The organism is Vibrio sp. 10N.222.55.C7 (assembly GCF_041473335.1).
Classification (GTDB): Bacteria; Pseudomonadota; Gammaproteobacteria; order Enterobacterales; family Vibrionaceae; genus Vibrio; species Vibrio crassostreae_C.
This window is the reverse complement of record NZ_JBFRSC010000014.1, coordinates 1-57,671: the sequence shown is the minus strand read 5'-3', so window position 1 is coordinate 57,671 and position 57,671 is coordinate 1. Positions and strand designations below refer to the sequence as shown.

At 45.8% G+C, this 57,671-nt stretch carries 53 protein-coding genes and 1 riboswitch (1 of these 54 running past the window's edge); of the genes, 20 read left to right on the top strand and 33 right to left on the bottom strand.

The annotated features are described in order from the left end of the window. Both AB4482_RS04580 and AB4482_RS04575 read left to right on the top strand, forming a co-directional pair. Positions 1–218, top strand: the final stretch of a protein-coding gene (locus AB4482_RS04580; protein ID WP_017063015.1) for a thiol:disulfide interchange protein DsbA/DsbL. 382 nt of this gene lie to the left of the window's left edge; only the last 218 of its 600 coding nucleotides appear in the window; its start codon lies beyond the left edge, outside the window; it ends in the stop codon at positions 216–218. Between the two features lie 140 nt (positions 219–358). Next, positions 359–1,315, top strand: coding sequence for a DUF2860 domain-containing protein (locus AB4482_RS04575; protein WP_017069572.1), 957 nt, complete (start codon positions 359–361; stop codon positions 1,313–1,315). Between the two features lie 62 nt (positions 1,316–1,377). Here AB4482_RS04575 and AB4482_RS04570 read toward each other — a convergent pair whose 3' ends face one another. Further along, on the bottom strand, positions 1,378–2,901 hold the full coding sequence (locus AB4482_RS04570) for a YifB family Mg chelatase-like AAA ATPase (protein WP_017058783.1): 1,524 nt from the start codon (positions 2,899–2,901) through the stop codon (positions 1,378–1,380). Positions 2,902–3,373: 472 nt separating this feature from the next. On the opposite strand from AB4482_RS04570, the gene ilvG reads away from it, so the two are divergent. From ilvG to ilvA, 5 genes are read left to right on the top strand one after another with little or no spacing between them, the layout of a single operon-like run. Then, positions 3,374–5,020: an acetolactate synthase 2 catalytic subunit gene (gene ilvG, locus AB4482_RS04565; RefSeq protein WP_017058784.1), complete on the top strand. Its 1,647-nt coding sequence runs from the start codon at positions 3,374–3,376 to the stop codon at positions 5,018–5,020. Between the two features lies 1 nt (position 5,021). Then, on the top strand, positions 5,022–5,306 hold the full coding sequence (gene ilvM, locus AB4482_RS04560; protein ID WP_017055442.1) for an acetolactate synthase 2 small subunit: 285 nt from the start codon (positions 5,022–5,024) through the stop codon (positions 5,304–5,306). Between the two features lie 12 nt (positions 5,307–5,318). Further along, the gene (locus tag AB4482_RS04555) at positions 5,319–6,287 is read left to right on the top strand and encodes a branched-chain amino acid transaminase (protein WP_017071777.1); all 969 of its coding nucleotides are present in this window, start codon (positions 5,319–5,321) and stop codon (positions 6,285–6,287) included. 33 nt (positions 6,288–6,320) lie between these two features. After that, complete coding sequence (ilvD, locus tag AB4482_RS04550; RefSeq protein ID WP_372180592.1) at positions 6,321–8,162, top strand: dihydroxy-acid dehydratase; 1,842 nt, start codon at positions 6,321–6,323, stop codon at positions 8,160–8,162. A 2-nt stretch (positions 8,163–8,164) separates the two neighbouring features. Continuing rightward, entirely contained in the window at positions 8,165–9,709 is a 1,545-nt protein-coding gene (ilvA, locus tag AB4482_RS04545) for a threonine ammonia-lyase, biosynthetic (protein ID WP_372180590.1), read from the top strand. Positions 9,710–9,808: 99 nt separating this feature from the next. On the opposite strand, the gene punR is transcribed toward ilvA, so the two are convergent. After that, positions 9,809–10,723, bottom strand: a complete 915-nt coding sequence (gene punR, locus AB4482_RS04540) for a DNA-binding transcriptional activator PunR (protein ID WP_372128553.1) — start codon at positions 10,721–10,723, stop codon at positions 9,809–9,811. A 163-nt stretch (positions 10,724–10,886) separates the two neighbouring features. On the opposite strand from punR, the gene punC reads away from it, so the two are divergent. Then, the gene (gene punC, locus AB4482_RS04535; RefSeq protein WP_248638737.1) at positions 10,887–12,098 is read left to right on the top strand and encodes a purine nucleoside transporter PunC; all 1,212 of its coding nucleotides are present in this window, start codon (positions 10,887–10,889) and stop codon (positions 12,096–12,098) included. Between the two features lie 124 nt (positions 12,099–12,222). Here the strand turns inward: punC and glmU are convergent, their stop codons facing one another. The 23 genes from glmU to AB4482_RS04420 all read right to left on the bottom strand — a co-directional run bounded on the left by glmU (position 12,223) and on the right by AB4482_RS04420 (position 32,418). Then, on the bottom strand, positions 12,223–13,584 hold the full coding sequence (gene glmU, locus AB4482_RS04530; RefSeq protein ID WP_065676899.1) for a bifunctional UDP-N-acetylglucosamine diphosphorylase/glucosamine-1-phosphate N-acetyltransferase GlmU: 1,362 nt from the start codon (positions 13,582–13,584) through the stop codon (positions 12,223–12,225). A 182-nt stretch (positions 13,585–13,766) separates the two neighbouring features. Beyond that, a complete protein-coding gene (locus tag AB4482_RS04525) occupies positions 13,767–14,189 on the bottom strand; it encodes a F0F1 ATP synthase subunit epsilon (RefSeq protein ID WP_004735742.1) in 423 nt (140 codons plus the stop codon). Between the two features lie 18 nt (positions 14,190–14,207). Then, positions 14,208–15,611: a F0F1 ATP synthase subunit beta gene (gene atpD, locus AB4482_RS04520; protein ID WP_048610850.1), complete on the bottom strand. Its 1,404-nt coding sequence runs from the start codon at positions 15,609–15,611 to the stop codon at positions 14,208–14,210. 34 nt (positions 15,612–15,645) lie between these two features. Then, a complete protein-coding gene (atpG, locus tag AB4482_RS04515; protein WP_016794171.1) occupies positions 15,646–16,512 on the bottom strand; it encodes a F0F1 ATP synthase subunit gamma in 867 nt (288 codons plus the stop codon). Positions 16,513–16,560: 48 nt separating this feature from the next. Beyond that, entirely contained in the window at positions 16,561–18,102 is a 1,542-nt protein-coding gene (gene atpA, locus AB4482_RS04510; RefSeq protein ID WP_010433235.1) for a F0F1 ATP synthase subunit alpha, read from the bottom strand. 13 nt (positions 18,103–18,115) lie between these two features. Further along, positions 18,116–18,649, bottom strand: coding sequence for a F0F1 ATP synthase subunit delta (gene atpH, locus AB4482_RS04505; protein WP_017058795.1), 534 nt, complete (start codon positions 18,647–18,649; stop codon positions 18,116–18,118). A 15-nt stretch (positions 18,650–18,664) separates the two neighbouring features. Then, a complete protein-coding gene (gene atpF / locus AB4482_RS04500) occupies positions 18,665–19,135 on the bottom strand; it encodes a F0F1 ATP synthase subunit B (protein WP_372180588.1) in 471 nt (156 codons plus the stop codon). A 59-nt stretch (positions 19,136–19,194) separates the two neighbouring features. Continuing rightward, positions 19,195–19,452 (bottom strand): F0F1 ATP synthase subunit C, encoded by a 258-nt coding sequence (gene atpE, locus AB4482_RS04495; protein ID WP_004411110.1) that lies wholly within the window; start codon positions 19,450–19,452, stop codon positions 19,195–19,197. Between the two features lie 48 nt (positions 19,453–19,500). Next, positions 19,501–20,298, bottom strand: a complete 798-nt coding sequence (gene atpB / locus AB4482_RS04490; protein ID WP_017058797.1) for a F0F1 ATP synthase subunit A — start codon at positions 20,296–20,298, stop codon at positions 19,501–19,503. Positions 20,299–20,306: 8 nt separating this feature from the next. Further along, a complete protein-coding gene (locus tag AB4482_RS04485; RefSeq protein WP_017058798.1) occupies positions 20,307–20,696 on the bottom strand; it encodes a F0F1 ATP synthase subunit I in 390 nt (129 codons plus the stop codon). Positions 20,697–20,888: 192 nt separating this feature from the next. Continuing rightward, on the bottom strand, positions 20,889–21,770 hold the full coding sequence (locus tag AB4482_RS04480; RefSeq protein WP_017058799.1) for a ParB/RepB/Spo0J family partition protein: 882 nt from the start codon (positions 21,768–21,770) through the stop codon (positions 20,889–20,891). A 23-nt stretch (positions 21,771–21,793) separates the two neighbouring features. Next, a complete protein-coding gene (locus AB4482_RS04475) occupies positions 21,794–22,567 on the bottom strand; it encodes a ParA family protein (RefSeq protein WP_372128554.1) in 774 nt (257 codons plus the stop codon). 14 nt (positions 22,568–22,581) lie between these two features. Further along, the gene (gene rsmG, locus AB4482_RS04470) at positions 22,582–23,214 is read right to left on the bottom strand and encodes a 16S rRNA (guanine(527)-N(7))-methyltransferase RsmG (RefSeq protein WP_017058801.1); all 633 of its coding nucleotides are present in this window, start codon (positions 23,212–23,214) and stop codon (positions 22,582–22,584) included. Further along, the gene (gene mnmG, locus AB4482_RS04465) at positions 23,214–25,109 is read right to left on the bottom strand and encodes a tRNA uridine-5-carboxymethylaminomethyl(34) synthesis enzyme MnmG (protein ID WP_017058802.1); all 1,896 of its coding nucleotides are present in this window, start codon (positions 25,107–25,109) and stop codon (positions 23,214–23,216) included. The genes rsmG and mnmG overlap by 1 nt, the downstream gene beginning before the upstream one ends. Before the next feature lie 482 nt (positions 25,110–25,591). Next, a complete protein-coding gene (mioC, locus tag AB4482_RS04460; protein WP_017058804.1) occupies positions 25,592–26,026 on the bottom strand; it encodes an FMN-binding protein MioC in 435 nt (144 codons plus the stop codon). Positions 26,027–26,076: 50 nt separating this feature from the next. Beyond that, positions 26,077–27,438: a tRNA uridine-5-carboxymethylaminomethyl(34) synthesis GTPase MnmE gene (mnmE, locus tag AB4482_RS04455; protein WP_029235098.1), complete on the bottom strand. Its 1,362-nt coding sequence runs from the start codon at positions 27,436–27,438 to the stop codon at positions 26,077–26,079. Positions 27,439–27,568: 130 nt separating this feature from the next. Continuing rightward, positions 27,569–29,191, bottom strand: coding sequence for a membrane protein insertase YidC (gene yidC, locus AB4482_RS04450; RefSeq protein ID WP_017058806.1), 1,623 nt, complete (start codon positions 29,189–29,191; stop codon positions 27,569–27,571). A gap of 2 nt (positions 29,192–29,193) precedes the next feature. Continuing rightward, complete coding sequence (yidD, locus tag AB4482_RS04445) at positions 29,194–29,451, bottom strand: membrane protein insertion efficiency factor YidD (protein WP_004735802.1); 258 nt, start codon at positions 29,449–29,451, stop codon at positions 29,194–29,196. Beyond that, entirely contained in the window at positions 29,418–29,741 is a 324-nt protein-coding gene (gene rnpA / locus AB4482_RS04440) for a ribonuclease P protein component (protein ID WP_017055478.1), read from the bottom strand. The genes yidD and rnpA overlap by 34 nt, the downstream gene beginning before the upstream one ends. Positions 29,742–29,786: 45 nt before the next feature. Then, the gene (gene rpmH / locus AB4482_RS04435; protein WP_004735800.1) at positions 29,787–29,921 is read right to left on the bottom strand and encodes a 50S ribosomal protein L34; all 135 of its coding nucleotides are present in this window, start codon (positions 29,919–29,921) and stop codon (positions 29,787–29,789) included. Positions 29,922–30,127: 206 nt separating this feature from the next. Next, positions 30,128–30,865 carry an amino acid ABC transporter ATP-binding protein gene (locus AB4482_RS04430; protein ID WP_017063027.1) on the bottom strand — a complete coding sequence of 246 codons (738 nt, stop codon included), beginning with the start codon at positions 30,863–30,865 and terminating at the stop codon, positions 30,128–30,130. Next, the gene (locus AB4482_RS04425) at positions 30,862–31,533 is read right to left on the bottom strand and encodes an amino acid ABC transporter permease (RefSeq protein WP_372128555.1); all 672 of its coding nucleotides are present in this window, start codon (positions 31,531–31,533) and stop codon (positions 30,862–30,864) included. The genes AB4482_RS04430 and AB4482_RS04425 overlap by 4 nt, the downstream gene beginning before the upstream one ends. 135 nt (positions 31,534–31,668) lie before the next feature. After that, the gene (locus AB4482_RS04420; protein ID WP_009848135.1) at positions 31,669–32,418 is read right to left on the bottom strand and encodes an amino acid ABC transporter substrate-binding protein; all 750 of its coding nucleotides are present in this window, start codon (positions 32,416–32,418) and stop codon (positions 31,669–31,671) included. A gap of 311 nt (positions 32,419–32,729) precedes the next feature. Between AB4482_RS04420 and dnaA the strand changes: the two genes are divergently transcribed. The 5 genes from dnaA to AB4482_RS04395 all read left to right on the top strand — a co-directional run bounded on the left by dnaA (position 32,730) and on the right by AB4482_RS04395 (position 39,840). After that, a complete protein-coding gene (gene dnaA / locus AB4482_RS04415; RefSeq protein WP_017058808.1) occupies positions 32,730–34,151 on the top strand; it encodes a chromosomal replication initiator protein DnaA in 1,422 nt (473 codons plus the stop codon). Positions 34,152–34,232: 81 nt separating this feature from the next. Further along, positions 34,233–35,333 (top strand): DNA polymerase III subunit beta, encoded by a 1,101-nt coding sequence (gene dnaN / locus AB4482_RS04410; protein WP_017058809.1) that lies wholly within the window; start codon positions 34,233–34,235, stop codon positions 35,331–35,333. A 53-nt stretch (positions 35,334–35,386) separates the two neighbouring features. Beyond that, on the top strand, positions 35,387–36,466 hold the full coding sequence (gene recF, locus AB4482_RS04405; RefSeq protein ID WP_017058810.1) for a DNA replication/repair protein RecF: 1,080 nt from the start codon (positions 35,387–35,389) through the stop codon (positions 36,464–36,466). Between the two features lie 17 nt (positions 36,467–36,483). Continuing rightward, the gene (gene gyrB / locus AB4482_RS04400; RefSeq protein ID WP_017058811.1) at positions 36,484–38,901 is read left to right on the top strand and encodes a DNA topoisomerase (ATP-hydrolyzing) subunit B; all 2,418 of its coding nucleotides are present in this window, start codon (positions 36,484–36,486) and stop codon (positions 38,899–38,901) included. Between the two features lie 504 nt (positions 38,902–39,405). Beyond that, positions 39,406–39,840, top strand: a complete 435-nt coding sequence (locus AB4482_RS04395) for an Hsp20 family protein (protein WP_009848140.1) — start codon at positions 39,406–39,408, stop codon at positions 39,838–39,840. A 106-nt stretch (positions 39,841–39,946) separates the two neighbouring features. Here the strand turns inward: AB4482_RS04395 and AB4482_RS04390 are convergent, their stop codons facing one another. The 4 genes from AB4482_RS04390 to glyQ form a co-directional block, all read right to left on the bottom strand. Next, on the bottom strand, positions 39,947–41,197 hold the full coding sequence (locus AB4482_RS04390; RefSeq protein ID WP_372128774.1) for a valine--pyruvate transaminase: 1,251 nt from the start codon (positions 41,195–41,197) through the stop codon (positions 39,947–39,949). Positions 41,198–41,451: 254 nt separating this feature from the next. Then, positions 41,452–43,539, bottom strand: coding sequence for an alpha-amylase (locus AB4482_RS04385; protein WP_017058813.1), 2,088 nt, complete (start codon positions 43,537–43,539; stop codon positions 41,452–41,454). A gap of 202 nt (positions 43,540–43,741) precedes the next feature. Beyond that, positions 43,742–45,808 (bottom strand): glycine--tRNA ligase subunit beta, encoded by a 2,067-nt coding sequence (gene glyS / locus AB4482_RS04380; protein WP_017058814.1) that lies wholly within the window; start codon positions 45,806–45,808, stop codon positions 43,742–43,744. Positions 45,809–45,810: 2 nt separating this feature from the next. Then, positions 45,811–46,725, bottom strand: a complete 915-nt coding sequence (glyQ, locus tag AB4482_RS04375; protein WP_123322752.1) for a glycine--tRNA ligase subunit alpha — start codon at positions 46,723–46,725, stop codon at positions 45,811–45,813. Between the two features lie 210 nt (positions 46,726–46,935). Further along, a riboswitch (yybP-ykoY riboswitch) is annotated at positions 46,936–47,052 on the top strand. Between the two features lie 93 nt (positions 47,053–47,145). Between glyQ and AB4482_RS04370 the strand changes: the two genes are divergently transcribed. Together AB4482_RS04370 and AB4482_RS04365 are read left to right on the top strand one after the other, a co-directional pair. Next, on the top strand, positions 47,146–47,700 hold the full coding sequence (locus AB4482_RS04370; RefSeq protein WP_017058817.1) for a TMEM165/GDT1 family protein: 555 nt from the start codon (positions 47,146–47,148) through the stop codon (positions 47,698–47,700). A gap of 151 nt (positions 47,701–47,851) precedes the next feature. Next, on the top strand, positions 47,852–48,106 hold the full coding sequence (locus AB4482_RS04365) for a hypothetical protein (RefSeq protein WP_017058818.1): 255 nt from the start codon (positions 47,852–47,854) through the stop codon (positions 48,104–48,106). Between the two features lie 83 nt (positions 48,107–48,189). Here AB4482_RS04365 and tusA read toward each other — a convergent pair whose 3' ends face one another. Continuing rightward, complete coding sequence (gene tusA, locus AB4482_RS04360; RefSeq protein ID WP_004736675.1) at positions 48,190–48,441, bottom strand: sulfurtransferase TusA; 252 nt, start codon at positions 48,439–48,441, stop codon at positions 48,190–48,192. A 149-nt stretch (positions 48,442–48,590) separates the two neighbouring features. On the opposite strand from tusA, the gene AB4482_RS04355 reads away from it, so the two are divergent. Next, positions 48,591–48,776, top strand: coding sequence for a hypothetical protein (locus AB4482_RS04355; protein ID WP_004736674.1), 186 nt, complete (start codon positions 48,591–48,593; stop codon positions 48,774–48,776). A gap of 156 nt (positions 48,777–48,932) precedes the next feature. Beyond that, positions 48,933–49,874 carry a LysR family transcriptional regulator gene (locus tag AB4482_RS04350; protein ID WP_017058819.1) on the top strand — a complete coding sequence of 314 codons (942 nt, stop codon included), beginning with the start codon at positions 48,933–48,935 and terminating at the stop codon, positions 49,872–49,874. A gap of 135 nt (positions 49,875–50,009) precedes the next feature. On the opposite strand, the gene AB4482_RS04345 is transcribed toward AB4482_RS04350, so the two are convergent. From AB4482_RS04345 to fadB, 3 genes are all read right to left on the bottom strand, one after another. After that, the gene (locus AB4482_RS04345) at positions 50,010–50,990 is read right to left on the bottom strand and encodes an MDR family oxidoreductase (protein WP_017058820.1); all 981 of its coding nucleotides are present in this window, start codon (positions 50,988–50,990) and stop codon (positions 50,010–50,012) included. A gap of 242 nt (positions 50,991–51,232) precedes the next feature. Further along, on the bottom strand, positions 51,233–52,396 hold the full coding sequence (gene fadA / locus AB4482_RS04340) for an acetyl-CoA C-acyltransferase FadA (protein ID WP_017058821.1): 1,164 nt from the start codon (positions 52,394–52,396) through the stop codon (positions 51,233–51,235). Between the two features lie 26 nt (positions 52,397–52,422). After that, on the bottom strand, positions 52,423–54,594 hold the full coding sequence (fadB, locus tag AB4482_RS04335; RefSeq protein WP_372128772.1) for a fatty acid oxidation complex subunit alpha FadB: 2,172 nt from the start codon (positions 54,592–54,594) through the stop codon (positions 52,423–52,425). 227 nt (positions 54,595–54,821) lie between these two features. Between fadB and AB4482_RS04330 the strand changes: the two genes are divergently transcribed. The 3 genes from AB4482_RS04330 to hemG are packed head-to-tail and all read left to right on the top strand — an operon-like array spanning position 54,822 to position 57,475. Beyond that, positions 54,822–55,445, top strand: coding sequence for a YigZ family protein (locus AB4482_RS04330; RefSeq protein ID WP_017058823.1), 624 nt, complete (start codon positions 54,822–54,824; stop codon positions 55,443–55,445). A 34-nt stretch (positions 55,446–55,479) separates the two neighbouring features. Further along, positions 55,480–56,937: a TrkH family potassium uptake protein gene (locus AB4482_RS04325; protein ID WP_008223210.1), complete on the top strand. Its 1,458-nt coding sequence runs from the start codon at positions 55,480–55,482 to the stop codon at positions 56,935–56,937. A gap of 10 nt (positions 56,938–56,947) precedes the next feature. Further along, complete coding sequence (gene hemG / locus AB4482_RS04320) at positions 56,948–57,475, top strand: menaquinone-dependent protoporphyrinogen IX dehydrogenase (RefSeq protein WP_065584162.1); 528 nt, start codon at positions 56,948–56,950, stop codon at positions 57,473–57,475. The last annotated feature ends 196 nt before the right edge of the window (positions 57,476–57,671 follow it).

Here is a 57,671-nt window from a genome sequence, read left to right as displayed (position 1 = left end):
TCTTCCTAGACGAAGGCGTTGATGCGAAGAAATTCGATGCTGCGTATAACGGCTTTGCTGTAGATTCTATGGTTCGTCGCTTCGACAAAGCATTCAAAGACAGCGGCCTTTCAGGTGTACCCGCTGTTGTGGTTAACAACCGCTACCTAGTAGAAGCTCAAGGTATCAACTCTCTTGATGAGTACTTCGAGCTCGTGAACTTCTTATTAAAGAAGTAAGCCATTGATGAAAGGAAGCTTCGGCTTCCTTTTTTTTTGCTAGTTCAAAAATCATTATTGATAAATAATTAACCTGGAAGTTTAAAGCTTTACTGCTATTAATAACCCGTCCTAAGAACCTGTGGGCAAGGAGCCCTTGAATGAAAATAAAAATAACTCTCTTGGCATTGAGCGTTGCGGCTTCTCCCGCTTTTGCCAAGCTTGCAGACCAACAAGGTTTCAGTGGTGAAATCTCTCTCAATACCGGGGTTACCTCTTCCACCTCGAACTTTAATACCGATGCTGATAGCAATCTTTCATCCACAGATCAGAAGGCTTCTTCGGAAAGCTCTTTTCTGGTTGCTCCTTTAGGTAGTGTTGCTTATACCTTTGGTGAAAAGCTAAACCATCAGGTATACACAGGTACCGCGCGAGATGATGTAGCAACAGGTACTGTAGTTCTCGAAGTCGGTTACAAATACCAACTTGAGTCAGGCATGGTGATCGACGCTTCACTGCTGCCAACCATTATGTCTGGTGAAACTTGGGCTGATCCATACAACACCACATCAGCTCGCACCAAGACCGATGAAACTGGCAATGCGTTTCGTTTGAAGCTAAGCAACATTGCGGGCTCAGCTTTCTCGCTAGACATGGCCTATGCGACCAAAGATGTCGACAAGGATGATATTCAAGATCAAGAGCTCAAACGAGATGCCAATACTCTCTACTTGAAAGGTCAATATCGCCTGCCACTTAGTCGTACCATGATGCTTATTCCATCCGTCATCTATCAAACACGTGATGCTGATGGTAAAGCTGAATCTTACGACCAATTCGGTGGTGAGGTAAGCTTGTTTGGTGGCATGGGGCGTCACCAGTACGCACTAACAGCGGGTTACAACCAACGCTCTTACGATGCGAGCAACCCGATCTACGACAAGAAACGCAGCGACGACAATATCAACCTATTCGCCGCCTATGAGTATGATCAATTCATGGATTGGGAAAACTGGTCGTTTATTTCACTGGCAGGCTACGGCACCAGCGACTCGAACATTACCTTCTACGACGAGTCTCAATATATCGTTTCAGTTGGCTTGAACTACAAGTTCTAACCTTAGCGAGTATGAACTGCAATCCAACGAAAGCCTGCATCTAAGCAGGCTTTTTCTGCTTGCTAGACAGCTTGAGCCGTGAGTTGTTTCAGCAAGCGATCCATCGCGCGATAGCCTAGCGCTTCTGATAGATGTTTCTTTTCGATCTGCTCGTTACCGTCAAGGTCGGCAATGGTTCGTGCCACCTTAATAATTCGATGATAAGCACGAATCGATAAACCCAAGCGATGTAGTGCTGTCTCAAGAAACTCTGCATCTTCGCGTCGCAGTGGGCAATACTTCTCAATTTCTCGGCTACCTAACAGTGCATTCGATTTATGGTTGCGAGATAGCATTAACTCTCGCGCCTGCCTAACCCTTTGCTTAACTACTTGAGTGGTTTCACCGCGATCACCGCCTTCGGCCAACATTCCTTTTGGCAACAGAGGTATCTCCAATGACATATCGAACCTATCCAGCAAGGGCCCAGATAAGCGATTGAGGTAACGCAGGATGATCTGTGGGTTGGCGCGCGCCTGGTTACCTTCGTAATAACCCGTTGGACTTGGGTTAAGTGCACCGACCAATTGAAAACGCGCAGGAAAACGAGTCTTGCCCGCAGCACGGGAGATAATGATCTCGCCCGACTCTAGTGGCTCTCGTAATGAATCAAGCACCTTGCGCTCAAACTCCGGCATCTCATCTAAGAACAATAAGCCGTTATGCGCTAAAGAGATCTCTCCGGGGCGAGGCACCGAACCACCACCCACTAATGCCGCCATTGAACTGGAATGGTGAGGAGAGCGAAAAGGTCGTTGCTTCCAGTTGTATTGATTGATTTCTTGTTGCGTTAACGAGGCCACCGACGCGGTTTCCATCGCTTCGTCATCACTCATTTCAGGTAATAGGTCACGCAGTCGAGAAGCGAGCATAGTTTTTCCGGTTCCGGGTGGGCCAAGAAACAATAAGTTATGATTCCCAGCAGCGGCTATCTCTAGAGCTCGCTTTCCTTGTTGTTGGCCGATAATATCTTGTAGGTCGCGAAGCACTGAAACATCAGCCTGATGATGTTCCGTTCTATATAGCCCAAGCTGAGCCTGTCCACACATGTCAGCACAAACCTCCAACAAGGTTTGTGCTGATTTATGCGCTCCCTTGCCCACCAGCGCAGCCTGATCACCGTTATGATGTGGGACAACTAAGCATCGCTCTACACTGTCGGCGGCTAACGTCGCAGGCAAAACGCCCTTTACCGAGCGAAGTTCTCCTGACAATGCCAACTCACCGATAAATTCATGTTGAGCTATTTTTGATGTCGGAAGCTGATCTGACGCCACCAAAATCCCAAGCGCGATGGGCAGGTCAAAACGGCCACCTTCTTTGGGCAAATCGGCTGGGGCGAGATTGACCGTGATTCTTTTCGATGGAAACTCAAAGCGAGAATTGATGATCGCGCTTCTCACTCGGTCTTTAGATTCCTTGACCGTTGTTTCAGGTAGACCCACCAGCGTGAAGCCAGGCATTCCGTTGCTTATATGCACCTCAACGGTCACTTCTGGCGCCTCTACACCCACACTAGCTCGGCTATGAATTATCGCGAGTCCCATAACTTTCCTTTGTCTTTGATTTAAAAGTATTCGCTCTGGATATTCGTTGCTCACCAAAGCGATAAGGTTGTTATATAGCTTGGTGGAATGGTATTTTAATGTGAAAAAAGAATGACATTTCCCTTGTCATGCGGCAGATTTGTGTGATAACACTAGAGATGTAGACATTTACTGAAGACAATAAACGAGAAAACTCGAATATTATGATTTTTAACGCTCGCATTTACGCACTGATTAACCTGATTATCGTAGTCATTATTAAGACTGCGCGGGGGCGAGTGGGAAGAAAGTAACCACGAATTAGAAAAAACCCCCGCACTGACAAGTCCGGGGGTTTTTTCTAATTTAAACATTCGATTTTTATATTTTTGAGCATTTTCGGCTTTGCCGATTTACAGGAAGAATGGGAGCACAAGATGTGCAGAGACAAAGGAAACAGTTACCAAAATAAAGGTAATACGGGAGAATTCCGATGAAAGGCGCAGAACTAGTCGTATCCGCACTCAAGCAACAAGGAATTGAGACCGTATTTGGTTACCCCGGTGGTGCCATCATGCCAATCTACGATGCACTCTATGACGGCGGAGTTGAACATATCCTATGTCGCCATGAGCAAGGCGCCGCTATGGCCGCGATCGGCATGGCTAGAGCAACACAAGATGTCGCTGTTTGTATGGCAACCTCGGGACCAGGTGCAACCAACCTAGTCACTGGCCTTGCTGATGCCTTTATGGATTCAATCCCATTGGTTGCTATCACAGGTCAGGTTGCAAGTTCCCACATTGGTACCGATGCATTCCAAGAAATGGATGTGATTGGTATGTCTCTGTCATGTACTAAACACAGCTACCTAGTAACTGATATTGAAGAGCTAGCTCCAACCCTCGCTGAAGCGTTTGTGGTAGCAAAGTCTGGCCGCCCTGGCCCGGTTATCGTCGATATCGCTAAAGACGTTCAACTAGCAGAAGCACCTGTTAACGCTCTTCCTGAATTTACTCCACCCGCAATTCCTGTTGCGACAACTGATGCCATTGAACAGGCACAGTACTTTTTGTCTCAAGCGACCCGTCCTGTTTTATACGTAGGTGGTGGTGTTCAACTTGCTAAAGCAACCGATGCGGTTCGTGAGTTTTTACGCCTAAACCCAATGCCAGCAGTAAGCACACTGAAAGGCTTGGGCACTATCGAACGTGACGACCCACACTACCTTGGCATGCTGGGTATGCACGGCACTAAAGCCGCTAACCTTGTGGTTCAAGAGAGTGACCTGTTGATTGTTGTCGGTGCTCGTTTTGATGACCGAGTAACTGGCAAACTCGATACCTTTGCGCCGCATGCTAAGGTTATCCATATCGATATCGATGCCGCTGAGTTCAGCAAACTGCGTCTTGCCAATGCGCCAATTCGCGGTGACATCAACAAGATCATGCCTCAACTAGAGCTAAGCCAAGACATCTCCTCTTGGGTTCATCACTCTGAAGGTCTTCGTAGCTCATTCAAATGGCGTTACGACCACCCTGGTGATCTGATTTTTGCTCCACTGCTGTTGAAGCAACTGTCAGACATGATGCCAGCAAGCTCTATCGTATCGACTGATGTGGGCCAACACCAAATGTGGGCAGCTCAGCACATTCAGCCTCGCGATCCACAGAACTTCATTACCTCTGCCGGTTTAGGCACCATGGGCTTTGGCTTGCCAGCTGCAATGGGTGCTTCGGTTGGGCGTCCTGATGACCAATCTATTCTTATCTCTGGTGATGGCTCGTTCATGATGAACGTGCAAGAGCTTGGCACGCTGAAACGCCGCCAAATCCCAGTGAAGATGGTACTTCTTAACAACTCTCGCTTGGGTATGGTTCGCCAATGGCAATCGTTGTTCTTCGATGGCCGCCATAGTGAAACTATCCTAGATGACAACCCAGACTTCGTAATGCTAGCGAAAGCGTTCGATATCCCGGGTAAAACCATCACGCGTAAAGAAGAAGTAGAGCCAGCACTAAAAGAGATGCTAGAGAGCAAAACCGCCTACCTACTTCATGTTCTTATCGATGAAGAAGAGAACGTATGGCCACTAGTACCGCCAGGTGCTTCAAACAGTGAGATGTTGGAGAACACATAACATGAAAAGATACCTATTAGACATCAAAGCCGATGATAAGCCTGTACTACTAGAGCGTGTTCTTCGTGTTATCCGCCACCGTGGCTTTATTGTTAAGCAAGTAGCGGGCACTCAAAACCACGAAAGCAAAGTGGCGAGTGTTGAGATCATTGTAGACAGTGACCGTCCGATCTCTTTCTTAGTCAATCAAATCGAAAAGCTGTGGGATGTGCGTACCGTTGACGTTATCTCTATCAGTCGTAATGAATTGCCAAACAACAACTTACAACAAAAGATAAACGCATAAGGAACCACAAACATGACAGCTAAAACGGCAGACTATATTTGGTTTAACGGTGAGATGGTTCCTTGGGCAGAGGCGAACGTTCACGTCCTGACTCACGCAATGCACTACGGTACTTCCGTATTTGAAGGTGTTCGTTGTTACAACACACCAAAAGGGCCGGTTATCTTCCGTCACCCTGAACATGCTAAGCGCCTAAAAGACTCAGCAAAAATCTATCGCTTCCCTATTCCTTACACTGAGGAAGAAATTATGGAAGCGACTCGCGAAACGCTACGCCAAAATAAGCTAGAGTCAGCGTACATCCGCCCTCTAGGTTTCGTAGGTAACGTTGGTTTGGGTGTCTGCCCGCCAGAAAATACTGAGATGGAACTGATCATCGCTGCTTTCCCTTGGGGGGCTTACCTAGGCGAAGAAGCACTAGAAAACGGCGTTGATGCAATGATTTCTAGCTGGAACCGTGCCGCTCCAAACACGATCCCAACCGCAGCAAAAGCCGGTGGTAACTACCTATCTTCACTATTAGTTGGTGGCGAAGCTCGCCGTCATGGTTACGATGAAGGCATCGCACTGAGTGTTGATGGTTACCTTTCTGAAGGGGCTGGTGAGAACATCTTTGTGGTACGTAACGGCGTGCTATCCACACCACCAGCGACCAGTGCGATTCTGCCGGGTATCACGCGTGATTCGATCATGACACTAGCAAAAGACATGGGTTATGAGATCCGTGAAGAGAACATTGCTCGTGAAGCGCTATACCTTGCTGATGAAGTATTCATGACAGGCACAGCGGCGGAAATCGTTCCGGTTCGCAGCGTAGACAAAATTACAGTAGGTGAAGGCAAACGTGGTCCTATCACTGAAAAAGTTCAAGCGGCTTACTTTGGTCTATTCAATGGAACCACTGAAGATAAGTGGGGCTGGTTAGACTACGTTTACCCAGCAGACCAAACTTCAGAAAACCAAACGCAAACAACTAAGTAAGCAACAGCCAAATATTTTATAAGGATTTAAGCAATGCCAATCTATCGTTCAGCAACGACTACCCACGGACGCAACATGGCTGGTGCGCGCGCTTTATGGCGTGCAACTGGCGTTAAAGATGATGACTTCGGTAAGCCAATCATCGCAGTTGTAAACTCTTTCACTCAATTCGTACCAGGCCACGTTCACCTTAAAGATATGGGTCAACTGGTTGCGGGTGAAATCGAGAAAGCGGGCGGTATCGCTAAAGAATTCAACACCATCGCAGTTGATGATGGTATCGCAATGGGTCACGGTGGCATGCTGTACTCACTGCCATCACGTGAGCTTATCGCAGACTCAGTAGAGTACATGGTGAATGCTCACTGTGCGGATGCGATGGTATGTATCTCTAACTGTGACAAAATCACTCCGGGAATGATGATGGCTGCAATGCGCCTTAACATCCCAGTGATCTTTGTATCAGGCGGCCCAATGGAAGCAGGTAAAACCAAGCTTTCCGATCAAATCATCAAGTTAGACCTTGTTGATGCAATGATTCAAGGTGCCGATCCAACGATTTCTGATGAGCAAAGTGAGCAAGTAGAACGTTCTGCGTGTCCGACATGTGGTTCTTGTTCAGGTATGTTCACGGCTAACTCAATGAACAGTCTAACTGAAGCGCTAGGCCTATCTCAGCCTGGTAACGGTTCTATGCTAGCAACGCACGCTGACCGTGAAGAGCTATTCATCAATGCTGGTAAGCGTATCGTTGACCTGACTAAGCGTTACTACGAGCAAGATGACGCATCAGCACTGCCTCGTAACATCGCGAACCGCGCAGCCTTTGAAAATGCAATGGCTCTAGATATCGCAATGGGTGGCTCGAGTAACACCGTTCTTCACCTATTGGCAGCAGCTCAAGAAGGTGAAGTCGACTTTGATATGGGTGATATCGACGAGATGTCTCGCCGCGTTCCACACCTATGTAAGGTTGCGCCTTCAACACCTAAATACCACATGGAAGACGTTCACCGCGCTGGTGGTGTTATGGCTATCCTAGGTGAACTAGACCGCGCAGGCCTACTGAACAACCAAACTCGCACTGTACTTGGCCTAAGCATGCAAGAGCAGCTAGCTCAATACGACATCATGCAGACAGAAGACGAAGCGGTACTTAAGTTCTTCCGCGCGGGCCCAGCAGGTATTCGTACCACCAAAGCCTTCTCACAAGATTGCCGTTGGGATCGTCTTGATGACGACCGTAAAGAAGGTTGTATCCGTACTAAAGAGAACGCATTCAGCCAAGAAGGCGGCCTGGCGGTTCTTTCGGGCAACATCGCGGTTGATGGCTGTATCGTTAAGACAGCAGGCGTTGATGAAGAAAACCTGAAATTCCAAGGCCCAGCTATCGTATTTGAAAGCCAAGATAGTGCTGTTGATGGCATCTTAGGTGGCAAAGTGAAAGCGGGCGAAGTGGTTGTTATTCGTTACGAAGGTCCTAAAGGTGGTCCGGGCATGCAAGAAATGCTTTACCCAACCACTTACCTAAAATCAATGGGTCTAGGCAAGTCTTGTGCTCTATTAACAGATGGTCGTTTCTCGGGTGGTACATCGGGTCTGTCTATCGGTCACGCTTCTCCAGAAGCAGCAAGTGGCGGTGTGATTGGTCTAGTAAACACTGGCGATATCATCACTATCGACATCCCTAGCCGTTCGATCACACTTGATGTGCCTGAAACTGAACTAGAAGCGCGTCGTGTTAAGCAAGACGCACTAGGCTGGAAACCAGAAAACCGTCAGCGTGAAGTGTCTTTCGCACTGAAAGCTTACGCAAGCATGGCGACCAGTGCCGACAAAGGCGCAGTACGTGATAAGTCTAAACTTGAGGGCTAACTATGAGTGACGGCACCTCCAGTCCCAAAAAACAAAGTGGCGCAGATTACCTGCGTCAGATCCTGAGAGCGCCGGTTTACGAAGCGGCAATCGTAACACCTCTACAGGATATGCCGCGTCTAAGCGCGCGCATTGGTAATCAGGTTCAGCTTAAACGAGAAGACCGTCAGCCGGTCCACTCGTTCAAGCTACGTGGTGCCTACAACATGGTATCAAGCCTTTCTGAGCAGCAAAAAGCCGCAGGTGTGATTGCTGCATCGGCGGGTAATCATGCTCAAGGTATGGCTCTGTCTGGCTCTAAGCTGGGCATTCAGACTACGATTGTGATGCCAAAAACCACGCCAGACATCAAGGTTGATGCGGTACGAGGCTTTGGCGGTAACGTGGTTCTGCACGGCAGCAACTTTGATGAAGCCAAGGCAGAAGCCGAGCGTCTTTCTGCTGAACATGGCTTTACCTTTGTGCCTCCTTTCGATCACCCACTGGTGATTGCAGGACAAGGCACGATGGGTATGGAAATGCTGCAGCAAAACGGTCACATGGATTATATCTTTGTGCCGGTTGGTGGTGGTGGCTTAGCTGCGGGTGTTGCTGTGCTAGTAAAACAGCTGATGCCAGAGATTAAAGTCATTGCAGTAGAACCAGAAGATTCGTCTTGCTTAAAAGCGGCCCTCGATGCCGGTGAACCTGTGGTACTGGATCAGGTCAGCATGTTTGCTGATGGCGTTGCGGTTAAGCGCATTGGTGAAGAGACATTCCGTCTGTGTCAGCAGTACATCGATGGTCACATTGCCGTGTCTAGCGATGAGATCTGCTCTGCGGTCAAAGACATCTTTGAAGACACTCGTGCGATTGCCGAGCCTTCTGGTGCGCTTGCTCTGGCTGGTTTAAAGAAGTTTGCAGAGCAGAACCAACTGCAAGGCAAACAACTGGCAACTGTACTTTCTGGTGCTAATACCAACTTCCATGGTCTGCGCTATGTGTCTGAACGTTGTGAACTAGGTGAGAAGCGAGAAGGTCTACTTGCGGTTACGATTCCAGAGCGACAAGGAGCATTCCTAGAGTTCTGTAATATTATTGGTGGTCGAGCGGTAACTGAGTTTAACTACCGCCACAACGACGAAAGCCTAGCGAATATCTTCGTTGGTGTACGCCTACAAGGTGGTCAAGAAGAACTCGAACACATCATCAATGACTTACGTGAGGGCGGCTACCCGGTTGTCGATCTCTCTGATGATGAGATGGCAAAACTGCACATTCGTTACATGATTGGTGGCAAACCATCAAAACCATTGAAAGAGCGCCTATACAGCTTCGAGTTTCCTGAATACCCAGGAGCATTGATTAAGTTCCTTGATACCTTAGGTACCCATTGGAATATCAGCCTGTTCAACTACCGTAACCACGGCGCTGATTACGGCCGTGTATTGTGTGGATTCGAACTGGATGATGATGATTTAGCTCAGTTCTCAACACATCTACGAGAACTTGGCTATCAGTGTAAAGATGAAACCGATAACCCTTCCTACAAGTTCTTCTTGTCTTAAGAGTTAACGACCGAATCAAAAAGAGCGAGTATTTACTCGCTCTTTTTATTGGTACTGATTCAGCTCGAGCTTGAAAAGGATCTTCTTATAAAGAGATCATTAGATCGCCTTGCGATGATCCAGCCAATCTTGATGAAGTTGTTCACTCGATCCTAAATAATTGACCATCCATTCGATCAGTTTATGGTTATCGTCTTTTCGCCACACTAAACAACAATGACTCTGCGGGCTCGGTTCAGGCAGTATTTTCTCCACCAGCAAGCCTTGCTCGATAATAGGTGCAGCAATGTGTCTTGGCATATAACCCACCCCTACTCCATTTTTAAGGCATTCAATCGCGCTATACCAGTTGGGTAACAACAGGCGTCTTTGATTTGAGTAGTGGCCAGTGTGTCGCTTAGGGAGCACGCTAGAGGTATCGTCCAAACATATCGCGGGATACTGGCTAACAAACTCTTCATTGAGGTTTTGCTCTCGCACACACGGATGACTCGGCGACATCACAAACGCCCAATCTAAGCGCCCCATATCTTTGACCTCAAAGTCTCCACCAACCGGAATCGCCGAGGTTGCACCAATCACAATATCCGCTCTGCCCTGTGCAATGGCTTCCCAAGATCCGTTAAACACCTCCATGTTGATCTGAAGCTCTGCAAACTCAAAGGTTTGGTAAAACTCTTCAATCATCGGTTTCATCTTATCGAGCTTAACCACGTTATCAAGGGTTAGACGTAAGGTTTTCTTCCAACCACGCGCAGCTCGGCGAGTTTGCGCACTGAGTTCTTCCATCTGTCTCAGCAGTTGACGAGCCTCTTCAATAAACAGCTCCCCAGCAGGCGTCAGCTCTACTTTTCTTGGTAAGCGTCTGAAAAGTAGAACATCAAGCTCTTGCTCTACCTGCCTAACCCCATAGCTGATCGCCGATGGTACTTTGTGCAATTGCTCTGCAGCCGCAGTGAAGCTGCCCAAGCGAGCAACGGTATCAAGCATTTCTAACGAGGATTTAGAGAACATAAGCCTTCAAATTTTTTGATTGATAACTACATATTTTAGCGTTTTATTTTATCAGCTCTGAAAAATAGAATGTCAGCATAAATAAACAGGGGTTCCTTCTCCTGAGTATCTAACAATTTTTTTGATGATAAAAACATCACTACCTTTAGCTTAATGGCATCTTATGAATATTTCTAAATTTCAATTGGTCTACCTTGCAGTTCTTTCCATGCTTGGCTTTATTGCGACCGATATGTACCTTCCTGCATTTAAGGCAATGGAAGTCGATTTTGCAACCGGCCCAGAGCAGATTGCTCTGTCTCTAACCGTATTCCTTGGTGGCATGGCAATGGGTCAGCTTCTTTGGGGTCTGGCGAGTGACAAGTATGGTCACCGTAATACGCTAGCGGTTGGTCTTGTTATCTTTACTGCAGCTTCATTCGGCTTAGCATTCAGTACCGAAGTATGGCACCTACTGACACTGCGATTCATTCAAGCGATCGGTGTATGTGCTCCAGCGGTAATCTGGCAAGCAATGGTTATCAAGCGTTACTCGCAAAGCAGTAGCCAGCAAATTTTTGCAACCATAATGCCTTTGGTTGCGCTATCTCCTGCACTAGCACCGCAACTGGGTGTGTTGCTAGCAGACAGCTTTGGTTGGCACAGTATCTTTATCACACTGACGCTAATGGGCGCATTGTTGATCGCAACGACCATGGCTCAACCAAAAGAAGCGCCAGAAGTAAAACAGACATCGATTAAGACAGACATCAAGATGTTGCTTAAATCAAAGCCTTACATGGGTAATGTTTTAATGTTTGCATCAGCATCTGCAGCGTTCTTCGCTTACCTAACGGGTATGCCAGAGATCATGGCTCAACTAGGTTATGAAGCAAAAGACATCGGTTTGAGCTTTATCCCACAAACAATCGCGTTCATGGCGGGTGGTTACTTCGGTAAGCAAGCAGTGAAGAAATATGGCGATGGCGTTGTACTAAGAAACCTTATCGGTTTGTTCAGCGTAGCGGCGATGCTTATCTTCATCGCATCACAATGGGAACTGACGTCAATCTGGCCTCTACTTGCGCCTTTCTGTTTGATTGCTGTCGCAAACGGCGCACTTTACCCAATCGTAGTAAACCGTGCCCTATCAAGCGCTAAACAGAGCCCAGCAACAGCTGCTGGTCTACAAAACAGCCTACAAATCAGTATCAGTGGCCTATCAAGTGCATTGGTCGCAGCAATGGCTAGCCAAGCACTAAGCGCAACGGGTATCGCGGTTGTGATTTGCTTGGGTGCATTGTGGGTTGGCTATATTGTTTCGAACAAAGAGCTTTCTGAACACTTCGCGACACCAGACAACTCTCGAGTGGTCGCTGACGAGAAACAAGATTAGTTTCTGGATTAACGAAAACAAAAAAGAGCGAGATTACTCGCTCTTTTTCTATATCTAGATAAATAAGAAAAAGCCTGTAGCGGTACTACTGACTTTCATTTAAATCATCTTATTTATTAAGAGACTACTTTTTCTTAGTCGGACGCTGCCAGTCAGCAATCTTACGTTCTTTCGCACGGCTGATAACTAGCTCATTTTCAGAAACATCGCGTGTTACGGTAGAGCCAGCTCCAACGGTAGCACCATTACCAATCGTAACAGGCGCGATTAATTGGCTGTCTGAACCAACGAATACGTCGTCGCCGATGATGGTCTTAAACTTATTCGCACCATCGTAGTTACAAGTAATTGCACCCGCACCCACGTTTACGCGCTGACCAATTTCAGCATCGCCTAGATACGTTAAGTGGTTCGCTTTAGAACCTTCACCAAGGCGAGTGTTTTTCACTTCGACAAAGTTACCAACGTGCGAGTTATTACGCATGTCAGCACCAGGACGTAAACGAGTGAAAGGACCAACCGTACAGTCTTCACCAACTGTTGCACCTTCAATCACGCTGTATGGGCGAACAATGGTGTTGTCATCGATCTCACAGTCTTTCAATACACAACCAGTGCCGATAATCACGTTGTCGCCAATGCTGACGCTGCCTTCGATGATAACGTTAGTGTCAATCTCAACGTCCATACCGCACTGCAGTTCACCACGTAGATCAAAGCGGCTTGGGTCGCGTAGCATTACGCCTTGCTTCAATAACTTGTCTGCTTGCTCAGCTTGGTAAGCGCGCTCTAGACGAGCCAGTTGAGAGCGGTCGTTTACGCCTTCCACTTCAATTGGGCTTACTGGGTGTACCGCTTCAACTGCACGACCTTCGTCGTGAGCCGCTGCGATAACGTCAGTCAGGTAATATTCACCCTGTGCGTTGTCGTTACTTAGGCCAGACAACCAGCGCTTGAGATCGCCACCAGTCGCCACCATAACGCCAGTGTTGATCTCTTTGATAAGCTTCTGCTCATCCGTTGCATCTTTCTGTTCAACGATAGCCACAACAGGGCCATTACGACGAATAATACGTCCGTAACCCATTGGGTTGTCTAACACGACAGTAAGTAGCGCGATACCACCGTTTGGTTGAGCGTCTAATAGGTTTTCAATGGTTTCAGGTGAGATCAGTGGAACATCACCGTAGAGCACCAATACTTTTTCATCATCAGCGAAATGTGCAGATGCTTGATCCACAGCGTGGCCTGTGCCGAGCTGTTCAGCTTGCAGTGCCCAGTTTACAGATTCTTCAGCTAAGGTAGCCTTCATCTGATCACCACCGTGGCCGTAAACCAGGTTGATGTTTTGAGCGCCTAGACCATTACATGTATCGATAACATGCTTCACCATTGGCTTACCCGCAAGTGTGTGCAGAACCTTTGGTGTGTTTGAATACATGCGAGTGCCTTTGCCCGCCGCGAGAATTACCGCGCTAAACTTCATTGTAAACCTATCCAACGTTATTTTTATTAAGCCGATATTGTAACCGTTTTTGGGCAAAAAATTAAATCGCAATAACCATTTAACCAGTAGTGATACGTAAAAGAAGCATTTTTGAGAATCTAAAAATGCAAAAAGGCGACCCTTAGGTCGCCTTTGTCTCAGAGTCTATAATCTTAAAAAGATTAACGACGCTGTTTTGTCAGTTCGATAACTCGTAACTGAGCAATGGCTTTAGCCAGTTCACCGGCCGCTTGTGCGAAGTCTATGTCGCCATGCTGATTTTGGATATTCTCCACAGCCTTGCGTTTAGCTTCTTCCGCCTTTGCTGCGTCTAGCTCTTCACCACGGATAGCTGTATCAGCCAGTACAGTCGCTGTACCAGGCTGAACTTCTACCATACCACCAGAAACATAAATGATTTCTTCGTGGCCGTGCTGCTTAACAATACGCACCATACCAGGCTTGATAGCGGTCAGCAGTGGAGTATGACCATGGAAAATACCAAGCTCACCCTCACTACCGGTCACCTGAAACGTCTCTACAAGGCCTGAGAAAATTTGTTTCTCTGCACTTACAACGTCTAGGTGAAAGGTTATTGCTGCCATATCGCCTCCTAGTTAGCCTTATAGCTTCTTAGCATTCTCGATAGCTTCGTCAATTGCACCACAGTACATGAACGCTTGCTCTGGAATGTCATCGTATTCACCAGATAGAAGACCTTGGAAGCCACGTAGAGTCTCTTTAAGAGGTACGTAAACGCCTGGGTCACCTGTAAATACTTCCGCTACGTGGTAAGGCTGAGTTAGGAACTTCTCAATCTTACGAGCACGAGATACAACTTGCTTATCTTCTTCAGATAGCTCATCCATACCTAGGATAGCAATGATATCTTTCAGCTCTTTATAGCGCTGAAGAGTAGACTGAACGCCACGAGCGATGTCGTAGTGCTCTTGTCCAACTACCAATGGATCCAGTTGACGTGAAGTAGAATCTAGCGGGTCGATCGCTGGGTATAGACCCATAGATGCGATGTTACGGTTAAGTACAACCGTTGCATCCAAGTGAGCGAACGTTGTTGCTGGAGACGGGTCAGTCAAGTCATCCGCTGGTACGTATACCGCCTGTACAGACGTGATAGAACCAGATTTAGTTGACGTGATACGCTCTTGTAGAACACCCATTTCTTCAGCTAGTGTAGGTTGGTAACCTACCGCAGAAGGCATACGACCTAGAAGTGCTGATACTTCAGTACCTGCTAGTGTGTAACGGTAGATGTTATCAACGAACAATAGAACGTCACGACCTTCGTCACGGAAGCGCTCTGCCATTGTTAGACCAGTCAGTGCAACACGTAGACGGTTACCTGGTGGCTCGTTCATCTGACCGTAAACCATCGCTACTTTTGATTCTTCAGGTTTTTCGATGTTTACAACACCTGCTTCCTGCATCTCAAAGTAGAAATCGTTACCTTCACGAGTACGCTCACCTACACCTGCAAATACAGATAGGCCTGAGTGTTGAAGTGCGATGTTGTTGATAAGTTCCATCATGTTAACGGTCTTACCTACACCAGCACCACCGAATAGACCGATTTTACCACCCTTAGCGAATGGACAAATCAAGTCGATTACTTTAACACCAGTTTCTAGAAGAGCTGTCTCGTTAGACTGCTCTTCGTAGCTTGGAGCTTCACGGTGAATGGCGTAATGCTCTTCAGCACCAATCTCGCCACACTCATCAATCGCGTCACCTAGGACGTTCATGATACGACCCAATGTCTTAGTACCTACTGGTACTGAGATTGGAGCGCCAGTATTTTCAACTGTCAAACCACGACGTAAACCATCAGAGCTACCCATTACGATTGCGCGAACTACGCCACCGCCAAGTTGTTGCTGAACTTCAAGAACTAGACGTTCTTGTACTTCATTAACATTCAGAGCGTCGTATACACGAGGTACTTCACCCTGTGGGAACTCTACGTCGACTACCGCACCGATGATCTGTACGATCTTACCTGTAGCCATCGTTAATCCTCTAACTATTTAGTTTTACCTAAGCTTAAACCGCAGCTGCGCCTGAAACGATCTCAGAAAGTTCTTGTGTAATCGCCGCTTGACGCGCTTTGTTATACACAAGTTCTAAGTCATCAATAATGTCACCAGCGTTATCTGTTGCTGATTTCATTGCAATCATTCGAGCCGCTTGCTCACAAGCAAGGTTCTCAACCACACCTTGGTACACTTGAGATTCGACATAGCGAACCAATAATGCATCTAGTAGTGGTTTTGGCTCGGGCTCATAAATGTAGTCCCAAGAATGACTGCGTTTCATTTCTTCGCTGTCTGATTTAGGCAAAGGAAGTAATTGATCGATCGTTGGTTCTTGAACCATAGTGTTTTCAAACTTGTTGAACACTACGAACAGGCGATCTAATTCGCCTTCATCATATTTCTTCAGCATAACGCTTACAGAGCCAATCAAGTCTTCAAGGCTTGGACGATCGCCCAGACCAGAAACTTGAGCTGCCACTTTCGCGCCGCTGTTGTTGAAAAATGCTGTCGCTTTTGAACCTACAATTGCAAGTTCAACGTCAGCACCTTTCTCAGACCAATCTTTCATATCGTTCATGGCTTTTTTGAACAAGTTAATGTTCAAACCACCACAAAGACCACGGTCTGTAGAAACGATGATGTAACCAACACGTTTGGCTTCACGTTCCTCAAGATAAGGATGCTTATACTCGAGGCTACCATTAGCCAAATGACCGATCACTTTACGCATTGTTTCTGCATATGGACGAGTAGCTTCCATTGCGTCTTGAGAACGACGCATTTTTGAAGCTGCTACCATTTCCATTGCTTTCGTAATCTTCTGTGTGCTTTTAACACTACCGATTTTATTACGTATCTCTTTTGCGCCGGCCATCGTTACTCTCCGTTAATGGTATGAGGTGGCCCTAAGACCACCTACCAATTACCAGGTCTGGGTTGCCTTGAAATCGTCAACAAGCTTCTTCAGCTCAGCTTCGATTTCTTTATTGAAAGCACCCGTTGTGTCGATCTGTGTTGCTAGATCGGCATATTGACCACGAGCAAACGACAGTAAAGCAGCTTCAAAGTCTAGAACTTTAGAAAGTTCAACGTCTTGAAGGTATCCACGCTCTGCAGCGAAGATTACTAGAGCTTGGTCAAATACAGACATAGGAGCGTATTGCTTCTGCTTCATCAGTTCTGTAACTTTTTGACCGTGGTCTAGCTGCTTCTTAGTCGCTTCATCAAGATCCGAAGAGAACTGAGCAAATGCTGCAAGTTCACGGTATTGAGCTAGAGCAGTACGGATACCGCCAGATAGCTTCTTGATGATTTTAGTCTGCGCCGAACCACCTACACGAGAAACTGAGATACCTGGGTCAACAGCTGGACGTACGCCCGCGTTGAATAGCTCAGTTTGTAGGAAGATCTGACCATCAGTAATCGAGATTACGTTCGTTGGTACGAATGCAGATACGTCACCAGCTTGCGTTTCGATGATAGGTAGAGCAGTTAAAGAACCAGTCTTGCCTGTCACTTCACCGTTAGTGAATTTTTCTACGTATGCTTCGCTTACACGAGCAGCACGCTCTAGTAGACGAGAGTGAAGGTAGAAAACATCACCTGGGAACGCTTCACGACCTGGTGGACGCTTAAGTAGTAGCGAGATTTGACGGTAAGCTACAGCTTGCTTAGATAGATCATCATAAACAATCAGTGCATCTTCACCGCGATCACGGAAGTATTCGCCCATCGCACAACCAGCATACGGTGCAAGGTATTGCAGCGCTGCAGATTCAGAAGCAGATGCAACAACAACAACAGTGTTTGCTAGTGCGCCGTGCTCTTCTAGTTTGCGAACTACGTTAGCAATAGTCGACGCTTTTTGGCCGATAGCTACGTAGATAGAGAAAATACCAGAATCTTTTTGGTTAATAATCGCATCGATCGCCATTGCTGTTTTACCAGTCTGACGGTCACCGATTACTAGTTCACGTTGACCACGACCGATAGGGATCATTGAGTCAACAGACTTGTAACCAGTTTGAACAGGTTGATCTACCGATTTACGGTCGATTACACCTGGTGCGATAATTTCTACAGGCGAAGTCAATTTAGCTTCGATTGGACCTTTACCATCAATTGGCTCACCTAGCGTGTTTACAACACGACCAAGCATTTCAGGACCTACTGGTACTTCTAGAATACGACCAGTACCTGTAACTTTCATGCCTTCCTGTAGGTCAGCATACGGGCCCATTACAACAGCACCAACCGAATCACGGTTCAAGTTTAGTGCTAGAGCGTAACGGCCACCCGGTAGTTCGATCATTTCACCTTGCATCACGTCCGCTAGGCCGTGGATGCTAAGGATGCCATCGCTTACAGAAACGATAGTACCTTCATTGCGAGCTTCACTAACAACGTCGAAAGATTCAATACGTTGTTTAATTAGATCGCTAATTTCAGTGGAATTAAGTTGCATGCTCCAATCCCCATTAAGACTGCAATGCATCGCTCAGGCGGTCTAGACGACTGCGCGCTGAGTTATCGATGACTAGGTCTCCGGCTCGAATAATAACTCCACTAAGTAGAGTCTCATCTATACTGCAATTCAGCTGAACTTTGCGCGCTAAGCGCTGTTCCAATTTGCTGCTGATCTCTGCGCGTTGTTCTTTAGAAAGTTCAACCGCTGAAGTGACTTCAACGTCGATCTCTTTCTCGTGCTCTTGTTTGAGCAATAAGAACTCTTTGCAAACATCAGGAAAAGCCATTAAGCGGCCATTCTCTGCCATTACTTTTATCAAGTTCTGGCCGAATTCATCAAATTGTTCGCCACAAATTACAATGAATACTTCAGCTAATTTTTCAGCAGTTTGAGAGCTGCTTAAGAAATTGTGAACATCATCATTTTGTGCCACTTCGGCAGCAAAAGTAAGCATCTGACCCCATTGGTCTAGCTCACCTTTCTCTACCGCAAAGTCAAACGCTGCTTTAGCATAGGGGCGTGCGATTGTAGTCAAATCAGACATATACAGCCCCTTGCTTTAAAGTTTTGCAGTAATGTTGTTAAGAAGATCATCGTGTACATCTTTATCGATTGTACGCTCAAGGATTTTCTCAGCACCAGCAATTGCCAGAGTTGCGACTTGTTTGCGCAGGTCATCACGGGCACGTGTGCGCTCAGCTTCAATTTCGGCTTCCGCTTGCGCTAAGATTTTCTGGCGTTCTGCCTGAGCCTCTTCGCGAGCTTCATCAATAATTTGAGCCTTGCGTTTATTTGCCTGTTCAATAACCTCAGTTGCGGTGCGCTTCGCTTCTTTCAATTGGTCAGAAGCGTTGGCTTGTGCTAGATCCAAGTTTTTAGCAGCGCGTTCAGCGGCTACTAGACCGTCAGAAATTTTTTTCTGACGCTCTTCAATTGCTTGCATGATTGGTGGCCATACATATTTCATGCAGAACCAAACAAACATAGAAAAAGCAATTGCTTGACCTAACAGAGTTGCGTTCATATTCACAACAGCTACCCCTCGTTAAGAATCAACTACAAAAATTTAATTAACTAATTAACAGTTAATTAGCCTGCTAGTTGACCAACAAATGGGTTAGCAAACGTGAATAGTAGTGCGATTACGATACCGATCATTGGAACAGCATCCAGTAGACCAGCGATGATGAACATCTTAACTTGTAGCATTGGAGCCATTTCAGGTTGACGCGCAGCGCCTTCTAGGAATTTACCACCAAGAATAGCAAAACCAATTGCAGTACCTACGGCACAAAGACCAACAATAATAGCAACAGCGATTGCTGAAAAACTTAGTACAGTTTCCATTTACGTTCTCCGATTAACATTAATAGTTAGAATAAAACTTAAAAATTTTTAGTGATCGCCATCTTCATGGGCCATTGATAAATAAACAATTGTTAACATCATGAAAACAAATGCTTGAATCAAAATAACCAAGATATGGAAGATAGCCCAAGGTAGAGAGCCTACCCATTGTAAATACCACGGTAGCATTGCCGCACAAAGAATGAATACAACCTCACCTGCGAACATGTTACCGAATAGACGCATACCAAGTGATAGAGGCTTCGCGAGTAGCGATACCACTTCAATCAGTAGGTTAAACGGGATCATGATTGGGTGATTAAATGGATGTAAAGCAAGTTCTTTGGCAAATCCACCTAAGCCTTTTACTTTGATGCTGTAGTAGATCATCAGAGCAAAAACACCTAAGGCCATTGACATGGTTATATTAACATCAGCTGAAGGAACCACTTTCAAATAAGGGATACCTAGCCAATGCTCCGCAGGATATGGTAAGAAATCGATAGGCACTAAGTCCATCAAGTTCATTAAAATAATCCAGCAGAATATAGTCAGTGCTAATGGAGCAATCAGAGGGTTGCGGCCATGGAAAGTGTCTTTAACGTTGCCATCAACGAATTCAACTACCATTTCAACAAAACACTGAAGCTTACCAGGTACACCTACTGTTGCTTTCTTAGCGACTGAGCGAAAAACCCAAAGGAATAACATCCCTGTCAACACCGAAAAAAACAGACTGTCTATATGTACGTTCCAGAAACTTGTCTCCTCTACAAGACCAAACTTAGCTAAAGAAAGGTTTTGTAAGTGGTGCTCAATGTATCCGGATGCTGTTGGCGCAGCCATAACTCATCCTATTTTTTATTGTTAATGAAAAGCACTGGCGCAAAGATATTAATACCTAGAACCAGTAAATAGGTCAGTTTGAGGGGAACTAATTCCACCTGCATATACATGTAGACAATAGAGAATAGTAGAACTGTGATAAGGATTTTTAGCGCTTCGCCTGCATAGAACGACGCCGCAACTAACTTAGTTGCGCGAGCTCCACTAAATAGGAAAGCACACACACAAAAAACTGCATTTGCGATGACAAAAATACCGCCACCGATTAATGCAGCAAAACCCCAATCAGGATTAACAGCTAAACCTAACCCTATCGCCACTAATATAACCGCGCTAAGCTCGATCAATAACATTTGCTTTGCAAGCACTCGTCCTGGTCTTGCTAACGCCGCTACCATGTATTCGTTCCTCTTTTAAGCCTTCTTTACTACTCGCTTAAAAGCGTGCTGAGAAATTGGCGAAAATTATACGTTCAGCCAAATTGATTGCAATAACAATGCAGCAATCATTTACATTTTTGCATACAAACCTACAACTTTTGTACGAAATTACTTGTTTATTACATAATTGACCTAAATCAATTATCTCATTTAGTACTCTAGTTTAGCAATAAGTTGCTCTAATTTGTGAGGCTCATCAAGAGTAATTGTCACTTTTGACTTACCGCTAACAGAACGAGTAACTGAAACGTTTGCTTGCAATTTTTCCGTGAGTCTTCGTGAAAGTTCGATAGCTTCTGTGTCTTCAGGCTTCGATTCACCTTCAACGTCTGGTTTTAAGCACTTTTTGACAAGTTGCTCAGTTTGACGCACGGTCATTTTTTTGGTTGCCGCAGTGTTTGCTGCTTCAACCTGGGTATCACCTTCAAGCGCAAGCAGTGCTCGAGCATGCCCCATTTCCAGTTGTTTATTGGAAACTAAACCTTTTACTTCATTTTCGAGCTGATTTAGACGTAATAAGTTACTCACCGTAGCTCTCGATTTACCGATTACATCAGCGACTTGTTGGTGTGTCAGCTCAAATTCGTTCTGTAGTCGCTCTAGCGCTTGTGCTTCTTCGATAACATTCAGATCTTCACGCTGAATATTCTCAATCAACGCCATCGCGATAGCGGCTTTGTCTTCGACTCTCTTGACCAAACATGGCACTTGTTTAAGGCCAGCTTGACGAGCCGCTCTCCAACGACGTTCACCAGCAATAATCTCGAACTGGTCGTGCGCCAATGGGCGAACTACGATCGGTTGGATAATGCCTTGAGATTGAATTGATGCTGCCAGCTCTTCTAGCGCTTCAGGCGCAATATCCTTACGCGGTTGATATACACCAGGCTTCAAGCAACCAACAGCCAGTTCAATAAGCTCACCATCAGCCGACAACGCCTGACTATGAGAAGCAACTTGCTGTTTTTCACGAGCCAATGAGCTAGTTGCAAGTAATGCATCTAACCCTTTTCCTAAACCACGCTTAGACATTGAGCGAATTCCTTTGGTTAGACCTATACTGGGACTTCTTCACGACGCAACATTTCGCCTGCAAGAGCAAGATATGCCTTAGCACCTGCGGAATACTTGTCGTAGTACATTGCTGGCTTGCCATGACTCGGCGCTTCTGCCAAACGTACATTTCGAGGGATCACAGTTCGGTAAACTTTGCTACCGAAGTGTTTTTTGAGTTGATCAGAGACTTCATTCGATAAGCGGTTACGAGGATCATACATTGTACGAAGAAGACCTTCGATCTTCAGATTCTCGTTTACTACCGCAGCGAGCTTACTGATGGTATCCATCAACGCAGTCAAACCTTCCAAAGCAAAATATTCACATTGCATAGGAACCAATACGGAATCGGCCGCAGCCATCGCGTTGATTGTAAGAAGGTTCAATGAAGGTGGGCAATCAATAAAGATGAAATCATAGTTGTCGCGAATGGATTTGAGTGCGTTTTTTAAACGAACTTCACGAGCAAATACTTCCATTAACTTGATTTCTGCCGCAGTCACATCACCGTTTGCGGCGATGAGGTCATAATTGCCAGATGTACTTCGGCAAACTACCTCATCAAATGGGGTGTCTTCAACCAGCAAATCGTAAGCAGTTGCTTCAACTTGATACTTATCGACACCGCTCGCCATAGTGGCATTACCTTGAGGATCGAGGTCAACAACCAATATCTTGCGTTTTGTTGCCGCCATTGATGCTGCCAAATTAATGCAAGTTGTTGTTTTTCCTACGCCGCCCTTCTGGTTGGCAATTGCTACGATTTTACCCACTATGGCCTCGCTGATTATCCCTGACGCGATAAAGTAACTAGATGACGCTCTCCATCAAGCTCTGGCACTTGCAAAGCTTTAATGTCTGTCACTGAACACCATTCAGGTAACAGGTCGATTTCGTCTCTAGGATGTTGTCCCTTAAGAGCCAAAAATACACCGGATTGCTCTTTAGGTAAATGGTGACACCACTCTACCATGTCTGTCATTGACGCAAATGCGCGACTGAGCACTGCATCAAACTTTTCTTCTGGTTGAAATTCTTCAACGCGACTTTGAACCGGTACCACGTTGTCGATACCCAGCTCATGAATCACCTGTTTGATAAAACGAATACGCTTACCTAGGCTGTCTAGCAAGTAAAACTCGCAGTCTGGATTCATGATTGAGAGCGGAATCCCAGGAAGACCAGGTCCCGTACCCACATCGATAAAGCGCTTACCTTGTAAGTGAGTGCTAACAATGATGCTATCTAAGATATGTTTCACCATCATTTCTTGTGGGTCACGAACTGATGTTAGGTTATAAGCTTTGTTCCACTTGTTCAGTAACTCAACGTAGCCAACCAACTGGCCACGTTGTTTTTCAGATACTTCAAGTTCAGTCTGGCCAATAAGGTGATCCAGTTTTTCGCGTAATGCGCTCATTATGCTTCCTCACCTTTTTTCAACAGACCGTGTTTTTTCAAGTAAACCAACAGAATTGAGATTGCTGCAGGTGTGATACCTGAAATTCGCGAAGCAATACCAATTGAGTCAGGCTTAGCTGTCGTTAGTTTAAGAACCACTTCGTTAGAAAGTCCTTTTACCTTGCTGTAATCGATATCAGCAGGCAGTTTGGTGTTTTCATGACGCAGTGATTTTTCAATTTCGTCTTGTTGACGCTGAATGTAACCATCGTACTTCACTTGGATCTCAACTTGCTCAGACGCTTGTTGATCTTCCAGTGCAGGACCAAAACGATCCAATGCGGTTAACTGTGAATAAGTCATTTCAGGGCGACGAAGAAGATCTTCACCGCTCGCTTCACGAGACATTGGTGTTTTCAGAATTTGGTTCAGTTGATCAATATCTTCAGATTTTGGATTAATCCAAGTCTCTTTCAGACGTTGACGCTCCTTCTCCATGTTTTCCATCTTCTCGTTGAAACGAGCCCAACGAGCGTCATCAACAAGGCCAAGTTCACGCGACTTTTCAGTCAAGCGGATATCGGCGTTGTCTTCACGAAGCAGCAGACGGTATTCCGCGCGAGACGTAAACATGCGGTAAGGTTCTTTGGTACCCATGGTAGATAGGTCGTCGATAAGCACGCCCATGTAAGCTTGGTCACGACGTGGACTCCAGCCTTCTTTGCCTTGAGTAAACAAACTTGCATTCAGACCGGCCATCAAGCCTTGTGCAGCCGCTTCTTCATAGCCAGTGGTACCGTTGATTTGACCCGCAAAGAATAGACCTTTGATAAACTTAGTTTCGTAAGTCAGCTTAAGGTCGCGAGGATCAAAGAAATCGTACTCAATCGCATAGCCAGGGCGAACGATATGAGCATTTTCAAAACCCTTCATCGAACGAACAATTTGAACCTGTACATCAAACGGCAGACTGGTAGAGATACCATTCGGGTATAGCTCGTGAGTCGTTAGACCTTCTGGCTCAATAAAAATTTGGTGACTGTTCTTGTCAGCAAAACGCATTACTTTGTCTTCAATCGAAGGGCAGTAACGAGGGCCAATGCCTTCAATCACACCCGCGTACATAGGGCTGCGATCAAGGTTGGCACGAATTACGTCATGCGTATTTTCATTGGTATGCGTGATGTAACATGGAATTTGACGAGGTTGTTGAGCTCGGCTGCCCATGAACGAGAAAACAGGCGTCGGGTTATCACCGTGCTGAACCTCAAGCTCAGAAAAATCAACGCTACGCGCATCGATACGAGGAGGAGTACCTGTTTTCAGGCGATCAACTCGGAATGGAAGATCACGAAGACGGTCAGCCAGTGCGATCGATGGTGGATCACCAGCACGGCCACCTGAAGAACTTTCCATACCAATATGGATCTTGCCGCCTAGGAATGTGCCCACAGTCAGAACCACAGCGCTTGCGCGGAACTTAAGGCCCATCTGCGTTACCACACCTACCACTTGATCCTGTTCAACGATCAAGTCATCAACCGACTGTTGGAACAAAGTCAGGTTTGGCGTGTTTTCAAGAACGTTACGAACAAAGGCTTTGTACAGTGCGCGGTCAGCTTGTGCACGAGTAGCACGAACCGCAGGGCCTTTTGATGCGTTCAATGTTCTGAACTGAATACCTGCATGATCAATAGCTTGCGCCATTAATCCACCCATTGCATCGACCTCTTTTACCAAGTGGCCCTTACCGATCCCGCCAATGGCTGGGTTACAAGACATTTGTCCTAGTGTATCGATATTATGAGTAAGCAATAACGTACTTTGACCAGTACGTGCAGATGCGAGTGCGGCTTCCGTTCCTGCATGGCCACCACCAACAACGATGACGTCAAATTTTTCGTGATAAAGCATGAACCGACCTCAGGTATTCAAACGTTTTCTAGATTGATAAAAAGGAGCGATATTCTACCTGTTTTCATAGCCTGAGAAAACGTTTTTGGGATTTTTCGAAAAAGCTGTTTTTAATTAATATAGATAAGATCTTTAAGGAGATCTTTTATTAGATCTATTATTAGGATCGAGGGTATCTGTGGATAAGTCGGAAATGATCAACGAGATCATGGATCTTTTTTGGATCAAATGATGTGATCTAACTTTGATCAGGATGAGGATTAGCTGGGATCAAAATGGCTACTTATTCACAGGAGGAAATTAGCCTAAAACTTGTTATTTGGATAACTATAGGTTAATCACCGTATATGTATGATCTTATCCACAGCAGAAATTGAAAATAGATCGCTAATTTTCGGTGTTTTTGAAAAAAAGTTATTCACAATCACGATGTTCAGAGACAAAAAAAGCGGCATAAGCCGCTTTTTGAGAGACGAGAGAGGTTAAAACTGGTCGCTATGATCGTTGAACCAAGCTTCTGCTGCGTCTTCTGGTACCGGAGTTTCCAATACATCGATGGTAAAACAGTCAGAAATAGGCTGAGCACCGAGCTCTTTCATCTGGCTGTGGACTGATTTTCCCGCCAAACAGAAGGTATCGTAACTCGAATCACCAAGCGCCACGACAGCAAAGCGAACCGGGCTTAAATCTGGAGATTGCTGGGTCAATGCGTCGATAAACGGCTTAATATTATCTGGAAATTCACCCGCACCATGAGTTGAAGTCACCAGCAACCAAAAGCCTTGTTGGGGAATATCATCGAATTCAGGCTGATTATGAAGGGTGATCTCGTGGCCTTGCTCTTCAAGAAGATCATTAAGGTGATCGCCAACGTACTCTGCACCACCTAAGGTGCTGCCTGTAATAATGTGGATCATTAAGCTGTCCTTACTAAAGAAAAAGGCCAGCATGAGCCGGCCTTTAAAGGTTATTTACCAATACAGAAAGAGGTGAAGATACGGCCGAGTAGGTCATCGGAACTGAATTCACCAGTAATCTCGTTAAGGTGTTGCTGCGTTATACGCAGTTCTTCTGCCAAGATTTCCCCTGCCATATAGCCTTCGAGCTGTTGCTGGCCAATATCTAGATGCTCAGATGCGCGTTCTAGGGCATCTAAGTGGCGACGACGTGCCATGAAGCCACCTTCATTGCCACCAGCAAAGCCCATGCAATCTTTTAAGTGATTACGTAGTGCATCAACGCCTTGTCCCGTCTTTGCTGATAGTCGAATCAGAGTTGGATCATTAACATGGCAAATCCCGAGATCTTCACCGGTTTGATCGGCTTTGTTACGAATCACGGTCATTCCGATGTTATTCGGCAGACGATCAACGAAATCTGGCCAGATATCTTTCGGGTCGGTTGCATCGGTAGTGGTGCCATCGACCATAAATAAAACGCGATCGGCTTGAGCAATTTCTTCCCAAGCGCGTTCAATACCGATTTTTTCGACTTCATCCGAGGCTTCACGCAGGCCTGCGGTATCAATAATGTGCAGTGGCATACCATCAATATGGATATGTTCACGAAGTACATCACGGGTTGTACCTGCAATATCAGTCACAATCGCGGAGTCTTTACCCGATAATGCATTCAGTAAGCTCGACTTACCGGCATTAGGACGACCTGCAATCACCACCTTCATACCTTCACGCATGATGGCACCTTGATTGGCTTCTTGGCGAACCGCTTCGAGGTTGTCGATGATAGCTTGTAAGTCAGCACTTACTTTACCGTCAGCAAGGAAATCAATCTCTTCTTCTGGGAAGTCGATAGCGGCTTCAACATAGATGCGTAAGTGAATCAGAGAATCCACCAGCGTATTAATGCGTTTTGAAAACTCGCCTTGTAACGATTGCAGAGCTGATTTCGCCGCTTCTTCTGAACTGGCATCAATGAGGTCAGCAATCGCTTCTGCTTGGGTTAAATCCATCTTGTCGTTCAAGAAGGCACGCTCCGAGAACTCACCTGGGCGTGCTGCGCGTAGCCCTGGAATAGCGAGGATGCGCTTGATGAGCATATCCATTACCACAGGACCACCGTGGCCTTGCAGCTCTAAAACGTCTTCACCGGTAAACGAGTGCGGGTTAGGAAAGTAAAGCGCGATGCCTTGGTCTAGCTCTAAACCATCGTGAGATTTAAAAGGGGTGTACTCAGCGTAACGTGGTTTCAGTACTTTGCCGGTAACTTCAAGCGCAACTTGGGCTGCTTGTGGGCCTGAAACGCGAATAATACCGACGCCGCCACGGCCGGGTGCAGTCGCTTGAGCAACAATCGTATCTGTAGTCATAGTTGTGCCTGCTAGCATGTGAAAGCCAAAAAGGGGCGCTCACGATTAATCAATTAGCTGAATTGTAATCAGCTAAAAACAAAAAGGCGACCTTTTGGTCGCCTTTCTTTGTCTCTTTCTATTATCGAACTTACTTAGAATGTAAGCCTTTCTTTTCCAGCGCGCGGTAGATAAGCGTTTGCTGAATCAGAGTTACGATGTTCGATACTAGCCAGTATAGAACCAGACCTGAAGGGAAGAACAGGAAGAAGAATGTGAACATAACCGGCATAAAGGTCATGATCTTCTGCTGCATTGGATCCGTTACAGTTGTCGGGCTCATCTTCTGGATTAGGAACATTGAAGCACCCATCAGAAGTGGCAAGATGTAGTATGGGTCTTGTGCTGAAAGGTCAGTAATCCAACCGAAGAACGGTGAGTGACGCAGTTCAACAGACTCCATTAGTGCCCAGTATAGCGAAATGAAGATAGGCATTTGCAGAAGGATAGGTAAACAGCCACCTAGTGGGTTTACTTTCTCTTTCTTGTAAAGCTCCATCATTTCTTGGCTCATGCGTTGACGGTCGTCGCCGATACGCTCACGCATTGCAGTCAGCTTAGGCTGAAGCATACGCATTTTCGCCATAGACGTGTACTGAGCTTTCGTTAGTGGGTACATAGCACCACGAACGATGAAAGTTAGACAGATGATTGCCAGACCCCAGTTCACAACGATGCCTTGAATGAACGAAAGCAGAGTATGAAGTGGTTTAGCAATGAACCATAACCAACCGTAGTCAACTACTAGGTCTAGGTTAGGTGCAACAGCAGCCATTTGGTCTTGAAGTTTAGGACCAACCCAAAGCGTTGCTTTGAAGTTTGCTTCGTCGCCAGTAGCGATGGTTTTGTTCGGCATGCGAACACCGATGTCGCCAAGGTTACCAATTACACGAGTGTAAAGGTTGCTGCCTGCTTCGTCGCGTGGGATCCATGCACTTGCAAAGTAGTGCTGAATCATCGCTGCCCAACCTTGACCGTTTGCTAGGTTAAGAGACAGGTTGCGATCTTGCATGTCGTCGAAGCTGTATTTTTTGTAACGCGTATCTTCCGTAGAGTAAGCACCACCACGGTAAGTTGGCATTGTTAGGCTACCGCCGTCATCCATTACGTTCTGACGCAGGTGAGCGTACATGCCGAATGTCGCGTTGTTACCAGAGTTGTTGACTACATCGTATTCAACATCCATTGCGTAGCTGCCACGCTTAAGGATGAATGTTTTCGTGTAATCAAGGCCGTTCGCTTGGTAAGTCATCGGGATGCGTAGTTCATCCTGACCATCAGCAAGCGTGAAGCTGTCTGCTGAAACTGTGTAGCTTGGGCGGTTTGTGCTGCTTAAATCGATACCTTGAGGACCCACTAGACCGCTTTGTGCGATAAATTGGTGACCTGGTTCGTTTTTAAGAAGAACAAACGTATCTTCAGAATCGAACTCAGCAGAGTAATCGTTTAGGTTTGCTTTAACGACATCACCACCAACCGTATCAATTGACAGAGTCAGTACATCAGTTGTTACTGTGATAGTTTTAGCAGAAGAAGCAACTTGACCAGGAGCCGGGTCTAGATCATCTGCATAAGATGGCGCTGGTAGGGTGCTGCCAGATTGTGCCTGCTCAACCGCTTGTGGTGCTGGATTCTGAGCTACGTTCCATTGTTGGAACAGTAGGAAAGAAACCAAAGCCAATGCGATTAACAGGATATTACGTTGAGAATCCATCGTTATTTATCTCTGTCTTGTTTTTGGACTGGTGGAACGGGGTCAAAGCCCCCTTCGTTCAAAGGATGGCATTTTAATAGACGTTTGCCTGATAACCAACACCCTTTTACAAAACCGTGAGCTTTCAACGCTTCTATCGCATATAAAGAGCAGGTTGGAGTAAATCGGCAGCGTGGGCCGATGAGTGGACTAATAAACCATCTATAAAAATAGATGGGTATTAGCGCTATCCACGCGAAGGGCGAGACAGGCGAAGCCATAATTTGTCGAGTAGCTTGAACATTTCTTCATTGCTTAAATCTTGCGCGCTCTTCTTAGCGATTACAACAAAATCTTTGTTAGGAAGTTTGTGTTGAGTGTTACGAAAGCTTTCACGAGTAAGACGCTTGAATCGGTTACGACCCACGGCGGTTTTAATCTGCTTTTTCGGAACGGCTAATCCAAGACGAGGATTTGAAAGAGAGTTATTTCGGGCAATGATGGTGAAATGAGGGGAGCCAGCTCGATGAGCTTGCTTGAAGACATTTTGATAATGTTCGGGAGTTAACAAGCGTAACTCCCGACCGAAGGCTAGCTTATTCAAAATAATCAAAGATTACTTAGAAAGACGCTTACGGCCTTTTGCACGACGTGCATTGATTGTTGCGCGACCGTTCTTAGTAGCCATGCGAGCACGGAAACCGTGAGTACGCTTACGCTTTAGAACTGTAGGTTGAAAAGTGCGTTTCATTGTAATTACCTTACTGATCAGTAGTTTTAGGTTTTTGTTAAACCCGGCGTGGGCATTTTTTCTCTTCTTTATATAAGAAAGGAAAACCGACGCCTCTCAACAAAGAGGCGGAATTGTAATCACTGTCACAAAAAGTGTCAATGATTGGGTTAACTAAAATTCCGGTCGGGGGATTATACGTAGAATAACTAAAATCACAAGGATCCTTAGTCGATCCCAACCTTATTTAAGAATTTTTTTAATTTAGGATCCTGTGGATTACCAAAAATATCCTGTGGAGATCCCTGCTCGATAATATGACCGTCAGCCATGAAGATCACTCGGTCTGCGACCTCTCTCGCGAACTGCATTTCATGGGTAACCACCAGCATGGTTTGATGCTGATTTGCCAGTTTTTTCATTAGGTTAAGCACTTCGCCAACCCACTCAGGATCGAGCGCTGAAGTCGGCTCATCAAACAGTAAAAGCTCGGGTTGTAGTGCCATTGCACGGCCAATACCCACCCGTTGTTGCTGGCCACCAGAGAGCGCGGCTGGGTAGCTATCACCTTTGTCACCTAAGCCAATATCATCAAGTATTTGTTGTGCTTTTTCATGGGCTTGCTGTTTTTTCCAACCACGAACGGTAATTAAACCTTCAGCAATATTCTGTCTCGCGGTTTGGTGAGCGAACAGTGCATAGTTTTGGAACACAAAACCGGTCTTACGACGCAGTGCAAGCACCTCTGCCTTAGTGTGTTTCTGAGTATCAACCTTGATATCATCAATCGAAATCGTGCCTTGATCGGCTTGCTCTAGAAAATTCACACAACGCAGTAGGGTAGATTTACCCGTACCACTTGAACCTATGATGACAATTATCTCACCTTGTTTGATTTCTAGGTCGATCCCTTTCAAAACTTCGGTGTCACCAAACTGCTTGTGGATACTTTGTAATTTGATCATCGTACATACGCCTTATTCAGTTTCACTTCGGCCCAAATTTGAATACGAGTGAGGATAACCACCACGCCCCAGTAAATCAGTGCGACTGCTAAGAAAGCCTCGAAGAAGCGGAAACTTGAAGAAGCCTCCATCTGAGCTTTAGCCATGATTTCGGCGACACCTAGGGTGAAGGCAAGTGAAGTCGACTTGATCATATCGATGAAGTAGTTCATCAACGACGGCAGTGCCACGCGAGTTGCTTGCGGTAAGATCACTCGGCGCATCGCTTGGCTGGTTGTCATACCGACCGAAAGGCTGGCTTCCATCTGGCTGCGATCAATACCGATAATCGCGGCACGAATACTTTCTGCCATATACGCGGCAAAGTGCAGGGTTAAGCCAATCACAGCGGCGCTGAAGGCATCCAACCCAACCATCCACGGGAAGACTTGTGGTAAGCCGTAATAAAGGAGGAACAGCTGCACCAACAGTGGTGTGCCTCGGAAGAAGCTAATGTACAGCTGGCTCAGTTGGTCGAGCGCTGGGATTTTGAATACACGAATATTCGCCAGTATCAGAGACAGGATCAGAGCAAAGAACAAGCCCCAGGTCGCCATCTCCATCGTGGTGCCTAAATACTTCAGTAGTATTGGCAACAGCTCTAGCATGTAATTAAAGTCAAATCCCATAATCTATCTCGTATTTTTATTGGCAGTTTTGTTCTATATGTAAGTACTGTTGTATCAGGTTTTTTAATCAGTGCACAAAAGCAAAAAGCCCACCGCTGTATAAAGCAGTGGGCCTTGAATGGAGAAAGTGAGTAATTACTTCTGAGTAATGTCCGCACCAAACCATTTCTGAGAGATACTTTCTAGCGTACCATCTGCGCGCATTGCTGCTAATGCTTCATTTACTTCTGCTTGCAGTTTTTTGCCGTTATCGTTGTCGACGAAAGGCCAAGCGTTTTCAATTGTTTCGAATGGCTGACCTGCTAGTTGTAATGGTAGACCAGTCTTCTTGATAAGCTCTAGTGCTGATAGGCGATCCATTACGAATGCATCGGCACGACCCAGTGCCACGTCATGTTCAATACCTGTATCGTAGGTTTTGACATTGATCTTGCCATCTTTGTCGTAGCTGCGAAGCAGTTGTTCAAAGTTTGAGCCTAGGTTTACCGCAACCGTCTTGCCATCAAGGTCTTCGATGCCTTTAATGCTGTCATTACCTTTACGAACGGTAATTTGTGCGCCGTCTACTACGTATGGGTCTGCGAATAGGTATTTCGCTTTACGTGCATCCGTCATTGTAATTTGGTTTGAAATGGTATCGATGCGACCCGTTTCAAGAAGACCAAACAGACCAGAGAAGTTTGCCGTTACGTATTCAACCTTGTAATCGTTACGCTTACCGATCTCATCCCATAAATCCACTTCAAAACCCTGTAGCTGGTCTTGTTTAACGAACGTAAACGGGAAATAGCGACCAGACATGCCGACTTTAACTTCAGTCGCAGCTTGAACAGTAGCAGCAGAGAGTGCGATAGCCGCAATTGCAGCCTTAATCCAGTTATTCATTTGGTAACTCCTTATATTTATGGGTTTGGATGTTACTGGGAAAATGCTCACTAGAATAAATAACCAGATGTTATTAACCATAACCAGATTGAATTCCCGATTTGGGGATAACTAGCAAGGATCCGGGCATAAGTGGATCATTGTGTGAGTAAATTAGGGGCAAGATGTGTGGATCCACCGATAAATTACAAATTTATTGTGAATAACTTGGATCTTATTCACTGGATCTGTGATCAATTGCTGGTGATCTGACTTATCAACAGGTAAAATTAGCGGTCATTTCATATTACTTTAAATAGAGTGAGGGCACCGTGTCATCTTCGCTTTGGTTGCAGTGTTTGCAACAGCTTCAAGAAGAGTTACCAGCTACAGAATTCAGTATGTGGGTTCGTCCGTTACAAGCGGAACTCAATGACAATACTCTAACTCTATTTGCACCGAACCGTTTCGTACTCGATTGGGTTCGTGATAAGTATCTAAATAGCATTAACCGTCTGCTGCAAGAATATTGCGGTAACGATATCCCACATCTTCATTTTGAAGTGGGAAGCAAGCGTGTGATTGCACCAAAGCCTGCGACACCGACACCAACTCAGACTCGCACTGCAGCTGATGTGGCCGCTGAGTCATCAGCACCTGCGCAATTACAAGCTCGCAAACCTGTCCATAATATCTGGCGTGATGAAGAGCCTGTCGCGGTTGACTTGAATCACCGCTCAAACGTGAACCCAAAACATAAGTTCAATAACTTTGTTGAAGGTAAGTCGAACCAACTCGGTTTGGCTGCGGCACGTCAGGTTTCTGATAACCCAGGTACAGCCTACAACCCGTTGTTCCTATACGGCGGCACTGGTTTAGGTAAAACGCACTTGTTGCATGCGGTGGGTAACGCCATTGTTGATAATAAGCCGAATGCGAAAGTGGTTTACATGCACTCAGAGCGTTTTGTTCAGGATATGGTAAAGGCTCTGCAAAACAACGCGATCGAAGAATTTAAGCGCTACTACCGTAGTGTTGATGCATTGCTTATCGATGACATCCAATTCTTTGCTAATAAAGAGCGTTCTCAAGAAGAGTTCTTCCATACCTTTAACGCGCTGCTTGAAGGCAATCAACAGATCATCCTAACGTCTGACCGTTATCCAAAAGAGATCAACGGGGTAGAAGATCGTCTTAAATCTCGTTTCGGCTGGGGTTTGACGGTAGCGATTGAGCCACCAGAGCTTGAGACACGTGTTGCGATCTTGATGAAGAAAGCCGAAGACCACCAAATTCACCTTGCGGATGAAGTGGCGTTCTTTATTGCCAAGCGTCTACGCTCTAACGTTCGTGAACTGGAAGGCGCATTGAACCGTGTTATTGCGAATGCAAACTTCACTGGCCGCCCGATCACGATCGACTTCGTGCGTGAAGCACTGCGTGACCTACTTGCACTGCAAGAAAAACTGGTCACTATTGATAACATTCAAAAGACAGTAGCCGAGTACTACAAAATCAAAGTCGCTGATCTATTGTCTAAGCGTCGTTCTCGTTCTGTTGCTCGTCCACGTCAATTGGCGATGGCACTGGCGAAAGAGCTAACAAACCATAGCTTGCCTGAGATTGGCGATGCATTCGGTGGTCGTGACCACACGACGGTACTGCATGCTTGTCGTAAGATTGCTCAGCTGCGTGAAGAGAGCCACGACATTAAAGAAGATTATTCGAACTTGATTCGTACCCTTTCTTCTTAATACACAGTATTCTTAACCTTAATAAGCAGAATCTTGGCCACGTACTATTACGCAGTGCCATTTAGACCGTAAGAGCAAGATATGAAATTTACCATTGAACGTAGTCACCTGATTAAGCCATTACAACAAGTATCTGGCGCACTCGGTGGCAGGCCAACGCTTCCAATTCTAGGAAACCTACTGATTAAAGTAGAAGATAACGTGTTGTCGATGACAGCGACGGATCTAGAAGTTGAACTGATCAGCCGTGTAACGCTTGAAGGTGATTTCGAAGCGGGTAGCATTACCGTACCTTCACGTAAATTCCTAGATATCTGCCGTGGATTGCCAGATAACTCAGTGATCACGGTGGTATTGGATGGTGACCGTATTCAGGTTCGCTCTGGTCGTAGCCGCTTCTCTTTAGCAACATTACCTGCGGCAGATTTTCCAAATATTGAAGACTGGAGCAGTGAAGTTGAAGTGTCAGTGACACAAGCTGAACTTCGCGGTCTTATCGAGAAAACACAATTCTCAATGGCTAACCAAGATGTTCGTTACTACCTCAACGGTATGTTGTTTGAGATTGAAGGCTCTATCCTGCGCAGCGTAGCGACCGATGGTCACCGTATGGCAGTATCTCAAGCACAACTGGGTGCGGATTTTGCTCAGAAGCAGATCATTGTTCCTCGTAAAGGTGTTCAAGAGTTAGTGAAGCTATTGGATGCACCTGAACAGCCAGTAACACTGCAAATTGGTAACTCTAACGTGCGAGCTGAAGTGAACAACTATGTCTTCACTTCTAAGCTGGTTGATGGTCGTTTCCCTGATTATCGCCGCGTAATGCCGCAAAATACCACCAAGACACTTGAAGCTGGCTGTGATGAATTACGTTCAGCATTTTCTCGTGCTGCGATTCTATCGAATGAAAAATTCCGTGGTGTTCGCGTTAACCTTGCGGATAGCGAGATGCGCATTACCGCGAACAACCCAGAGCAAGAAGAAGCAGAAGAAGTACTCGATGTTAACTTCGACGGTGACGCGCTAGAGATTGGCTTCAACGTAAGCTACGTATTGGATGTTCTGAACACACTGCGTTGTGAACAGGTTCGCATCTCAATGTCAGACGCCAATGCGAGTGCTCTTATCGAGAACGCACAAGATGACAGCGCGATGTACGTTGTTATGCCAATTCGCTTATAAGCAGCCCTATGTTGACCTACCGAGTCGTGATTGAAGATTAATATGAAGACGTTATGCCTTTATCGCGCTTAATCGTTAAGCAGTTTAGAAATATTGAAGCCTGTGACATTCAACCGTCATCAGGCTTTAACTTTCTTATAGGGGCTAACGGAAGCGGCAAAACCAGTGTCCTTGAAGCTGTGTATCTGCTCGGACATGGTCGCTCATTCAAGAGTTCACTTACCGGTCGTATCATACAAAACGAGTGTAGTGAGCTGTTTGTACATGGCCGTTTTATGACCTCGGATCAATTTGAGCTGCCAATTGGCATTAATAAGCAGCGCGATGGCACGACAGAGGTTAAAATAAGCGGTCAAACTGGGCAAAAGTTGGCTCAGTTAGCTCAAGTCTTACCTTTGCAGTTGATTCACCCTGAAGGGTTTGATTTACTAACCGATGGACCTAAGCATCGCCGAGCATTCATTGATTGGGGAGTCTTCCACAGTGAGTCGGGCTTTTATGATGCGTGGGGCAGGGTAAAGCGCCTCAATAAGCAGCGAAACGCCTTATTGAAAACGGCAACGCACTATCGAGAGCTGAGCTATTGGGACCAAGAATTGGCCCGTTTAGCAGAAAGCATCAGTCAGTGGCGTGCCACCTACGTTGATCAGCTCAAAGAAGTCGCCGAAGAAATCTGTGCGACCTTCCTTCCTGAGTTTGAGATAAAGATTAACTACTATCGTGGCTGGGACAAAGACACCCCGTACGCCGATATATTAGAAAAGAATTTTGAAAGGGATCAGCAGCTTGGTTACACCTTTAGTGGGCCAAACAAAGCGGATCTGAAGATAAAAGTGAACGGCACTCCAGTGGAAGATGTCTTGTCACGAGGTCAATTGAAGTTGATGGTGTGCGCGCTACGAGTAGCACAAGGGCAACACCTCACTCAAATGACAGGTAAGCAGTGCATCTATTTGATAGATGACTTCGCTTCCGAATTAGATAGCCAACGCCGAGCACGTCTTGCTGAGTGTTTAAAGGCGACCCAGGCTCAAGTTTTTGTAAGCTCTATTACCGCTGATCAGATTGCAGATATGCATGACGAAAATAGCAGGATGTTTCATGTGGAACATGGCAAAATAGAGCAAGGATAATTAGTCAGAGAGTAACTATGTCAGATAATTACGATTCATCGAGTATTAAAGTACTGAAGGGTCTGGATGCGGTACGTAAGCGTCCTGGAATGTACATTGGCGACACGGATGATGGTACCGGTCTGCACCACATGGTTTTTGAGGTGGTAGATAACTCTATTGATGAAGCGCTAGCTGGTCACTGTAATGACATCATTGTAACTATCCATGAAGATAGTTCTGTGTCTGTGAGCGATGACGGCCGTGGTATTCCAACAGAATTGCACCCAGAAGAAAACGTATCTGCAGCCGAAGTAATCATGACGGTTCTTCACGCTGGTGGTAAGTTCGATGATAACTCGTACAAGGTATCTGGTGGTCTGCACGGTGTTGGTGTTTCAGTAGTTAACGCACTTTCTAAGCAAGTTACTCTTACTATCCACCGCGGTGGCAAAATCCACACTCAAACCTACAGCCACGGTGAGCCTCAAGCGCCACTAGCGGTTATCGGTGACACGGATAAAACAGGTACAGAGATTCGTTTCTGGCCGAGTGAAGAAACCTTCACTAACATCGAGTTCCATTACGACATTTTAGCTAAGCGTCTACGTGAGCTATCATTCTTGAACTCAGGTGTATCAATTAAGCTAATTGACGAGCGCGAAGAAGACAAAATGGATCACTTCGAATACGAAGGCGGTATCCAAGCGTTTGTTGAACACCTTAATACTAACAAAACGCCAATCATCCAAAAAATCTTCCACTTTAACTCTGAGCGCGAAGACGGTATTACCGTTGAAGTTGCGATGCAGTGGAATGACGGCTACCAAGAAAACATCTACTGTTTCACCAACAACATCCCTCAACGCGATGGTGGTGCTCACTTAGCAGGTTTCCGTGCGGCGCTAACGCGTACTCTGAACAGCTTCATGGACAAGGAAGGCTTCTCTAAGAAAGCGAAGACTGCGACCTCTGGTGATGATGCTCGTGAAGGTCTGACGGCGATTGTTTCTGTTAAAGTGCCTGATCCTAAGTTCTCAAGCCAAACTAAAGATAAGCTGGTTTCTTCAGAAGTGAAGTCTGCCGTTGAATCTACAATGGGTGAGAAGTTGTCTGAGTTCCTTATTGAGAACCCAGGTGAAGCGAAAACAGTTTGTTCTAAAATTATTGATGCAGCACGTGCTCGTGATGCAGCGCGTAAAGCTCGTGAAATGACTCGTCGTAAAGGCGCATTAGATTTAGCGGGTCTTCCTGGTAAGCTTGCTGACTGTCAGGAAAAAGATCCTGCACTGTCTGAACTATATATTGTGGAAGGAGACTCTGCTGGCGGTTCAGCTAAGCAGGGGCGTAACCGTAAGAACCAAGCAATCCTACCGCTGAAAGGTAAAATCCTTAACGTAGAGAAAGCACGTTTCGATAAAATGCTGTCTTCTCAAGAAGTAGCAACGCTAATCACCGCTCTTGGTTGTGGTATTGGTCGTGACGAATACAACCCAGATAAACTGCGTTACCACAACATCATCATCATGACCGATGCCGATGTCGATGGTTCTCACATCCGTACCCTGCTACTGACGTTCTTCTACCGTCAAATGCCAGAGCTGATTGAACGTGGCTACATCTACATTGCTCAACCGCCACTTTACAAAGTGAAGAAAGGTAAGCAAGAGCAGTACATTAAAGATGAAGATGCGATGAACCAGTATCAAGTATCTTTGGCTTTAGACAACGCAGAACTGCACGTAAACCCTGAAGCGCCAGCATTTGCAGGTGAAGGTTTAGAGAAGCTTGTTCAGCAATACAATGCAGGCATCAAGCTTGTTGATCGTATGAGCCGCCGTTACCCACGCGCATTGGTTCACGAACTGATTTACGTTCCTCGTCTAACGGCCGAGCAGTGTCATGATGACGCGGCAGTTGAAGCTTGGGGTAAGCAGCTTGTTGAACAGCTAAACGCGAAAGAAGTAGGTGCAAGCCAATACAGCCTTGAAGTTGAAAAACACGAAGAGCTAGGCTTAAGCGTTCCTAAGATTGTGGTTCGTACTCATGGTGTGACTCATGAACACCTACTAAGCATCGATCTTATTAACTCTAAAGAGTTTGGTAAGCTAGCGGATCTTTCTGAAGCTCTTGATGGCTTGATTGAAGAAGGCGCTTACATTAAGCGTGGTGAGCGTACTCAAGAAGTTTCTAGCTTCGTTGATGCTCTGAACTGGTTAGTGAAAGAGTCTCGTCGTGGTCTAAGCCTACAGCGATACAAAGGTCTAGGTGAGATGAACCCTGATCAACTTTGGGAAACCACGATGGATCCTGAAACTCGCCGTATGATGCAAGTAACAATTGAAGACGCTGTTGGTGCTGATTTGTTGTTTACGACGCTAATGGGTGACCAAGTTGAACCTCGTCGTAACTTCATCGAAGAGAATGCACTGAAAGTAGCAAACCTAGACGTTTAGTCTCTTTGATACTTCGCTCTTTGGCTTAATTTCTGTGTCAGAGGTGCTCACATACATTCGTATGCTCCGCGCCTCTTCCTTGAACTAAAGCCAAATAGCTTCGTCTCAAAAAACTAAAATCATTTTAAAGCACTATCCTTTGGATGGTGCTTTTTTATGTTTGTAAGATATTGAAAAATATTGAGTTGCAAAAATAATTGAAAATAACCCCTTGAAACTATTTTGCTCAATCCATATATCTATTTGTGAAGAGGATGACTGTCTTGCTCTACAAGAGAAGAAACAGAACCTTCATTACCGCTAACGAAGTATCGCTCAATAGAGGATAACTTTGGCAGCACACAACTTAAAAATTGATTCATTGCCATGTCCCAGCGTTGTCGCCAATAGAGGTGAAACCCGAGGAATGCGAATTGAATCTCTTAGCTGTTTACTGGGTCACACACAGGTTAGATCCAAGTAAAATTCGCAGCTAAGACTATTGCTTACTAAAAGGATAGCATTATGAGAACTGTAGATTTCACTCCACTTTACCGCAACGCAATCGGCTTCGATCGTCTATTCAACATGATGGAAGCGAATACATCGAAGAACTCTTCTGGCGGTTACCCTCCATACAACATCGAGCAAAAAGACGAGAACAACTACCGTATTACTATGGCAGTCGCTGGTTTTGCTGATGATCAATTAGATCTGACTCAGAAAGAGAACATGCTAATTGTGAAAGGTGAGCGTAAAGCAGAAGCAGAGAAAACCTTCGTATACCAAGGTATCGCAGAGCGCGATTTCGAGCGTAAATTCCAACTGGCTGACTACGTAAAAGTGGTAGGTGCAAGCATGGAAAATGGTCTTCTTCACATCGACCTCGAACGCGAAATCCCAGAAGCGATGCAACCACGTAAGATTGCTATCAATGGTAATAGTCTACTAGAAGGTTAATTACTGTTAGCTCCTTAGAGCTAAAAAATATCGGGAAGTAAAAGTGAAAGAGCACCTCATGAGGTGCTCTTTTTGTATTTGGCCTACAGTAAGCTAAAAGCTCTTATTACTGCTCTGAGTAAGCCTTTTTCACTTCATCAGCAATGATCGCAATACCCTTCTGCATTGCTTCATCATCTTGTACGTAGTTCATACGTAGGCACTGATGAGCATGATCCCACTCGTCTTCTTGGCCGATAAAGAAGTATTCACCCGGAACAATCAATACGCCGCGAGCTTTAAGGCGGTCGTACAGTTCCATTGTGGTGATTGGTAGCTCATCAAACCATAACCATAAGAAGATAGCGCCTTCAGGTTTATGGATACGGAAGCGTGGGTCATCGATAGCGTCTTGTAGTAGTTCTACTGCACGTAAAGATTTCTCTTTATAGAAAGGCTTAATCACTTCACTGCTCAAGCGCAGCAGGTCACCGTTCTCAATCATGTGGTTGGCGATAGCGGGCCCAACACTGCTTGGTGCTAAGCTGATGATGCCATTCATGTTGGTTAGTGCTTGGGTTACTTCTTCACTCGCAATCACGATACCGCAACGCACACCCGGCAAACCAAGCTTAGATAAACTCATGCACAGAATCGTATTTTCATTCCAGAACGGTTCGACATCTTCAAAGATGATGTTTGGAAACGGCAGGCCGTAAGCATTGTCGATCAGTAGCGGGATGTTGTTTTCACGCGCGAGCTTGTCCAGTTTACGTACTTCATCGTCGGTCAGTACGTTGCCTGTTGGATTGGTTGGACGAGATGCACAGATAGCCGCGACTGAGTCATCAACCTTTAGTTGTTCAAAATCGACGTGGTATTTGAACTGGCGGTTTTCTAGCAGCTCGATCTCTGGGTGGTAAGAGATAAAGATATCGTCATCAATACCCGCGTCGCCATAGCCGATGTATTCCGGTGCGATAGGCAGTAGGATTTTCTTATGTGAGCCGTCAGGCTGTTGACCTGCTAAAAGGTTGAACAGGTAAAAGAAGCCACTTTGACTGCCGTTAGTCAGGCTGATGTTCTTTTCGCTGATGTCCCAACCATAGGTCTCTTTCAGCATTGCCGCTAACGACTTGATGAAGCTGTCTTTGCCCTGCGGACCATCGTAGTTGGCGAGGGCGGCGATGAGTTCTCCACTGGCGAGCATGTCGGCACTGGCTTGGTTAAAGTAATCGAGCATGGCTGGGATAGCGGCTGGGTTACCACCACCGAGCATGATTGCGCCTGGAGTGCGCAGGCCATCATTTAAATCATCCATTAAACGAGTGATTCCAGAGTATCGATTAAACTTTTCACCAAACTTAGAGAACTGCATTACTAATTTTACCTAATTCATTGTGATTGCTTGTTACGTGTCATTAAGGCAGACCTTATGTCTGCCATCAGTGTATTCCTTGAACATACCGCAATGTTTTTGCGACGCATAGCGCCAAATGCTCTAACACGTAAAAAACTTCTATAAAGTTTGGTTAATGAGTGACAGCTTGCTTATTGAACGTACCTTTAGCGATAAAAAAAGGAGAAGCCTAAGCTTCCCCTTTAGTTTCTGGTGTTTATGTTAATGAAGGTTTAGTTCGAACCGGTATAAACGACTAATACCTTGTCATCTTGGTATTGGCGTTCGAACGCATAGTAGCCCTTGCTGTTACGGATGATGTGCTTACCCTGAGCAACGGCTGGGTGGCGTTGGCGGAATTGGCCAAGCGCTTGCCAGTGTTCTAGCAGCTCTGCACGTTCGCCAGTGATTTGATCCCAAGGCATGTCTGAGCGTGTGCCTTGCATTGGATCAGAACCCGTTGGGCCAAAGTCTCGGGCGATTTCATCGCCGTAATAGATCTGTACCGCACCGGGAGCCAGCATCAACGCGTTTGCAGCTTTGGTTTGTTTTGCAAAGTCACTGCCATGTTGTGTCCAGAATAGCGAGGTGTCGTGAGACGAAAGGTAACTCAGTACGTTGAACTCGCTGTCGTTGTTGATCTTCTCTGCGTATCGAAGGTAATCAGCATCAAGATCGGATAGGCACTTGAGCGCCTTTGGTGCGATATCACTCTGGAATTCAAAGTTGATGATCGAATCAAATCCGTTAGCGAAGTAATCTGATTTGACCACGCTGTGTGCCCATACTTCGCCAGTCATCCAGAAGGGTAAGTCATCCAAGGCCTTGTCTGGGTTGTTCTGTTTCCACTCGGCAAGTGCCTGGTTGGTGCTCTCTTTCAGTTCTGCCCATGCTTCGAGTTCAACGTGTTTAGCGGTATCGACCCTGAAACCATCGACACCATATTCGCGCACCCAATCCGATAACCAAGTGATTAAATGGTTACGAGGTGTTTTGAGTTCATCGGTCGCGCTGGTGGACTTATTGCGATAGAAATTAGGCAGCCCGATTGTCTCTGTCGACTCTGTTTTGAAATCGGGCAGATGCGCCAAAGACATGGTGAGGTTATTGTAGCCCGGAGAGTCATAGGCGCCGATATCGCTGCGTAGCCAAGCTTTGCCCCACCACTTTTCCCACGCTTCTTTGTCGCTGTAAGAGATGTAGTTGTTGAAGTAGTGCCAGTTCTGACCTTTGGCAGGTTGCCAATCTGTCCAGTTTTCGCCAAGTGTTTGCTTGGCTTCTTCGTCAGTTAGGTTGAGCTTACCAAAATCAAACTCTTGCATGTCGGCAAGCGTCGCATAGCCGGTGTGGTTCATTACCACATCCCAAACAACACGAATGCCTTTGCTATGCGCGGTATCGATGAAGGTTTTTAGCTCGTCTTCGGTGCCCATGTTGTCATCGAGCTTGGTCCAATCTTGATGGTAGTAGCCGTGGTAGCCGTAGTGTTTGAAGTCACCTCGATCACCGCCGCCAACCCAGCCGTGGATTTGCTCTAACGGAGACGTTATCCAGATAGCATTAGCACCGAGTGATTCTATGTAATCGAGTTTTTCGGTTAAGCCTGCCAAGTCACCACCGTGGAAGGTGCCGATTTCGTCTTGTCCATCTTGGCTGCGACCGTAACTGTTGTCGTTATCAGGATTACCATTGTGGAAACGGTCAGTCATTACGAAGTAAACCGTGGCGTTATCCCAACTAAAGTCAGCTTTGGTTTCTGGTTCTACTTTCTCAAGCAGCAGAACACCTTGGCTATTTTCTGCTGGCTGCATGGTGACGCTGCCATTCGTTACTGTGACTTGTTTGCCTGAAAGAGCGTCTCTAACCACGGTGCCATCATCAAAGGTTTGAGCAACGTCGATGATGGTTGGTTCGTCACTAGGAACCGGACAAGCAAAGCTTTGTACTTGTTGTTGCTTCGGCTTTATCTGAACGGTCAGTTCATTGGTTTGTGGGTTGAGCATAAACTGATAGGTGTTAGCGCGAAAGATCTTGATATCTAATTCAGACTTCTCGGCGCAGTCGTCTAGGCGAAGGGGTTTATTGAATTTGATGCGGTTTTCTTCAGCCAGCGCATAGTTGGTGCCACAGGTATTTTGAGTATCGCTGATAGAGAAGGTATAGCTACCTTTCGCGAGTTCCTGTTCTGCAATCACGGTGCCTTTACCGGATGATTCGAATACGACAGTGTCGTTATCAATTGTCAGTAATAGGTTGTTGTCACTGGTTTGGCTGCATGCGCTGAGTGCGAGTATTGAAAGCGCGAGTACTGTTTTTTTCATTGTTCCCTTCCCCTGAATAAACAGGTCAGTTATAGCAAACAATGCCCTCTACAGTCTGAGTGCTGTTTCATTCAGTTAATCAATAAGACCTCTACAAACAAATGCTTGGTTCACAAAAACAAAAAGGGAAGCTTTCGCTTCCCTTTGGGTGTTTACCGTTAATTACTCAGAGTATGACTTAGAGTAATTGTCTCACTTGTGCTTATTTTTGCAGTAGAGAGATGTCAGCAATCTGTAGGAACAGGTTACGTAGGTTGTTCAGTAGCGTTAGACGGTTCTTCTTAAGCGCTTCGTCATCAGCCATAACCATTACGTTATCGAAGAATGCATCAACTGGTTCACGTAGATCAGCAAGCTTGCTTAGGGCTTCTTGGTAGTTACCTGTTGCGAATGCTGGTTCTAGTGCTTCCGTCATTACTTCAACGTTTTCAGCCAGTGCTTTCTCTGCGTCTTCTTGAAGAAGCGTTAGGTCGATTTCAGCTGGTAGCTCGCCATCGAATTTCGCAAGGATATTACCTACACGCTTGTTCGCTGCTGCTAGTGCTTCTGCTGCTTCCAGTTCACGGAAGTGAGAAACCGCTTTAACACGTTGGTCAAAGTCAGCAGGCTTAGTTGGACGACGTGCTAGTACCGCTTGGATGATATCAACGCTGAAACCAGCATCTTGGTACCATGCGCGGAAACGACCTAGCATGAAGTCGATAACGTCAGCTTCTACGTTTTTGTTAGTCAGCTTGTCGCCTAGTAGCTCTTTCGCTTTGCCGATCAGATCGGTTAGGTCTAGGTTGTAGCCGTTTTCAACGATGATACGTAGCACACCTAGAGACGCACGACGAAGTGCAAATGGGTCAGAACCTTTTGGTGCTTGGCCAATACCGAAGATACCTACGATAGTGTCTAGCTTGTCTGCCATTGCTACTGCTGAAGAGATACCAGTGCTTGGTAGATCGTCACCCGCGAAACGAGGCATGTATTGCTCGTAAAGTGCCAGTGCAACTTGCTCGTCTTCACCGTCGTGAGTCGCGTAGTGCATGCCCATCACACCTTGAGTATCCGTAAATTCGAATACCATAGAGGTCATTAGGTCACACTTAGCCAGTAGGCCAGCACGTTTAGACTTTTCAACGTCAGCATCGATTTGCTCAGCAATGTAGCCTGCAAGCTCTGTGATGCGGTCTGTTTTGTCTTTGATAGTACCCAATTGCTTCTGGAAGATAGCCTGGTCTAGTTCAGCAAGACGGTCGATAAGCGGGCGCTTACGGTCTGTGTTGAAGAAGAATTCAGCATCAGCAAGACGTGGGCGTACCACTTTCTCGTTACCTTCGATAACGTGACGAGGCTCTTTAGACTCGATGTTCGATACGAAGATGAAGTTCGGTAGTAGCTTCTTGTTGTCATCGTAAACAGGGAAGTACTTTTGGTCACCCTTCATGGTGTAAACCAAAGCTTCAGAAGGGACTTTTAGGAACTCTTCTTCAAACTTCGCTGTCAGTACTACTGGCCATTCAACCAGAGACGTTACTTCTTCAACAAGGTCATCTTCTAGGTCAGCTGTACCGCCAACCGCAGCTGCCGCTTTTTGCGAATCAGCAAGGATGATCGCTTTACGCGCTTCGTAATCTGCCATTACTTTACCGCGCTCTTCTAGGATCGCAGGGTATTGGTCAGCAGAGTCGATTGTGAACTCTTGTTCGCCCATGAAACGGTGGCCACGGATAGTACGAGCAGATGCTACGCCTAGGATTTCGCCTTCAACAAGCTCATCACCTAGTAGTACTGTCAGTGTTTTTACTGGACGGATAAATTGAATGTCTGAGTTACCCCAGCGCATTGCTTTAGGAATTGGTAGGCCAGCCAGTGCTTTCGCAGCAATGTCCATCACCAATTCTTGAACTGGTTTGCCAGCTACTTCTTGTTTGAAAAGAAGCCACTCGCCTTTGTCTGTTTTCAGACGGTCAGCTTGCTCAACAGTAATACCGTTACCACGAGCCCAACCTTGTGCCGCTTTGGTCGCGTTGCCTTCAGCATCGAACGCCACAGAAACAGCAGGGCCACGTTTCTCAACCACTTTGTCTGCTTGGCCTTCAGCCAGTGCAGTTACTTTAAGTGCTAGACGACGAGGTGCTGCGTACCACTTGATGCCTTCGTGAGAAAGCTCAGCCGTTTTAAGACCTGCTTCAAAGTTAGAAGCAAAGGCTTCTGCTAGAGAACGAAGTGCTGTTGGTGGAAGCTCTTCCGTACCCAGTTCAATTAGAAAATTCTTCGCCATGATTATTTGTCCTTCTTACACATTGGGAAGCCAAGCGCTTCACGTGACGCGTAGTACGCCTCAGCAACTGATTTAGTCAGGTTGCGGATACGAAGGATGTAACGTTGACGCTCTGTTACAGAGATAGCTTTGCGCGCATCAAGGATGTTGAATGCGTGACCTGCTTTTAGAATGCGCTCGTAAGCTGGAAGCGGAAGTGGCTTCTCAAGCTCAAGTAGCTCTTTACACTCTTTCTCGCACTGATCGAAGAAAGTGAATAAGAAATCTACGTCTGCGTACTCGAAGTTGTAGGTTGATTGCTCAACTTCGTTTTGGTGGAAGATGTCACCGTAAGTCACGTTAGAACCGTCTGGTGCTACGTTCCATACTAGGTCGTAAACAGAATCTACTTCCTGGATGTACATTGCTAGACGCTCGATACCGTAAGTGATCTCACCTGTTACAGGTTTACACTCAAGGCCGCCAACCTGTTGGAAGTAAGTAAACTGTGTTACTTCCATGCCGTTTAGCCATACTTCCCAACCAAGGCCCCATGCGCCTAGTGTTGGGTTTTCCCAGTTATCTTCAACGAAGCGAATGTCGTGAACAAGTGGGTCAACACCAAGAACCTCTAGGGAGCCTAGGTACAACTCTTGGATATTGTCTGGCGATGGTTTTAGCGCTACTTGGAATTGGTAGTAGTGCTGCAGACGGTTCGGGTTTTCACCGTAACGGCCATCGGTCGGACGACGAGAAGGTTGAACGTAAGCTGTAGACATTGGCTCTGGGCCAAGTGCTCGTAGACATGTCATTGGGTGAGAGGTGCCTGCACCTACTTCCATATCTAGAGGTTGAACAATGGTACAACCGTTTTGAGCCCAGTAATCCTGCAGCGCGAGGATCATTCCCTGGAAGGTTTTGATATCGTATTTTTGCATAGTCAGGTTCGCGCGATTCTTTTAAATGAATGAGAAAAATAACCTCTGAGTATACCGAGATATTCGTAAAGCGAGTAGGGGTAATCTTGTTTAATTAGTGGTCTAAAATGTCGTTTAGTGGATTTTTGTGCCTTTAATGTTTGTTTTTCGGCACAAGTGGATATTTTGATAACTTTGACACTTGTGTTTGAAAGCATGGGCTATTAAAATCTCGCGGTCTTTGGGGAGTAGCTTACTTATTCATATCCTATTGAATGAGTTCGTTCGTCAACATAATTGATGCAAAATCATCATGGCGTTCGAGGCAACCACCACCTTGGTGGTGCTTAGCAAGACCATAGACAAGCATCGTGAACCGGGATGGGGCGCGAGGTTTGTCTTTGGTTAAATATAATAATCCCCATCCCAAATGAGCATGTCGTGAGCGTTTTAGCAATTTCAATTACAACTGTCGCCTTAGCCGAGATCGGTGATAAGACTCAGTTGCTATCTCTTTTATTAGCCAGTCGATATCGCAAGCCGATACCTATCATCGCAGCTATCTTCTTTGCCACCATTGCCAATCATGCCCTTGCAGCATGGCTCGGGGTCGTGGTTGCTGATTATCTTTCACCTGAAGTATTAAAGTGGGTGCTGGTGGTCAGTTTCATTGCGATGGCTGGCTGGATTTTGATTCCCGATAAGTTAGATGACGATGAACAGATCTCAAACCGAGGACCGTTTGTCGCCAGTTTTATCGCTTTCTTTATTGCTGAGATCGGCGATAAAACCCAAATTGCGACCTCTATCCTAGGGGCTCAATATGCGGATGCATTAGCGTGGGTGATTCTGGGTACAACCATTGGTATGTTGCTGGCAAATGTGCCTGTGGTGATCATCGGTAAGCTCTCTGCTGATAAGATGCCTCTTGATCTGATTCGTAAGATCACAGCCTTGCTATTCGTGGGTTTAGCTATCGCTGCTGCTTTCTATTAACAGGTGGTATTGAGTCTTATTATACTCAATCAGTAGAGTAATGTGTTGTAGGTCATACTCTTACAGTATTGTGGGGTTTATCGAGCGAATGGACATATAACTGTCATACTTGTCATGATATTTTAATCTTGTGAGTTAAGAACACGAGGGCATGATTATGTTGACGCGTTATATGGGTATTACTCCACAAAGCCAAAGTTATCTATTTACTTTTGGTCTTGCACTTACACTGTTAGGCATGGTGTTGACGGACATGTGGCTGCCAATGGTCGCGGGTGCCATCATCATGACTGCACTTGCGGTAGAGGCTTGGATTCGGGTCGCGCATATTATTCCGATGCGTAAAGATATCCGAGAAATTCAGCATCAGCTGGAGCATCTGCAAAACAAATCTAGAAGCGAATAAATAAAAAGCCGCTCGTACTCTGAGTTCTGTTTAAGAACATAAGGTACGAGCGGCTTTTTTGATACTTGATAGTCGGTGGGGCGTTACGCCTCCAATCCCTTTCTGATCAAATACTGGTAAGGCAACGTTTCTGTTGCTTGGCCTACCAACTGGTGATCCATGAATCGACAAAAGCTCGGAATATCTCGAGTTGTCGAAGGATCGTCAGCTTTTACCAGTAACACATCGCCATCCTGCATGTTTCTAATTGTCTTCCTGACCATCATTACTGGTTCCGGGCAACGCAGGCCTTCAGCTTCTAAAGTATGGGTTGCCAGTTCAGGTTTGAATGTCATGGTTTGTATCTCTATATCTATCTAACGAGTGAATAATACGTCTGCAGAAAAAATATGCAATAAGTGCTTGGCAAACAGAATCATTTCCTATAAATTAGTTAACAAGTTGATAACAACTTGAAGCAAAGGCAACTAGCTAAGGAGTGGCGATGTTGACAGGATTAGATAGATTAACAATTTATTCGGTTCTCTGTTTTATTTCTTTTTGTGCGTTAGTACTACGCTCATCGACAGAGACCTCACTGATGCCTATTTTTGGCATAGTAGCAACGATTATTGGTATTTGGGTAGAGATGCGCCGTTGGCAAGGCATAGCCGAAGAGCAAGAGCACTAACCCGAATACAGCAAGCGAATTCCGATACGACAACATTCCGACACTATCCCCCAATTTTCTTGGGCTTCCCCGCGTAATTGCGGGATTTTTTTTATCTAAAGCATGCTATAAACAACTTAGTGACTAATGGCAATCGTATACAGCTAGGTAAGTGGCGTGGAATTAGAAGACATCTATCGTAGAGACCTTAATTTATTGGTCGCTTTAAAGGTATTGATTGAAGAGGGCAGCGTAAGCCAGGCCGCGCTTCGTCTTAACTTAAGCCAATCCGCAACCAGTCGAGTATTAGGGCGTTTAAGAGAATTACTAAACGATCCGTTGTTTACACGTCAAGGTCAGCACCTTATTCCTACCAAGAAAGCACTCGAGATCAGTCAGCGTATTGATCAGCCTTTGGAGTCTTTTCGCCAATTGCTGAGTCCGAGTGACTTTGACCCTTACTATTGCAGCGAACGTTTTCTGATCGCTACCACCGATTATGCGATGCAAACCATCTTGCCTTATGCGTTGCCTAAGATTTATGAACAAGCACCCAATATCTCTTTGGAGTTTGCTCCGTTGCAGCATGAGCATTTGTTTAAACAGCTCAGCACCGAACGCGTTGATATGGCGATCTGTCGTCCGAGTGGCAGCATTGCACCACTTCATCAAGAAGTCTTGGGGCCGGTTGGTGTATCGTGTCTGTTATCTAAAAACCATCCATTAGCCGATCAACCTTTAAGCCTTGCAGACTATGTTTCACTCCCACATGCGATGATTGCGATCAGTGATGGTGTTAAGGCTTTATTGGACAACGCTTTAGCTAATCAACAACCCAGAAAAATGGTACTGCGTGCTTATCACCTTGAAGCGGCATTGGCGATTGTCGATAGAATGCCGTTGGTGATTACTGTGCCTGCTGATTTGGCTTATTTGGTAGCAGAGCGTTATGACTTGGTTGTTAAGCCATTACCATTTGAATTTATGCCGTTTGATTACTCACTGATCTGGCACTCGCGTTGCGATTCTTCTGCTTCACAACAATGGTTAAGAAGAGTGGTAAAAGAAGAGTGTGGTGAGTTGATTCAAAAACGGATTGCGGATGTCGGTTTGGGTTAACCGGATCTGAGTCTGAGTTCACTTGACCCGAATGACAAAAACGCAAAAGGGCTGATAAAAATCAGCCCTTTGTTGTTTTGGGTTATCCAAGCCTAAAGCTGTTGCTTAAGGTTTGATAATTTTATGTTTGAGAGCCTATAGTTTAATGACTACGCGACCAGTGATTTGACCGTTAGTGATGTCTTCTGCTGCTTGAATTGCACCGTCTAAAGACACTTCTTTGGTTGCTTGAGCGTAGAAAGATTCTGGTAGTAGCTCAGCCAGTTGTTCCCACGCTTTAATACGTTTTTCACGAGGGCACATTACAGAATCAACACCTTGTAGGCGAACGTTACGCAGAATGAATGGCATTACCGTGGTTGGTAAGTCAAAACCGCCTGCTAGACCACACATCGCAACCGCACCGTTGTAATCAATTTGCGCCAATACTTTCGCAAGCACTTTGCTGCCTACCGTATCGATAGCGCCAGCCCACAGTTGTTTTTCTAGTGGCTTAGCTGGTTCTTCTAGTTCAGCACGCTCTACAATACGTGTCGCGCCTAGTGATTTAAGTAGTTCACCGTTTACAGAAGCACGGCCAGTCACTGCTGCCACTTTGTAGCCCAGTTGGTTTAGTAGAGTGATAGATACGCTACCTACACCGCCACTTGCGCCGGTAACTAGGATTTCACCGTCTTCAGGCTTGATGCCAGCATCGACAATAGCTTGAACACAAAGCATTGCTGTGAAGCCTGCTGTACCAATCGCCATTACTTTCTTAGCGTCTAGACCTTTAGGCATCGGCACTAACCAGTCACCGTTTAGGCTTGCTTTCTCAGCCATGCCGCCCCAGTGACCTTCACCAACACCCCAACCAGTTAGAACCACTTCGTCGCCTGCTTTGTAGCGAGGGTCATCAGATTGTGAAACCACACCAGAAAGGTCGATACCAGGAACCATAGGGAAGTTGCGAACAATGCGCCCTTTACCTGTAATCGCCAAACCATCTTTGTAGTTCAAAGAAGAGTAGCTAACATCAATCTTCACGTTACCTTCTGGTAATTGAGATTCTTCAATTTGAGAAACTGACGCGATAGTTTTTTTGTCTTCTTGGTTTAGTACAAGTGCTTTAAACATGATCTGCTCCGTGGAGGAATATTAGGAAACTGAAGTAACTTTAGTTGAATCATCCGAGAAAAAATAATGAAACATCAACATTGAATATATGCGTTTTGTGCATAGATGTCAGGGTTGGTTTTTCTCTCGTTGAGTTCGCTGAACACAATCGATGCATTGTTGGATGCCAAGCAATAAAAAGTGCAGCTATATAAATATAGCTGCACAAAAGATTACCCTTCAAGTATTACCGTCAGTGATCGCTATGGGCGTTCAAATACCGTTGCAATACCTTGGCCTAAACCAATACACATGGTCGCTAAGCCGTATTTCACATCTTGTGCTTCCATCAGGTTGATTAGGGTCGTCGAGATACGAGAACCAGAACAGCCTAGTGGGTGACCAAGAGCAATCGCACCGCCGTTAAGGTTTACTTTCTCATCAACCACATCCAGTAGACCTAGGTCTTTCGCACATGGAAGAGATTGAGCGGCAAACGCTTCGTTGAGCTCAATTACACCCATATCTTCAATGGTTAGGCCCGCACGTTTTAGTGCTTTTTGGGTTGCTGGTACTGGGCCGTAACCCATGATTGAAGGATCACAGCCTGCGATAGCCATCGACTTCACGCGAGCACGAATCTTAAGGCCAAGTGCGTTGGCTTTCTCTTCGCTCATGATAAGCATTGCAGAAGCACCATCAGACAATGCTGATGAAGTACCTGCTGTTACCGTACCGTTTGCTGGGTCAAATACAGGACGCAGTTGGGATAGGCCTTCAACCGTGGTTTCAGGACGAATCACTTCGTCGTAGTCTAGGGTAAATAGAGAACCATCTGCTGCGTGAGCTTCGGTTGGCAGGATTTCATTTTTGAAACGACCTTCAACTGTTGCTGCTTGAGCGCGAGCATGTGAGCGTGCTGCGAATGCATCTTGGTCTTCACGGCTAATACCGTGCATTTTACCTAGCATCTCAGCGGTTAGGCCCATCATACCGGCAGCTTTCGCTACGTGTTTCGACATGCCAGGGTGAAAATCAACACCGTGGTTCATTGGTACGTGGCCCATGTGCTCCACACCACCGATCAGGCAGATTTCAGCATCACCAACCATGATAGAGCGAGTTGCATCATGCAGAGCTTGCATAGATGAACCACATAAACGGTTGACCGTCACCGCACCAATCTCAATCGGTAGACCAGCAAGCAAGGCAGCGTTACGTGCAACGTTGAAGCCTTGCTCTAGCGTTTGTTGTACACAACCCCAGTAAATATCTTCAATTTCGACAGGGTTTACTTCTGGGTTGCGCTCTAAAATGCCTTTCATCAAATGTGCCGACAGATCTTCAGCACGAGTGTGACGGAAAGCTCCACCTTTGGAACGTCCCATTGGGGTACGAAGGCAATCAACAACAACTACATTTTTCATTTTGCTATTCCTTTTCCAAATGTGGGTTACAGAGAACTGGCTTGTTGGCTGTCGTAAAAGCTTTCGCCCTTCGCTGCCATATCAAGCAATAGCTGAGGTACTTGGTACATTGCACCTAAGTCTTGGTAGCCTTTCGCCATTTCAACGAAGTTACCAATGCCCACACTGTCTAAGTAGCGGAATACGCCGCCTCTGAATGGAGGGAAGCCTAAACCGTAAACCAGTGCCATATCCGCTTCTTGCGGTGTCGCGATAATGCCTTCTTCTAGACAAAGCACCACTTCGTTGATCATTGGAATCATCACGCGCTGGATAATTGTTTGGTCATCAAAGTCTTGCGGTTGTTGGCATACGTCAGCCAAGATAGGAAGAATCTCTTCAGAGAAGGTTTTCTTAGGACGACCGCGTTTGTCTACGCTGTATGTGTAGAAACCGCTGCCGTTCTTCTGGCCGTATTTTTCAGCAACGTAAAGTGCATCAATCGCATCACGACCTTCTTTGCCCATACGCTCTGGGAAACCTTGCGCCATCACAGCTTGTGCGTGGTGTGCAGTGTCTAGGCCTACAACGTCTAGTAAGTAAGCCGGGCCCATTGGCCAACCGAACTTGCGCTCCATCACTTTATCGATCTTAGTGAAATCAGCACCGTCGCGTAGCAACATGCTGAAACCGCCAAAGTAAGGGAAAAGTACACGGTTAACGAAGAAGCCTGGGCAGTCGTTAACAACGATTGGGGATTTACCCATCTTCGCTGCGTAAGCAACCACGCGATTGATGGTCTCTTCTGAAGTTTGTTCACCACGGATGATCTCAACCAAAGGCATGCGATGCACAGGGTTAAAGAAGTGCATGCCACAGAAGTTTTCTGGGCGCTTCAGTGATTTCGCTAGCAGGTTGATCGGAATTGTAGAGGTGTTTGATGTTAGAACCGTGTCTTCACCAACCAAACCTTCCACTTCGCTCAGTACTGCTGCTTTTACTTTCGGGTTTTCTACTACTGCTTCAACAATCACATCCGACTGTTCTACACCCGCGTAATGCAGGCTTGGAGTAATAGAAGACAGAATACCTGCCATCTTGAATCCATCTAAGCGACCGCGTGATAAGCGTTTATTCAACAGCTTAGATGCTTCGTTCATACCTAGATCAAGCGATGCTTGTGCGATGTCTTTCATCATCACTGGCACGCCTTTTAGAGCTGATTGGTAAGCAATACCGCCGCCCATGATACCTGCACCAAGTACGGCTGCACGCTCAGTTGCTTTGTTTGCTGACTTACCCGCTTGTTTCGCTAAGCCTTTGATGTACTGGTCATTCAGGAATAAGCCAACTAATGCTTTTGCTTCTTCCGATTTCGCTAGCTTAACGAAGTGCTTACGTTCGATGTCGAGTGCTGCATCGCGATTGCTGCGTGCTGCTTCTTCAATCGCAATCACAGAAGTAATCGGAGCTGGGTAGTGAGGCCCTGCTTTTTGAGCAACTAAGCCCTTCGCCATGGTAAAGCTCATCATCGCTTCGAGTTTGCTTAGTGAAAGCGCTGATGTCTTTTGTTTACGGCGTAGCTGCCAGTCTAATTTTTCATTAGCAGCCAGAGAAACGGTATTGATTGCCGATTCTAGTAACTGGTCTGTTTCAACAATCGCATCTAACAAGCCAACTTTAAGCGCTTCATCTGCACGGCATGCTTTGCCTTGCGTGATAATTTCCATTGCGCTGTCAGCACCGATAACACGAGGTAGGCGTACACAACCACCAAAACCAGGCATGATGCCAAGTTTGGTTTCAGGTAGGCCAATGCTGGTGGTCTTGTCACCGATACGGAAATCGGTAGCGAGTACACATTCACAGCCGCCGCCAAGGGCATGGCCACGCATCATTGAAAGAGTTGGGACAGGAAGGTCTTCGAGCTTGCTGAAGATTGAATTAGCGAATCTTAACCATTCATCAAGTTCTGCTTCTGGCTTAGCAAATAGGCCAAGAAATTCAGTGATGTCTGCGCCTACAATGAACGCGTCTTTGTTTGAAGTTAAGATTAAACCACGTAATCCTGCGTGAGCATTAAGAGCATCTAACGCTTTATCTAGTGATTCTAAAGTAGCAAGGTCGAGTTTGTTTACAGAGGCTGGTGCACAGAAGCTTAATTCCGCAATACCATCTTGTAATTCCTTTACCTGTAGGGTGTTAGCTTGGTAAATCATTGTCTATCTCCATGACATACAATCCACGATTGTTTGAGAGAATCTTGTTATCTTTCTATTATTGTAGAATACCTGGTAAGACCAGTTATCTTAGTCTGTACCTCTGCTTGATTAATTTCAATACATTTTTTAAACAATTGTTTAACATTGTGCGATAGCACAGATCCTCTAACCCTTATTATTCACGCGTGATACACTTCGTCGCTCTTATTAACTAAGTTAACGATATGAATGAACAGCCTTATTTAATACCTTCTGCGTCGGCTCTGTTTGAAGAAGAGATAAAAAAGAGCGTCTTTATTACGCATCTTGCTCATACTCCAAGTGTTGAAGCTGCAAAACAGTTCGTAGAACAGGTGAAAAAAGAGCATTCTTCAGCACGACATAACTGTTGGGGTTTTGTTGCTGGTCGACCTGAAGACTCAATGCTTTGGGGTTTCAGTGATGATGGTGAACCCTCGGGTACAGCGGGTAAGCCTATCTTGGCGCAACTATCGGGCTCTGGTGTCGGTGAATTAACGGCTGTTGTGACGCGCTACTCTGGCGGAATTAAGCTTGGAACCGGCGGTTTGGTTAAGGCTTACGGCGGTGGCGTACAACAAGCTCTCAAGCTGCTTCAAACTATCGAGAAAAAAATAACCACAAAATTACGGCTAGAGTTAGACTATGGCTTTGTGCCGATCGCACAATCCATCATGGCTCAGCATCAGGCTGTTGAGGTCCAAGCGGATTATGGTGTTCAAGTTGAGCTTATTATTGAAATAGAGCTCCTTCAGGTAGATTCGTTTACCCAAACCATGATCAATAAAAGCGGTGCTAAGGCACTGGTAACGAAAGTCAAAGACAACTAGGAAGTGTGAAGCATTTCGCTTCGTTCAATAGCTCATGCAATTTCGCTCAATTATTCGAATCGTCGGATTATTATTAGCACTTTTTAGTGTATCAATGCTTGCTCCTGCGCTCGTCGCACTGATCTATCGAGATGGTGCGGGTGTGCCATTTGTGACGACCTTCTTCGTTCTCTTATTCTGTGGAGCAACTTGCTGGTTTCCAAACCGACGTTATAAGCATGAATTGAAAGCGCGTGATGGCTTTTTGATTGTTGTTCTGTTTTGGACGGTAATCGGTAGTGCGGGTGCGCTGCCGTTTTTGATCGCCGATAACCCCAATGTGTCGGTAACCGATGCTTTCTTCGAATCCTTCTCTGCATTAACTACGACAGGTGCGACCGTAATTGTCGGCCTCGATGATCTGCCTAAGGCGATTCTTTTTTATCGTCAGTTCCTACAATGGTTTGGTGGTATGGGTATCATCGTATTAGCGGTAGCTATCCTCCCTGTTCTGGGTATCGGTGGTATGCAGTTATATCGTGCTGAAATCCCGGGTCCAGTAAAAGATAGCAAGATGACTCCGCGTATTGCTGAAACGGCAAAAGCGCTTTGGTACATCTACCTGAGCTTAACCATTGCTTGTGCAGTGGCGTTTTGGCTTGCTGGGATGAGCTTCTTTGATGCCATCAGTCATAGCTTCTCTACTATTGCGATTGGTGGCTTCTCGACTCACGATGCGAGCATGGGGTATTTCAATAGCCCTGCGATCAACATGATTACAGTTGTGTTCCTTCTTATATCCGCATGTAACTATTCGCTTCACTTTGCTGCATTTGCTTCAGGTGGTGTGCATCCTAAGTATTATTGGAAAGATCCTGAGTTCCGCGCCTTTATCTTTATTCAGGCAGTACTGTTCTTGGTTTGTTTCTTATTACTGCTCAATCATCACTCTTATGATTCGTACTACGATGCTTTCGACCAAGCCTTGTTCCAAACCGTGTCTATCTCTACGACCGCGGGTTTTACAACGACGGGTTTCTCAGAGTGGCCATTGTTCTTACCCGTACTGCTTTTGTTCTCTTCTTTTATAGGGGGATGTGCAGGTTCTACGGGTGGTGGTATGAAAGTGATTCGAATCTTACTACTTACTCTGCAAGGTGCTCGTGAAATGAAGCGTCTTGTTCACCCACGGGCTGTCTATACCATCAAGGTTGGCGGTTCTGCACTACCACAACGTGTTGTAGATGCGGTCTGGGGCTTCTTCTCTGCATACGCATTAGTGTTTGTGGTTTGTATGCTGGCTCTTATTGCAACTGGTATGGACGAGTTGAGTGCTTTCTCTGCGGTAGCGGCGACATTAAATAACCTTGGCCCGGGCCTTGGTGAAGTCGCGGTGCACTTTGGCGATGTGAACGACAAAGCAAAATGGGTACTTATCGTATCTATGCTGTTTGGCCGATTAGAAATCTTCACCTTATTAATCTTATTGACCCCTACGTTTTGGCGTAGCTAAGGACAACATTGTGGCAAAAGCTCTATTTTTGTATTCAAGCCGTGAAGGGCAGACCAAGAAAATCTTGAACTATATAAAAGAAGAAATGAGTGAGTTCGAATGTGAGCTTCAAGATCTGCACACTATTGGCAAGGTGGACTTTGCTCAGTACGACAGAGTGTTGATTGGCGCATCGATTCGTTATGGCCACCTTAATAAGAAGCTATATCAATTTATTGATGCCAACCTTACTCAGTTGCAATCAAGCAAGGTTGCGTTCTTCTGTGTTAACTTAACGGCGCGTAAAGAAGACCAAGGCAAAGATACACCAGAAGGCAGTGCGTATATTAAGAAGTTCCTTACCAAGTCTCCATGGCAGCCGACTTTAATCGGTGTATTTGCAGGTGCCCTCTATTACCCACGTTATAACTGGTTCGATAGAACCATGATCCGCTTTATTATGAATATGACAGGTGGTGAAACGGATACAACGAAGGAAGTTGAGTACACAAACTGGGAAAAAGTCTCTTTGTTCACTGAAAAACTGAAGAATATGTAAGATAAAAGCCTACTTTTGAGGCGTTTTGAGTTCTTTTTAATCGAACGAATAAAAAAACGAAAAAAACTTAAAAAAGGGCTTGCCAGTGTGATCGAAATCTCTATAATGCCACCTCGCTGACACGGGATGGCTTCTTAGGAAACCAGAACGAATCAGCAAGCCAAATTAGCCAAGCCAAGCGCTTGAAAAAAGTTTT

Excerpts from the sequence above, each read along its gene's own strand:
- AB4482_RS04575 (WP_017069572.1), top strand. The coding sequence starts at position 359 with ATGAAAATAAAAATAACTCTCTTGGCATTGAGCGTTGCGGCTTCTCCC.
- AB4482_RS04570 (WP_017058783.1), bottom strand. The coding sequence starts at position 2,901 with ATGGGACTCGCGATAATTCATAGCCGAGCTAGTGTGGGTGTAGAGGCG.
- ilvG (WP_017058784.1), top strand. The coding sequence starts at position 3,374 with ATGAAAGGCGCAGAACTAGTCGTATCCGCACTCAAGCAACAAGGAATT.
- ilvM (WP_017055442.1), top strand. The coding sequence starts at position 5,022 with ATGAAAAGATACCTATTAGACATCAAAGCCGATGATAAGCCTGTACTA.
- AB4482_RS04555 (WP_017071777.1), top strand. The coding sequence starts at position 5,319 with ATGACAGCTAAAACGGCAGACTATATTTGGTTTAACGGTGAGATGGTT.
- ilvD (WP_372180592.1), top strand. The coding sequence starts at position 6,321 with ATGCCAATCTATCGTTCAGCAACGACTACCCACGGACGCAACATGGCT.
- ilvA (WP_372180590.1), top strand. The coding sequence starts at position 8,165 with ATGAGTGACGGCACCTCCAGTCCCAAAAAACAAAGTGGCGCAGATTAC.
- punR (WP_372128553.1), bottom strand. The coding sequence starts at position 10,723 with ATGTTCTCTAAATCCTCGTTAGAAATGCTTGATACCGTTGCTCGCTTG.
- punC (WP_248638737.1), top strand. The coding sequence starts at position 10,887 with ATGAATATTTCTAAATTTCAATTGGTCTACCTTGCAGTTCTTTCCATG.
- glmU (WP_065676899.1), bottom strand. The coding sequence starts at position 13,584 with ATGAAGTTTAGCGCGGTAATTCTCGCGGCGGGCAAAGGCACTCGCATG.
- AB4482_RS04525 (WP_004735742.1), bottom strand. The coding sequence starts at position 14,189 with ATGGCAGCAATAACCTTTCACCTAGACGTTGTAAGTGCAGAGAAACAA.
- atpD (WP_048610850.1), bottom strand. The coding sequence starts at position 15,611 with ATGGCTACAGGTAAGATCGTACAGATCATCGGTGCGGTAGTCGACGTA.
- atpG (WP_016794171.1), bottom strand. The coding sequence starts at position 16,512 with ATGGCCGGCGCAAAAGAGATACGTAATAAAATCGGTAGTGTTAAAAGC.
- atpA (WP_010433235.1), bottom strand. The coding sequence starts at position 18,102 with ATGCAACTTAATTCCACTGAAATTAGCGATCTAATTAAACAACGTATT.
- atpH (WP_017058795.1), bottom strand. The coding sequence starts at position 18,649 with ATGTCTGATTTGACTACAATCGCACGCCCCTATGCTAAAGCAGCGTTT.
- atpE (WP_004411110.1), bottom strand. The coding sequence starts at position 19,452 with ATGGAAACTGTACTAAGTTTTTCAGCAATCGCTGTTGCTATTATTGTT.
- atpB (WP_017058797.1), bottom strand. The coding sequence starts at position 20,298 with ATGGCTGCGCCAACAGCATCCGGATACATTGAGCACCACTTACAAAAC.
- AB4482_RS04485 (WP_017058798.1), bottom strand. The coding sequence starts at position 20,696 with ATGGTAGCGGCGTTAGCAAGACCAGGACGAGTGCTTGCAAAGCAAATG.
- AB4482_RS04480 (WP_017058799.1), bottom strand. The coding sequence starts at position 21,770 with ATGTCTAAGCGTGGTTTAGGAAAAGGGTTAGATGCATTACTTGCAACT.
- rsmG (WP_017058801.1), bottom strand. The coding sequence starts at position 23,214 with ATGAGCGCATTACGCGAAAAACTGGATCACCTTATTGGCCAGACTGAA.
- mnmG (WP_017058802.1), bottom strand. The coding sequence starts at position 25,109 with ATGCTTTATCACGAAAAATTTGACGTCATCGTTGTTGGTGGTGGCCAT.
- mioC (WP_017058804.1), bottom strand. The coding sequence starts at position 26,026 with ATGATCCACATTATTACAGGCAGCACCTTAGGTGGTGCAGAGTACGTT.
- mnmE (WP_029235098.1), bottom strand. The coding sequence starts at position 27,438 with ATGACTACAGATACGATTGTTGCTCAAGCGACTGCACCCGGCCGTGGC.
- yidC (WP_017058806.1), bottom strand. The coding sequence starts at position 29,191 with ATGGATTCTCAACGTAATATCCTGTTAATCGCATTGGCTTTGGTTTCT.
- yidD (WP_004735802.1), bottom strand. The coding sequence starts at position 29,451 with ATGGCTTCGCCTGTCTCGCCCTTCGCGTGGATAGCGCTAATACCCATC.
- rpmH (WP_004735800.1), bottom strand. The coding sequence starts at position 29,921 with ATGAAACGCACTTTTCAACCTACAGTTCTAAAGCGTAAGCGTACTCAC.
- AB4482_RS04430 (WP_017063027.1), bottom strand. The coding sequence starts at position 30,865 with ATGATCAAATTACAAAGTATCCACAAGCAGTTTGGTGACACCGAAGTT.
- AB4482_RS04425 (WP_372128555.1), bottom strand. The coding sequence starts at position 31,533 with ATGGGATTTGACTTTAATTACATGCTAGAGCTGTTGCCAATACTACTG.
- AB4482_RS04420 (WP_009848135.1), bottom strand. The coding sequence starts at position 32,418 with ATGAATAACTGGATTAAGGCTGCAATTGCGGCTATCGCACTCTCTGCT.
- dnaN (WP_017058809.1), top strand. The coding sequence starts at position 34,233 with ATGAAATTTACCATTGAACGTAGTCACCTGATTAAGCCATTACAACAA.
- recF (WP_017058810.1), top strand. The coding sequence starts at position 35,387 with ATGCCTTTATCGCGCTTAATCGTTAAGCAGTTTAGAAATATTGAAGCC.
- gyrB (WP_017058811.1), top strand. The coding sequence starts at position 36,484 with ATGTCAGATAATTACGATTCATCGAGTATTAAAGTACTGAAGGGTCTG.
- AB4482_RS04395 (WP_009848140.1), top strand. The coding sequence starts at position 39,406 with ATGAGAACTGTAGATTTCACTCCACTTTACCGCAACGCAATCGGCTTC.
- AB4482_RS04390 (WP_372128774.1), bottom strand. The coding sequence starts at position 41,197 with ATGCAGTTCTCTAAGTTTGGTGAAAAGTTTAATCGATACTCTGGAATC.
- AB4482_RS04385 (WP_017058813.1), bottom strand. The coding sequence starts at position 43,539 with ATGAAAAAAACAGTACTCGCGCTTTCAATACTCGCACTCAGCGCATGC.
- glyS (WP_017058814.1), bottom strand. The coding sequence starts at position 45,808 with ATGGCGAAGAATTTTCTAATTGAACTGGGTACGGAAGAGCTTCCACCA.
- glyQ (WP_123322752.1), bottom strand. The coding sequence starts at position 46,725 with ATGCAAAAATACGATATCAAAACCTTCCAGGGAATGATCCTCGCGCTG.
- AB4482_RS04365 (WP_017058818.1), top strand. The coding sequence starts at position 47,852 with ATGATTATGTTGACGCGTTATATGGGTATTACTCCACAAAGCCAAAGT.
- tusA (WP_004736675.1), bottom strand. The coding sequence starts at position 48,441 with ATGACATTCAAACCTGAACTGGCAACCCATACTTTAGAAGCTGAAGGC.
- AB4482_RS04355 (WP_004736674.1), top strand. The coding sequence starts at position 48,591 with ATGTTGACAGGATTAGATAGATTAACAATTTATTCGGTTCTCTGTTTT.
- AB4482_RS04345 (WP_017058820.1), bottom strand. The coding sequence starts at position 50,990 with ATGTTTAAAGCACTTGTACTAAACCAAGAAGACAAAAAAACTATCGCG.
- fadA (WP_017058821.1), bottom strand. The coding sequence starts at position 52,396 with ATGAAAAATGTAGTTGTTGTTGATTGCCTTCGTACCCCAATGGGACGT.
- fadB (WP_372128772.1), bottom strand. The coding sequence starts at position 54,594 with ATGATTTACCAAGCTAACACCCTACAGGTAAAGGAATTACAAGATGGT.
- AB4482_RS04330 (WP_017058823.1), top strand. The coding sequence starts at position 54,822 with ATGAATGAACAGCCTTATTTAATACCTTCTGCGTCGGCTCTGTTTGAA.
- AB4482_RS04325 (WP_008223210.1), top strand. The coding sequence starts at position 55,480 with ATGCAATTTCGCTCAATTATTCGAATCGTCGGATTATTATTAGCACTT.